Source organism: Micromonospora sp. NPDC047521, assembly GCF_055587305.1.
On the sequence record NZ_JBVJGN010000002.1, the window covers coordinates 239528 to 295160 of the forward strand.

Genomic DNA, 55633 nt, shown 5'->3' on the forward strand with positions numbered 1-55633 from the left:
GTCGGCGAGGGTCCGGGGCCCGAGCACCCGGTAGCCGGTGGCGACCGGCTCGGCGCTGCGGTCCGGCGCCGGTCGGGCGGCGACCGGGCCGGTGGCGACGGTGACGATTCCCAGCCCGGTGACGACGGCGAGCACCAGGGCGCGGCGGAGACGGATGGGCGTGCGGAGGGCCATGGACTTCCTCCTCGGTCGGCGGGAGATCCCGCTCGGTGGAGGACACTTCACCATCTGTCACATGGTCATATCAATATTGATCGCTGCCTTAAGCATCCCAGGAGGATCATCGCGGCGGCAATGATTTTCCATCCCTGAACATCTGGCGAAACTTCCCTCCAAGCGGAACACTGACCAGCGACGATGTCCCTCTCGACACCGCGGAGCACCCATGGCCAGATCCCGCCTGCACGCGGCCGCCCTCGCCGGCGTCACCGCGCTCACCCTGCTCGCCACCGCCGCGCCCGCCACCGCGGCCCGCCCGCCCGCCGTCGTCCACGACGAGCAGATCACCTTCCAGGACTGGTCCGGGCCCGCCGACTGGCACCGGGGCAGCCGGGACGGCACCCGCGTCGTGCCCGGCGCCCGGGCGGGCGTCACCCTGGCCCGCCCGGCCGGCACCACCGAATACGCCGATCCGCACACCGGCACCACCCGCACCTGGGAGTACGGCACCTGGACGTCGCCGGTGACCCGGATCGGGTTCGACGCCACCGAGCTGATCGCCTCCTGGAACGCCGAGACCCCCGCCGGCACCTGGATCCAGGTCGAGATGCAGGGCAGCTACACGAGCGGCGACCAGACCCCGTGGTACGTCATGGGCCGCTGGGCGTCCGGCGACAGCGACATCAAACGGGCGAGCGTCAACCGGCAGGGCGACCCCTGGTCGACGATCTGGACCGACACCTTCAGCATCGACGACGCCGACGCCGGGGTGCTGCTGCGGTCGTACCAGCTGCGGCTGACCCTCTACCGGGCGCCCGGGCAGACCGCCGCGCCCGTGGTCCGGATGCTCGGCGCGATGAGTTCCACAGTGCCGGACCGGTTCACAGTCGCGCCGAGCGCCGGGCACATCGCCTGGGGCGTCGAGCTGCCGGTGCCGCGCTACTCGCAGAACGTGCACGCCGGGCACTACCCCGAGTACGACGGCGGCGGCGAGGCCTGGTGCTCCCCCACCTCCACCGAGATGGTCGTCGAGTACTGGGGGCGCGGCCCGTCGCCGGCCGACACCTCCTGGGTGGACCCGACCTACCCCGACCCGACCGTCAACCACGCCGCGCGGATGACCTACGACCACGAGTACGACGGCGCCGGCAACTGGCCGTTCAACACCGCGTACGCGGCAAGCTTCCCGGGCCTGGAGGGGCGGGTGACGCGGCTGCACTCGCTCGACGAGGTGGAGCGTTTCATCGCCGCCGGCATCCCCGTGGTGACCAGCCAGTCCTTCCTCGCCAGCGAGCTGGACGGGGCGAACTACGGCACCTCCGGGCACCTGTTCGTGGTGGTCGGGTTCACCGCCGACGGTGACGTGATCGTCAACGACCCCGCCTCGTCGAGCAACGACGTGGTGCGCAACGTCTACAAGCGGGCCCAGTTCGAGCAGATCTGGCTGCGGACCAAGCGCACGAACGCCAGCGGCGGCACCTCCGGCGGGTCCGGCGGCATCGCGTACCTGATCAAGCCGACGTCGAAGCCCTGGCCCAAGGTCCCCGGCTCCACCAACTGGTAGGCCGAGCGGGGTTGATCATGAAGTTACCGCCCGAACGCCAGGCGCGTCGTGGCGGTAACTTCATGATCAACGCTTCGGGTCGGGGCCTTCGGTGCTGGCGCTCGGGGGCTGATCCTCGCCGGCCAGGGCGGAGCGCAGGCGTTCCTTCTCGCTGCGGCGGCGCTCGGCGGCGTCGGCCATCTCCCCGGCCATCTCGTCGCGCCAACCGCGCAACAGGAAGAAGGAGAGCGCGGCGGAGAACGCCAACGCCAGCATCAGCTTCAGGAACACGTTCATGTCGACAAGCCAGAGGGCCGCCAGCACGGCGACGAACAGCCCGATCCGACCCAGCGTGTACTTGACCGCCGCGCTCACCCGCACCACTCCGTTCTCTCGTCAGCCGCCGGTCCCGGCGGAAGGGTCGACCTGGTCGCGGTCAGCCGGTCCGGCGGGCCAGCCAGCGGACGCCCGGAAACCACACGGCCGCGTACGCCACGGTGAACGCGGCCGCCGCCAACGCACCTGACAGCAGCGGCGGCAGCCCGGCGCCGAGCCCGGCGATCAGCAGCCCGGCGAACACCCCGACGGCCGCCGCGGCGATCGCCGCCACCACCCGGGCCGCACCGAACTCCCACGCCCGGAAGTCGTCCCAGAACAGCCAGGCCGGCAGGATCACCGCCAGCCAACCGTTGGTGTGCCCGAAATCGCCGGCGCCGACCGAGGCGAACGCCCAGTCGAACAGCACAAGCGCCAACACGCCGATGACCACGCCGGCCAGGCAAACCCCGAGCAGGTCACCCAGGGTACGGACGCGCCCCTCGGCGTCCCGGCGGGGAAACCCGCCCTGCTGCTCGGAACCGCTCTGCTCGGTCATCGACTGCGAGGGTACGTGGTGGCTCAGGCCCAGACCTGCTGCGGCTCGGCGCGGCGCTCGGCCAGCGACGGGGCCTTGTCGTACTCCCGGACCACGTTGTAGCGGGTGTCCCGCTCCACGGGCTGGAAGCCGGCGTCCCAGATCAGGTGCAGCAGGTCGTCGCGGTGCATCGTGTTCGGGGTGCCGTACGAGTCGGCGTCGTGGGTGATCTTGTATTCGACGACGGAGCCGTCCAGGTCGTCCACGCCGAAGTTCAGCGACAGCTGGGCCACCGAAAGCCCGTGCATCACCCAGAAGTTCTTCACGTGCGGCACGTTGTCGAACAGCAGCCGGGAGACGGCGAACGTCTTCAGCGACTCGGCCGGCGACGCCATCGTGGTGCGCGCCTGGATCCGGTTACGGATCTTGCCGTCCGCCGAGTCCACGAAGTCGTGCTGGTAGCGCAGCGGAATGAAGACAGCGAAACCGCCGGTCTCATCCTGCAACTCGCGCAGCCGCAACACGTGGTCGACGCGGTGCCGGGGCTCCTCGATGTGTCCGTACAGCATCGTCGCCGGGGTCTTCATGCCCTTGCTGTGCGCCAGGGCGTGGATGCGCGACCAGTCCTCCCAGTGGCAGGCGTGGTCGACGATGTGCTGGCGGACCTCCCAGTCGAAGATCTCCGCGCCACCGCCGGTCAGCGACTCCAGGCCGGCGTCCATCAGCTCGTCCAGGATCTCGTCGGCGCTCAACCCGCTGATCTTCTCGAACCACTGCACCTCGGTGGCCGTGAAGCACTTGAGCTTGACGTTCGGCAGCGCCGCCTTCAGCTCCCGCAGCACCTTCGGGTAGTACCGCCACGGCAGCGTCGGGTGCAGGCCGTTGACGATGTGCAGCTCCGTGAGCTGCTCACCCTCCATCTCCTTGGCCTTACGGACCGCCTCGTCGATGCGCATCGTGTACGCGTCCTTCTCGCCCGGCTTGCGCTGGAACGAGCAGTACGCACAGGACGCCGAGCAGACGTTCGTCAGGTTGAGGTGCCGGTTGACGTTGAACATCACCCGGTCGCCGTTGAGCTCGGTGCGCTTGTGGTGCGCCAACCGCCCCAACCAGGTCAGGTCGTCGCTCTCGTAGAGGGCGACCCCGTCCTCGCGGGTCAGCCGCTCACCGGCGTACACCTTCGCTTCGAGCTCACGCTTGAGTCCGGCGTCCATGCCACGTCCCTTCCACCTGCGGTCGGATCGAGCGTACGTCGGTACGCCGATCGGCCCGGCGGCACGGTCGCCGACAGCGACCCACTTCACCAGACTCTCAGCCTCCTGTAACCCGGCCACGCATCGACATCGGTGGCGGCGTGCGGTAGTAACAAGGTGGGGCGGAACACACACTGGTACCGTCCCGTCGGCCGCGCCCACCGAGCGCGGCGAGGAGCAGTCGGACGGGGAGCGGAATGGTCTACAGCGGGCGCGGGCGACGGCAGCGACGACGGAGCCCGGTGATCTCCCCGGTCCTGCGTCCGAAGCTCTGGGCCGCCCTGCTCGGGGCGATCGCCGCCGCCGTGCTGGCCACCCCCGCGTACGCCGAGCCCGGCGTGCCCACGACGGTGCCGGACATCGGCGCGCGCCCGCCGGCGATCGGCGCGCTCCAGGTGCCCGGCGGCGCACCCGTCGCCGGCGTCCCGGCCCCGTCGCTCGTCAACGTCGGCACCGGCCCGCTGGCCGCCCAGATCTCCGCCGGTGAGGCCCAGGTCGGCGCGCTCGGCGACGCCTTGCTGCTGAGCCAACAGAGACGCACCGCCGCGCAGGCCCAGCTCGACACCGCCGGAAAGGCGCTGGAGACCGCGCAGGACGCCCTGCTGCGAGCCCAGCAGGCCGCCGACGCCGCCGCTGCGGACGCGGTGAAGGCCGCCGCCGCGCTGCCGCCCGGCGAGTTCGCCCAGGACCTTCGCGGGTTGAGCCGGCTCCAGCAGATCACCCGTGGCGAGAAGGTCGAGGGCGGCACCACAGGCGTCGCCGGTGAGCTGTCCCGCGCCCGCGCCGCCGAGCAGGCCGCGTACCAGGCGCACTCGACGGCAAAGGCGCAACTCGACGCCACCCAGGCCGAGTTCACCGCAGGTGAGACGGCGCTGCGCACCGCCGAGGCCAGCCTGCTCAAGCTGCGCCGGGACAACGCCACGCTGCTTGTCGAGATCGAGCGTCAGCAGGAGGCCACCGAGCAGCAGCTCGGCGCGGGCTACGTCGCCGGTCAGAACATCAGCGGCATGGCGGCGCACCCCCGGGCGCTGGCCGCCGTCCGGTACGCGCTGGCCCAGCTCGGCGACCCGTACAAGTGGTCGGAGGAGGGCCCGGACCGGTTCGACTGCTCGGGCCTCATGTGGGCGGCGTACCGGTCCCCGGGAGCCGACTACTTCGACCTGCCCCGCGTCTCCCGCGACCAGTACAGGGCCACCCGCGAACGGACGGTGCCGCAGACCGCGCTGCTCCCCGGCGACCTGCTGTTCTTCGCGTCCGGCAGCAGCTGGGAGACGATCCACCACGTCGCCATGTACATCGGCAACGGCAAGATGGTGCAGGCGCCCACCACAGGCGACGTCGTGAAGATCTCCGTAGTGCGCTGGTCCCGGCTCTACGCCGCCACCCGGGTGATCGGCGCCGTGCCGGCCCCGCCGACCATCCCGACGATTCCGGTGCCTCCGACCAAGCCGCCGACGTCGCCGAAGCCGACGCCCAGCACGACGCCTACCAAGAAGCCCACCCCGACGCCGACGCCGACCAAGACGGTCACGCCCACCCCCACACCCACCGACACCGCGACGCCGACGCCGACCAAGACGGTCGACCCGACCCCTTCGTCCACCTCGAGCAGCACGCCGCCGACCACCGCACCGGCCAGCACCACCCCTTCCGGTACGCCGGAGGCGACCCGCAGCGGCACGGCGAGTGAAAGCCCGTCGGGCAGCCCGAAGTCCGGGAGCTGAGGCGCCACGACGGACTCCGGCTGTCCGCTCGGGGCGATCTGTGGCACCGTGACATCCAGGCACATCCGGCTCGACGTCACGGGTCCGGGTGCGAGCGTGGCACGGAGGGCGGAGATGGCCGAGCAGAAGGATCCGGCGGAGACTGTCGACCCCGTCGTCGATCGGGCTGATCCGCGGGAATCAGGCGTCACCGACTCGACGACCGGCCCCGAAGCCAGCCCGTCCGACGACGGCGGCAGCGCCGAAGCCCCCGACGCCGGGAAGGCGGCTCCCCCCGACGCGGAGCAGGCGAATTCCCACGCGGAGCAGGCGAATTCCGACGCGGACCGGTCGGCTACCCCCGACATGCAGGCCGAGACGCCGGCACCGGTACGGGCACGGGCGACCGTCGCCACCGCCGGGGCCCTTCCCGGCGACCTTCCGGCCGCCGCGTCGGCGACCGCGACCACCTACCGGGCGACCGGGTCCGCCAGCCCGGTCGGCGTTCCGCTACCCGGCCAGCGGGACGGCTCGTCCGCCCCGTCCGCCCGGGCCAGCGCCACAGTGCCCGGCAGCAGCCGGGTCGCGGCCGGTGCCATGGGCGCCCCGGACTCCCGGGCGAGCACGCCCGCCGTCTACCGCTCCGGCCCGGTGAACACCGAGCCGCCCGAGCCGGCACAGCCTCCGGAGCCGGCCCAGCCACCCGCGCCGCCGGCCCCCGAGCCGGAGCCGGCCCCCACGCCGCCCGGCCCGGGGCCGACCGAGCCGGCACCGCCCGAGCCCGTGCCCGCGCCAGGCCCCGGGCCGTACCCTCCCGGGCCGGCGCCGACGCCGGAACCTCGACCCACGCCGCCGCCGCCGCCCGACCCGGTCCCGCCCGTTCCGGGCCCACCCGTACCGCCGCCCGCGCCAGTGCCCCCCATGCCGGGCCCAGCGACGCCTCCGGTACCCGGGCCACCCACTCCGCCGCCCGGCCCGCCGGTGCCCGCGCCGCCGTCGCCGCCCGGCCCGATGCCGGCGCCCCCGTTCCCGCCGCCCCCGGCGATGTCCCACCTGCCCGGGGTACGCGCGACCGCCTCGGTCTCCGCCCCTCCGGCGGGCCGGGCGTCCGGCGCCGGTCCCGCGGTGCCGACCTCCGGCGCCGGCTGGGCCGGGGCACCCGTCTCCGCTCCGCCGGTCGTGCCCGCGCCCGCGCTGCCCGCGTGGCCGCCGTCCACCACCGGCGCCGCACCGACCACGCACCGGGGCACCGACACCACCCGGCCGACCACGACAAGCGCGGCGGGACGGGCCACGGCAGGTGTCCGGCACGGCCGTTCGGATGCCGGCGCCGATCTGGCCGGCACGGTCTACGGCGGCGGGGAGGGGCCCGGCTTCGCCACCGTCGCCATACCCGCCAACGCGGTGGAGAATTCCGGCTCCCTGACCGGCCACATCCTGGCCCAGGGTTGGGCTGACACGCCGACCGACCGACCCCGTACGACGCGTGTCCTGCTCGTCCTGGCCGCCTCGTTGGGCCTGCTGGTGGCGATCAGCGTCCTGGTGGTTCTGCTGGCCAACAACGCTCTGGACGGTCTGATGGGCGACGTGCTCAACAGCTGAGGCAGCGGGGGCGATCGTGAGTCGGCCCACTACGGTCGGCCATGCGGCTGGCGAGTTGGGCGAACCGCCGTACACTTGTCGAGATCACTGACCTGGCGCGCGTGGTGCGCGCCCATGGGCGATCTTGCGGGCGATCCGGCGACAACAGCCGCGGCAGGCCATCGCGAAGATGCGCCCCGCTCGAAAGGCATTTGTTGACCACCTCTGCTGACCCCAGCATCGTTCCGTCCGTTTACGACCCCGCCGTCCCGGCCACCGAGGCCGGTCCGGCCCCGGTCGAGGCCGCACCCGCGGAGATCGACTTCGCCGCGCTCGGCCTGCCCGAGCCCCTGGTCCGCGCGTTGGCGCGGCAGGGCATCACCACCCCGTTCGAGATCCAGCGGGCCACCGTGCCCGACGCGCTCGCCGGCCGCGACGTGCTGGGCCGTGGGCAGACCGGCTCGGGCAAGACGCTCGCCTTCGGCCTGCCGGTGCTGGCCCGGGTCGCCGCCGGCAAGCCGGCCCGCCCGATGCGTCCGCGTGCCCTGGTCCTGGTGCCGACGCGCGAGTTGGCCATGCAGGTCAACGACGCTCTGCTGCCGCTTGGCAAGTCCCTCAACGTGTTCCTGAAGACCGCCGTCGGCGGGGTCCCCTACGACCGTCAGATCGACGCGCTGCGGCGCGGCGTGGAGATCATCGTGGCGACGCCGGGTCGGCTCGGCGACCTCATCGAGCGGGGCATCTGCCAGCTCGACGACGTCGAGGTGACGGTGCTCGACGAGGCCGACCAGATGGCCGACATGGGCTTCCTGCCGGAGGTGACCGAGCTGCTGGCGAAGACGCCCGCGAACGGTCAGCGGCTGCTCTTCTCGGCCACCCTGGACGGTGACGTCGACGCGCTGGTCAAGCGGTTCATGAACGACCCGGTGACCCACTCCACGGCGCCGTCCACGGCCTCGGTGTCCACCATGGACCACCACATGCTGTTGATCCCGCCGCACGAGAAGTTCCCGGTGGCCGCCTCGATCGCCGCCCGGGACGGCCGGACCATGGTCTTCGCCCGCACCCAGCTCGGTGTGGACCGGCTGGTCGAGCAGCTCGCCGCGGTCGGCGTACGGGCCGGTGGCCTGCACGGCGGCAAGACGCAGCGGATGCGGACCAAGACCCTCGCCGAGTTCCGTGAGGGCCGGATGAACGTCCTGGTCGCCACGGACGTGGCCGCCCGGGGCATCCACGTCGACGGCGTCACGCTGGTACTGCACGTGGACCCGCCGAAGGACCCCAAGGACTACCTGCACCGCGCCGGGCGTACCGCCCGGGCCGGCGAGTCGGGCGCGGTGGCCACGCTTGTGCTGCCCAAGCAGCGGCGGACCACGCTGGCGATGATGGAGAAGGCGGGCGTCGCGCCCGCCGAGACCCGCGTCCGGGTCGGCGACCCGGTGCTGGCCGAGCTGATCGGCGCCCGCGAGCCGAGCGGCGTTCCGGTGCGGGTGGAGGCCGAGCCGCGCGGCTACGGTGACCGCTCCGGCGGCTCGCGTCGTTTCGACGACCGGTCCGGTGGCCCCCGCCGCTTCGGCGACCGCCCGCAGGGTGACCGGCGCTACGGCGACCGGCCGCAGGGCGAGCGCCGCTACGGCGACCGCCCCACCGGCGACCGACCCTACGGCGACCGCCCGCAGGGCGAGCGCCGCTACGGCGACCGGCCCACCGGCGACCGGCAGTACGGCGACCGGCCCACCGGCGAGCGCCGCTTCGGCGACCGGCCGCAGGGTGAGCGCCGCTTCGGCGACCGGCCGCAGGGTGAGCGCCGTTTCGGCGACCGGCCGCAGTTCGGTGACCGGGACGGCCGGGGCGACCGGCCCACAGGTGAGCGGCGCTACGGTGACCGCCCGCAGGGTGACCGGCAGTACGGCGACCGGCCCACCGGCGACCGGCAGTACGGCGACCGGCCGTCCGGTGAGCGGCCGTCCGGTGAGCGGCGCTTCGGCGACCGGGACACCCGGGGTGGCTACCGCTCCGAGGGCCGTGGCCGGGACGACCGGCCGCGCGACGACCGGCGTGGCTTCGGCGGGCGTCCGCCGGCACGTACCCACTGATCCACTGATCGACCCGAACGCCGTCGCGGAGCGCCTGCTCCGCGACGGCGTTCGCGCATGGCCTGCCGATGTCGGCGCGGTCGCGTAACGTCCGGCTCATGCCGACCATGCCGAAGTCGATCTTCTGGTCCCGGACGGACACCGCCGGCAGTGAGCAGGTGCTGCTCGACGACGGCAACGGTCTCGCGGCCCGGGGCACCCTGCTCGCCGTGGACCCGATCCCGTGGACGGCCCGCTACCGGGTGACCACCGCACCGGACTGGAGCACCACCCGGGTGGAGGTCGAGGCCGAGGGGTCGGGCTGGCTGCGCCGGGTGACGCTGGAACGGGCCACCGGCAGGTGGCGGGTGACGACCGCCGAGCAGGGCGACCTGGACGCCGCTCTGATGGCGGCCGGCCACCCCCGGGCCGGTCTGCCGGGCACCGACGACCCGGACCGACTGGCCGACGCCGTCGACGTGGACCTGAGCGGGTCGCCGCTGTTCAACTCCCTGCCGTTCCACAGGCTCGGGATGGCCGCCCAGGCCGCCGACATGCCCCGCCGGATCACCGTGGCGTGGGTGCTGCTGCCCGGCCTCGAGGTGGTGCCGGCCGAACAGATCTACACCGGGCTCGGGCCGGGCCGGGTGCGGTTCGCCAGCGGCACCTTCACCGCCGACATCGACGTGGACGCCGACGGGTACGTGGTGCGCTACCCGGGGCTGGCCGAGCGGATCGACCCGCGCTGAGCCCTCAGACGGGCCATTCGCCGCTGGTCAGGAACCGCTCGACGGTAGCCAGGTGGGGTGCCAGGTCGAGGCCCTGGGCGGCCACCCAGCCGTCGGCGTAGTACGTGTCGGCGTACCTGTCGCCGGGGTCGCAGATCAGGGTGACGACCGAGCCGGTCCGCCCCTCGGCGAGCATGTCGGCGATCAGGCCGAACGCGCCCCAGAGGTTGGTGCCGGTCGAGCCGCCGACCCGACGGCCGAGCACCGCCGAGCCGGCCCGCATGGCGGCGATCGACGCCGCGTCCGGCACCTGGACCATCCGGTCCACCACGGATGGCACGAAGGACGCCTCCACGGTGGGGCGGCCGATGCCCTCGATCCGGGAGCCCCGGCCGGTGCGTACCGACCAGTCGGCGGCGAGCCAGGCGGGGTAGAACGCGGAGTTCTCCGGGTCCACCACGCACAGTTTGGTGGGCAGCCGCTGGTACCTGGCGTACCGGCCGATGGTCGCGCTGGTGCCACCGGTGCCGGCGCCGACCACGATCCAGGCCGGGATCGCGTGCCGTTCCCGCTTCAGCTGCGCGTAGATCGACTCGGCGATGTTGTTGTTGCCCCGCCAGTCGGTGGCCCGCTCGGCGTACGTGAACTGGTCCATGAAGTGCCCGCCGGTGTCCTCGGCCAGCCAGCGGGCCTCGACCACCACGCTCGCCGGGTCGTCGACCAGGTGGCACCGGCCGCCCTGGAACTCGATCTGGGAGATCTTCTCCGGGGAGGTGGAGGCGGGCATGACGGCGATGAACGGCAGGCCGAGCATCCGGGCGAAGTACGCCTCGGAGACGGCGGTGGAGCCGGACGACGCCTCGACGACTGTGGTGCGCGGCCCGATCCAGCCGTTGCAGAGCCCGTAGAGGAACAGCGAGCGGGCCAGCCGGTGCTTCAGCGAACCGGTCGGGTGTGACGACTCGTCCTTGAGGTACAGGTCGATCCCCCACGCCCGGGGCAGCGGGAACGGCAGCAGGTGGGTGTCGGCCGAGCGGTTCGCGTCCGCCTCGACGGCGGCGATCGCCTCGGTCACCCAGGTCCGGCTGGCCTCGTCGCACCTGTCGAGATGAGTCACGCCGGAAACCTAGCAAGCAGGCCGAGGTCAGCTCCGGTCCGGTGGGGCGGTCCGGCGCAGTTGGCGGCGCTGCCCGGCCCGGCCGGCGGCCCGGATGACCGGGGTCAGCGCGACGGCCAGCCGGGGCAGCGCGTCCAGCAGTCGGACCTGCGCCCCCCGCCAGCGGGGCAGGCTGACCACCGGGCGTGGCCTGCGGGCCAGCCGGACCGCGCGGGCGGCGACGCGCTGCGGGGTCAGCATCGTTCCGGTGAACGAGGCGAGCGCCCCCGCGTCGTCCAGCCGGTCGTGCAGCATCGGGGTCCAGATGCCGTCCGGGCAGAGGCAGGAGACGTGCACCCGCCGGTAACCGGCCATCCGCAGGTCGGTCAGGGTGCCGAGGCTGAACGCCAGCAGTGCGTGTTTGCTTGCCGCGTACACCGTCTCGCCTGGCGCGGCGATCAGCCCGGCCAGCGACACGACGTTGAGCACGTGGCCGTGCCCCTGCTCGCGCATGAGCGTGAGCGCGGCGAGGGTGCCGTTCATCGCGCCGAACGTGTTGACGTCGAGCAGCCGCCGCCGGGTCCGGCCGTCGTGTTCCCAGGCCGGGCCGGTGACCAGGATGCCGGCGTTGTTGACCCAGAGGTCGAGGCCGCCCCGGCTCGCCGCCGTCGCCGCGATCTCCGCGCAGGCCACCTCGTCCCGTACGTCCAGGGCGGCCGACCAGCCGCCGAGCGGCGCGGCGGCGGAGGCCACCGCCGCGGCGTCGACGTCGGTGAGCAGCACCGTCCAGCCGTCGTCGTGAAGCGCGGCGGCGATGGCGCGACCCAGGCCGCCGGCGGCCCCGGTCACCACGGCCGTGCCACGTCGGGGCGAGGTCATCGGCGCACGCTACCGCCCGTGGGCGGGGCGGCACCAGGGGTACGCGGTCAGGGAGCCGTCGGGCCGACCGGCTGGGGGCGGTTCTCCCACTTGGTGCTGAGCGCGATGGCGGTGCGGGTCGAGGCGACACCTGGCGTCCGGTTGAGCCGCACGATCAGCTGCTCCAGCTCGGCGATCGTGCCGACCCGCGCCTTGAGCAGGAACGACTCCACGCCGGCCATGAAGTAGCAGGACTCGATCTCGGGCAGCACCCGCAGCGACTCGAGCATGTCGTCGGAGTCCGCCCCGGAGTCCTCGACGATGCCGATCAGCGCGGTGACGCCCAGCCCGATCGCCTCCGGCTCGACGTCCGCGCGGTAGCCGCGTACCACGCCGCTGCTCTCCAGCTTGCCGACCCGCTCGTGGACGGCGGGGGCGGAGAGACCAACCTGCCGGGCCAGTTCGGCGTACGACAGTCGGGCGTTGCCGCGCAGCAGGTCGACGAGGCTCAGGTCGATGGCGTCCACGGAGAGTGACCTTAACGGGTTGGGCGTAACGCGAAGGCTTCGGCACCCGTTGCACACAGCAGTGAGTAACTGTTCACAAACAGTCGGTCAAGGTAGGGGTTGCACCAGTACCATTTACTAACTTCCCACTCAGTGCATTTTTCGCGTTTGGCGGACAGGCCAGGTCCCTGGTGCTGTAATTGCCATACGTCCCTCATGACGGCTCTGGGCTCGCACCAGCCGGGGGCAGTGTGTTCAGCCAGGGGCTTCGTCGACGCGAGGAGGGGGCTGTGGACACTGGAGATCGCCTGCTGACACCGGGTGAGGTCGCCGCGCTGTTTCGGGTGGACCCGAAGACTGTGACGAGATGGGCGGCGGCCGGCCGGATAGGAAGCATCCGGACTCCAGGCGGGCATCGCCGGTTTCGGGAATCCGAGGTGCGAGCCCTGCTTGAGGGGGAGGGCATGCTGGACGAGGTGGACGAGGTCGGAAAGCCACGCAACGTGGGACCGGCCGCATCCACCGGGCCGGGTCCGGCCAACGCCGGCATGTACTGAACTGGTGCGGACAACGTCACGCGGACCGGACACCAGTCCGGTCCGCGTCCCGCTGCGACGATCAGCGAGGTGGCTCGGCCGAGCGGGCTGAGCCGAGCTGACCGGACCACCGCCGGAACAGGGTGTGCGGAACGCCTAGCGCGTCCAGCACCTTGCCGGCCACGAAGTCGACCAACTGCTGGGCGCTGGCCGCCGCGCCGGCCCCGTAGAAGCCGGGGCTGGCGGGCAGCACTATCGCGCCGGCGTCGTGCAGGTCGATGAGGTGCTCCAGGTGGCTGCGGGTCACAGGCGTCTCCCGGGGGACCACCACCACCGGGCGGCGTTCCTTGAGGTTGACCTCGGCGGCGCGCTGCAACAGGTCCTTGGAGAGCCCGATCGCGATGCCCGCGCAGGCGGCCGTGCTCGCCGGGACCACTGCCATGCCGCGTACCCGGTAGGAGCCGCTGCTCGGCCCGGCCGCCAGGTCGCCCGCCGGCCAGTGCCGCACGTCCGCGCCGGTCAGGTCCCGCCCGAGCCAGGCCGCGAGGTCCTCGGCCCAGTGGGCGTCCCGGAACGGCCGGCCTGTCTCGTCGAGCACGGTGAGCCGCGCCGCCCGGGACACGACGAGGTCCACCGGCTCGCCCGCGTCGAGGAGTCCGCCGATGACCGCCGCCGCGTACGGCGTGCCGGAGGCTCCGGAGACACCGACCACCCATGGTTCCCGCATGCCCTCAGCCTGCCTGGTCGGGGTGGACGCCGCGCCGTGGCCCCCGCTGTTGTCCCGTCCGTCATCGTCCCGACCCGCCACGGACATCATCGACAGCCGATTTCTGACATGCTCGCACCGGAGGATCACCGTGCAGCGACCGGAGGGGGCGGTACGACCGATGACGGCGGCGGCAGCCCGCACCCTACGTGCCGAATGTCCTCTTCCTTCGCGGTGCTCCCCCCACTCCCCGGCGACGCAGGAGTGGCTGGCCGAGTGGGTGCGCCGCTTCGATCTGCCGCTTGACGACGTCGCCCTGCGCCGGCTGGACGCTGCTCGTTTCGCCTGGTACGCGGGTCGGCTCTACCCGGACGCCAGCGCGGACGACCTGCGTTCGGTGGCCGCGCTCTGGACCTGGTTCTTCCTGCTCGACGACGCCTGCGACGGGCCGCACCGGGCCAGCGGGGCGGACGTGGCAGCCCTGCGGGACGGGGTGCTGCACCTGCTGCGCGGCGGAGCCGGCGCCCGGCCGGCCGGGTTTCGCGGCCCGCTGCGCCTGATGCTCGCGGACGCGTGGCAGGCGCCGCGTGCCCGGATGCCGCTGGCCTGGCAGCAGCGCTTCGCCGACGCTGTCGCCCACCACCTGGAGGGCGACCGGACGGAGGCGGAGAACAAGACCCGGGGGCACCGTCCCGGTGTCGCCGAGTACGTCGCGCTGCGCCGCGCCACCTCGGCGGCGTACGTGTCGTACACGATGATCGAGTTCGTCACCGGGCACGCGTTGCCGGACGCCGTCTACCACCATCCGGCGCTGCGGGCGCTTGCGGCGACGGGAAATGACCTGCTCTCCTGGTTCAACGACCTGGTGTCGCTGGAGACGGACCGGCTGACCTCGGGCGGGCACAACCTGGTGCTGGCCATCGCCCGGGAGCAGCGCCTGCCGCAGGAGCGGGCCGTGGAGGCGGCGGTGGACCGCTGGCGCGCGGCGATGGGGCGGTTCATGAGGCTGCGGGCCGAGGTCCCGTCCTTCGGCCCGGCCCTGGACCCGGCGGTGGCCGCGCACGTGGAGGGGGTCGCCCACTCGGTGCGCGGCACCATCGACTGGTCACTGGAGAGCGACAGGTACTCGGCCTCCCACAGGTGAGTCAGCGGGCCTGCCGCTGGCGGTCGGCGAGCGTGTTGAGCAGGGCGGCGGCGGTGCCGGCGTCGGCGACGGTGACGACGACCGAGCGTCCCCCGGTCCGCTCGACCAGCAGGCCGTCGCCCGAGCGCAGGACGATGCCGACCCGGCCTCCCCGGCCCACCCGCCAGCCCCAGCCGCCGAATTCGCGCAGCGGGTGGACCTGCACGACGCTGGCGCGGAGCACCTCGTCGAGGGGGACGCGGGTGCGCGGCCAGCCGGCCGACGATCGGATCAGCAGGCCGGTCTCGTCGACCCGTACGGTGAAGGCGAACATCGCCGCGAAGACGGCGACGAGCAGCGCCGCGACGATCAGCAGCGCCCACACGCCACTGATGACGGCGAGCGTGACCAGCACGACTATGGATGCCGCGCCCATGGTGATGCCCGGCCCGGCGCCGGTCTGCCCGATCCAGACGGCCCGTTCGCTCGGGGCGAGGGGGACGCGGGGCGCCTCGGGCGCGACGGGGCGGTCGGCCGGCTGGGGCGGGTCACCGGGCAGGAGCACGCCGACGAGCACGGCCGGTACGAGAGAGCCGACGATCGCCAGGGTGAGCGCGCCGCCGATTCCGCCTGCCTCGCGGGCGTCGGCGAGGCCGAGCTGCCCGTGCAGCGCGCCGAGCTGCACGAGGGCGAGGAAGAGCGCCACCCAGACAGCGGTCGCCGCGCCGACGCGGCGGTTCGCCGCCGACTGACCCCACAGCGCGGTGACCGCGCCGAAGCCGAGCACCAGGAGAGCACCCGTGCCCAAGGTCGCCCAGAGGGAGGCGTCGAGGGACATGAAGCCGTCCGGTCGGCCCTGGGCTCCCCAGTGCGTCGCCACCGGGTCGGGCAGGTCGCCACGCCAGGAGAGGGCGACGGCGGCGGCCACGGCGAGGATCACGAGGCCGCAGACGGTGGCCGTGAGGCCGACGAGGCGCTTGTCACGGGCGGGCTCGGTGCCGGTGGTCATGATGAGAACGCCTCCCTGAGGAATGTGGCTGTGGCTTTGCCCGCTCCCGGCCTGCTGCGTCGTCAGCGCAGGACGCTCGCCACGACAATGCGCACATCTTCGACCGGCGGATCGTCGCGGTGCTCGGTGAACAGCAGCTGCACGGCGCCGATCAGGGTCGGCGCCAGTACCTGCACGTCCGCGTCGGTGGCGATCCGACCGAGGTCGCGCTCGGCTGCCAGGTAGCCGGCCACCGCGGCGACCGACTCGCCCACCAGGGGAAACCGGGCGGTCCCAGCCGCGCGCAGGCGGTTGCGCAGCTCGTCGCGGGCGATGGTGAGCACGATGATCGCGGACATGACCGGCTCGAAGAGTTCGAATATCGCGTCGGTGAGGTTGCCGGCAACGGTCCCTGTCCCGGCAGCATCGCGGAGTGCAACACCTTTCGCCTCCACCCGCGCGATGCGGTCGAGCACCAGATCGACCAGGAACGCGTCGAAGTCGGCGAAGTGCCGATGCAGCACGCCCTTGGCCACTCCGGCCTCGTCGGTAATCGCGCGGCTGGTCAACGCCGTGACGCCGCCGCGCATGAGCACCCTCACGGCCGCGTCGAACAGTTGCTGGCGCGGATCGCGCAGAGCTACGCCGGTGGGCATGGAAAGCTCCCGGTTCTTTAATGGGCGACTGCCCATTAGAGTGGGCACATGGTCACTCTACCGCCCCAACCGCACAGAGCCCGCCGCGTCGCCGAGTCATTCGGGGGCGACCCCGGGCGCTACGACCGCAGTCGGCCGCCGTATCCGGATGCGTTGATCGAGCACATCGTCGCCGCCGCACCGGGCCCCGCATTTATCGACGTCGGTTGCGGGACCGGGATCGCAGCCCGCCAGTTCCGCGCCGCCGGGTGCGCGGTCGTCGGTGTCGAGCCCGACCCTCGGATGGCCGGATTCGCCCGCGCGACAGGCATCGACGTCGAGGTTGCGACCTTCGAGACGTGGGAGCCTGCCGGCCGCAACTTCGACGCGGTCGTCTCCGGCACGGCCTGGCACTGGGTCGACCCTGTCGCCGGAGCCGCCAAGGCCGCCGAGATACTGCGCCCGGGCGGCGTCCTCGCGCCGTTCGGCCACGTCTACGAACTGCCGTCGCCGATTGCCGCAGCGCTCGCTGCCGGGTTACGCCGAACTGCGCCGAACCTGCCCTACCAACAGCCGACCGGTTCCATTCTCGACGGCTACCGCGCCCTCTACGACCGTGCCGCCGAGGGAGTCCGCGCGTCCGGCTGTTTCGCCGAACCCGAGATCCGCCGTTACGACTGGCAGCGCACCTACGCCCCGAGCGAACTGCTCGAACTCATCGCGACTTCCGGCGGCCTCGCGAGCGCGCCACCAGATGATCTCGCCGAGATCCTGTCGACGGTCAGCGCCGCGGTAGACGGCGATGCCACCTTCGCCTATGCCACCTGGCACCTGACCGCTGTCCGCAGGTAACCCGCCGACGCCGCTCGCCGCGAACAAGCGCTAGGCGCGCAGACCCAGGCGCACCACGAGATCGAGCAGGGCGAACACGAACAGCGCGATGCCGACGAACCCGTTTGCGGTGAAGAACGCCCGGTTGACCTTGCTCAGGTCGGTCGGGCTGACCACCAGGTGCTGATAGCCGAACGCGACTGCGGTAAGCGCCAGGCCCACCCACCAGAGCCAGCCGAACCCGATGAGCGCACCGAACCAGACGAACAGCCCGAACGTCACCACGTGCGCCAGTGTGGAGGCGTGCAGCGCGAAGCGCCTGCCGTACCGGGCGGGCACGCTGTGCACGCCGATCTCCTTGTCGATCTCGGAGTCCTGGCAGGCGTAGATCAGGTCGAACCCGCCGATCCACAGCCCGACCGCGGCACCCAGCAGCCAGGCCGGCCAGGAGCCGTCCAGGGTGCCGGTGACCGCCAGCCAGGCGCCGACCGGGCCGACCGCCTGGGCGATCGCGAGGATGGCGTGCGGCCAGTTGGTGAACCGCTTGCCGTACGGGTAGACCACGAGCGGCACCACGGCGAGCGGCGCCAGCACCAGGCAGAGCGGGTTGAGCAGGGCGGCGGCGGCGAGGAAGACCACCAGCGCGACGGCCGCGCCGGTCCAGGCCGTCCGCACGCTCACCGCACCGGTGACCAGTTCCCGGTTGGCGGTACGCGGGTTCCGCGCGTCGATGCTCCGGTCGAGGATCCGGTTGGCGGCCATCGCGAACGTCCGCGCCCCGACCATCGCCACGGTGATCAGCAGCAGGTCGAGCCACCGCACCCGCCCGCCGGAAACCTGCATGGCAGTCAGAGCCGACAGGTACGCGAACGGCAGCGCGAACACCGAGTGCTCGATAGCGACGAGCTTGAGGAAGGACTTGACCCGGCCCGGCTTCTCGGCCGGAGCGTCGATGACGGCCATCAGATCCCGTACTCCTTCCAGCGCTTGTCGACCAGGGCGGTGACCTCCGGGGCCATCCTCATCTCCTCCGGCCAACCCCGGGTGTAGCCCTCGGTCGGGAGCTTGCGGGTCGCGTCGACGCCTGCCTTGCCGCCCCAGAACTGCTGGTACGAGGCGTGGTCGAGGTGGTCGACAGGGCCCTCGGTGAGCAGCAGGTCCCGTGCGTAGTCGACGTTGCCGAAGGCGCGGAACGCCACCTCGTTGTAGTCGTGCACGTCGCAGTCCTCGTCCACGATCACGATCAGCTTGGTGAGCGACATCATGTGCGCGCCCCAGATCGCGTTCATGACCTTCTGCGCGTGCTTCGGGTAGCGCTTACGGATCGACACGATCGCGCAGTTGTGGAAGACGCCGGCGGCCGGCAGGTCGTAGTCGACGATGTCCGGGATCAGGAAGCGCAGCAGCGGCGCGAAGATCCGCTCGGTGGCCTTGCCGAGACCGTGGTCCTCCTGCGGCGGCTGGGACGTGACGATCGAGTGGTAGACCGGGTCACGCTGCATCGTCATGCACTCGACGTGCATCACCGGGAACGGCTCCACGGGCGTGTAGAAGCCTGTGTGGTCGCCGAACGGCCCCTCGGGCATGCGCTCGCCCGGCTCGATGTACCCCTCCAGCACGATCTGCGCGTGCGCCGGCACCTGCAACGGGACGGTCAGGCAGTCGACCATCTCGACGCGTTCGCCGCGCAGGAACCCGGCGAACAGGTACTCGTCGATCTCGGCGGGGAGCGGCGCGCTCGCCGAGTAGGCGACCGCCGGGTCGGCGCCGATGGCGATGGCCACCGGCAGCCGCTGCCCGAGCCGCTCGGCGACCGCGTGGTGCGCCGTGGAGTTCTTGTGGATCTGCCAGTGCATGCCGATCGTGTTGTGCGAGTGCTGCTGGAGCCGGTAAAGCCCGAGGTTGCGCTTGCCGGTCTGCGGGTCCTTCGTGTGGGTCAGCCCGAAGTTGTGGAAGATCCCCCCGTCCCCGGGCCAGACCTGCAACCCGGGCAGCCGGTTGAGGTCGACGTCGTCGCCGCGGTAGACGACCTGCTGGCAGGGGGCCGTCTTGACCTTCTTGGGCGGCATGGACTTGAGCTGCATGACCTTGCCGAGGCCGCCCATCATGCCCGAGAAGCCCTGCGGCAGTTCCGGCTTGAGCATGTCGCCGATCCGCTCGCCGATCTCGTCGAGGCGTTCCACCCCGAGGGCCATGGCCATCCGCTTCTCGGTGCCGAAGAGGTTGACCGCCACAGGCATCTCACCCCGCGTCGGCCGCTCGAAGAGCAGCGCCGGCCCGCCGGCCCGCACCGTCCGGGTCACCACCTCGCTGATCTCCAGGGTGGGATCGACCGGAACGGTGACCCGGCGCAGCTCCCCCGCGCGCTCGAGCGCCGCGAGGAAGTCCTTGATATCGGTGTACGGGAAGCCACGAGCCGCCATACCCGCCAGTCTCCCGCACCCGGTGCGGCACGGCCCAAGCCGGGTGCTGTGACATACGCCCGGACGCCCCTCCAATCAGGCCGCGGGTGTCCAGGCGTGGTCGGCAAGCGGCGGGTCGAGCGGTGCGCGGGTGAGCCGGTTCGCGAACGTCGACATGGTGTACGCGCCGACGCCGAGCACGACGTCAAGCGCCTGCCGCGACAGGTAGCCGGCGGCCAGGAAGTCGTCCAGCTCGTCGTCGGGCACCGCGCCCCGGTGGTGGAGCACGGCGAGCGTGAAGCGGCGCAGCGCCTCCAGCCTCGGCTCGGGCAGGGCGGTGCGGGCGCGCAGCGCGGCGACCAGTTCGGGGGTGGCGCCGAGCGCGGTGAGCTTGCCTGTGTGCAGGGCGACGCAGAAGTGGCATTCGTGGCTGGTGGAGATGGTGAGGATGACGACCTCCCGTTCCAGGGGTGCGAGGGTCGTCTGTTCGAAGCCGGCACTCGCGGCGAGGAAGCCGGCGAGCAGCTGCGGCGACTCGGCGATCAGCGCCACCGGGGTGGGCAGCCAGCCGAAGCGGTTGCGTACCCCCTCGATGGCCCGCCGGGCGGCGGCTGGCGCCGTCTCGGGGGTGTGGGCGGTGAAGACGGGCATGGGTTACCTACTTCCTGCCGGGACCGTAAGATAGTCAATGTGGTTGACCATATAGTAAACGTGGTTGTCGAACATGGCAACCGCTGACCCGACCCGGCCCGGCTTCCAGCTCCCACTGCTGCTGCTCGCCGGCTTCCGGACGCTGATCGACGACCTGCACGCCGAGCTGGCCCGGGAAGGACATCCCGAGCTGCGACCGCTGCACGGGTTCGTGCTCCAGGCCGTGGGCGCTGACGGCACCACCGCCACCGAACTGGGCCAGCGGCTCGGCATCTCCAAACAGGCAGCCGGCAAGACCATCGACCGGCTGGTCGCCGTCGGCTACCTGGAGCGGGTCGACGATCCCCGCGACGCCCGACGCCGGCAGGTCCGGGTGACCCCGCGCGGCGCCGACGGGCTGCGCCGTTCGGCGGAGATCTTCGACCGGCTGCGCGCGCGGTGGGCCGACACCCTCGGCGCGGAACGGGTCGACGCCATGGAGGACGACCTGCGCACGATGGCCTCGGCCAACTGGTTCCGCCTGGACATGCCCGGCTGGTTCGGCGGCTGAGTCAAGCCCGGCGGACACATCTCACCGGCCCTGGCGTGCCACGGCCGCTCGGGCGCAGACTGATGGCATGTCGGACGCGTACGTCGTCGGCGACCCGGACGGGTTGTCTCCCCTGCTGGTCGCGGTCCGCGACGCCGTCGCCAGGGAGCTGCACTCGCAGCTGGCCATGCGCGGGGAACGGATCGAGCTGGCCGATCTGCCGGAGGTGTCCTACCAGGTCACCGTCCAGGTCGAGCGGACGCTGCGCGACTGGCGATCGGCACGGATCCACACCGCGACGGGATCGAGAAACGTCACAGCTGATCACTAGGAGTCAGGGGTGCCTGTCGGGCTGGTCCCGGCGCTTGCGAACCTGGTACAGCTGACCGAGCCCGGCGGAACGACGCGGGCCGGTCACGGAGTCGTCCATGGCCGGCCCGCAGATCGTCGAGAGGGTCAGTCCAGCCCGCCGTACGAGTGCAGGCCGGTGAAGAAGATGTTCACGCCGAACAGGTTCATCAGCACCGTGAGGAAGCCGACCACAGCGATCCAGGTGGCCACGTTGCGCTTCACGCTCGGCGTGGCGCGGGCGTGCAGGTAGCCCGCGTACACCACCCAGGAGATGAACGCCCAGGTCTCCTTCGGGTCCCAGCCCCACGGCCGTCCCCAGGCCGCCTCGGCCCAGATCGCGCCGGCGATCACCGCGAACGTGAAGATCGGGAACGCGAAGGCGTGCAGTGAGAAGGTCAGCCGCTCCAGGCTGGCCGCGCCGGGCAGCCGCTTGGCGAGGGTGTACGGGAAGCTCCGCTTGCCCTGCTCGTACCCGCTGCGCATCAGGAAGCCGACCGCCGGCACCGCGCCGAACAGGAAGATGCCTGACGCGAAGACGATCGTCGACACGTGGACGACGAACCAGTACGAGTTCAGGGCCGGCACCAGCGGCACGATCGGCACGTACAGCACCAGCTCGGCGGTGGCCACGAGCAGCACCATCACCAGGGTGAGGAACAGGCCGAGCTTGCGCAGCGCCGGCCGCTTCCAGAGCACCACAAGCCAGGCCGCGACCCCGATGAACGTCACCGTGAGCACGAACTCGTACATGTTGCCCCACGGCATCCGGTCGGCCGCGAGACCGCGGGTGACAAGTGCCGCGAGGTGCAGGGCGGCGGCGACAGCCGTGGCGCCCACCCCGATCAGGCCCGCGAGTCGGGCACGCGCCGCCGAGCGGTCGGCGGCGGGCGACGACGGTACGGGCGCGGGCGGCGTCGGGACGACACCACCACCGGCACCGACCAGCTCGCGTACGGGAGCCGCGGCGGCGACCCGGGTACGCGCGTTGCCCAGCGCGTACTCCACGGCGTGGCCGATCATCGCGATCAGATACGCCAGGATCGCGAAGGTCACCAGATTGTCGGAGAGTGCGGACATCACTCGGCCCCTTCTCGCGCGCCGGCCCGCCCGGCCGCTTGTTCGTCACCGCGGACAGCGGCGACGAGCTGTGCGAACTCGTCGGCGAACCCTGGATAGTCGGTGCGCGGCAACCCACCGGCCTCCATCAAGCTACTACCGCTCGTCGGAGATCCTTCCGTCGGGTCGGCGGGCACCACCCGGAAGAAGACCCGGCGGCGCTTGCCGAACAGCGAGCCCATCAGCCCGACCAGCAGGAAACCACAGCTCACCAGCAGCATCGTCGAGCCGGGATCGTGCCGGACGGAGAGCGTGACGTACCGCTCGGTGCCCAGGAACTCGACTGTCGTGCCGTCGTCGAGCGTCCAGCTCTCCCCCTTGCGGAGCAGCTTGGTGCCGACCTCCTTGACCTTGCCGGCGCGTACCTGCCGCTGGTCGAGCTGGTAGACCGAGCCGGGGATGCCGGCGTCCAGACCGAGGTTGCCCCGGTAGGCGACCAGGTTCAGCGCCGGGTTGCGCTCGGTCGGGTACTCCGAGCGCACGAAGGGGGCCTGTTGCGGCGCGGTGGGCAGGTAGATGCCTGTGAACGCCATCTGCTGGTCCGGTGCCCGCTTGCCGGTCTTCGGGTCGACGTTGGCGTCCGGGAAGGCGGCAAGCCCCTCGCCGGTCAGGCCCATGTCGCCTGTGGTCAGGAATGGCGTGGTGCTGGTCTGACTGCGACCGAACCGGTCGGTGTAGCGGATCACCGGCGCGTACCCGTGGCCGAGCAGGTAGACGCTCGCGTCGTTCAGGCGCAGCGGCGAGTTCACCGAGAAGTCCGCCCGACGGGTCGGCTCGTCGGGGCCGTCGACGGTCACCGTGGCGTTGAAGAACTCCGGCTGACCGCTGTCCAGGAACCGGGCCTGGAAGTCGTCCAGCCGCAGGCAGAAGCGGGGCAGGTCGGCGCTGTCCACCCGGGGGCCGAGCTTCGCCTCGGCGTACTGCTGACGGGTGTTGCAGAACGCGTTGTCCGCGCCGGCCACCAGCAGGCGGTTGCCGCTCCAGCCGTACCACGAGCCGAGCGCGACGCCGATCAGCACCGCGATCAGCGAGGTGTGGAACAGCAGGTTGCCCGTCTCCTTGAGGTAGCCCTTCTCGGCGGAGACCTCGTCGCCGCGTACCTCGACGCGCCAGCGCCGCTTGCGCAGCACCTCGGCGACGGCCGCCGCCCCGCCGGCCGGGGCGGGCAGCACGGTGTGCTGCGGCAGCCGCGCCAGCCGCTTCGGCGCGACCGGCGGCCGGGACCGCAGCGCCCGGACGTGATCGCGCAGCCGGGGCGTGATGCAGCCGATCAGCGAGGTGAACAGCAGCAGGTAGATGGCGGAGAACCAGACCGAGCCGAAGACCTCGAACGCGCCGATCCGGTCCAGTCGGGGCGCCCAGTCGGGGTGGTCGACGAAGTACTGGTTGACCTTCTCCGGGCTGATCCCGCGCTGCGGCAGCACCGAGCCGGGAATGGCGGCGACCGCGAGCAGGAAGAGCAGGATCAGCGCCGTACGCATGCTTGTGAGCTGCCGCCACGAGTTGCGCAGCAGGGCCAGCAGCCGGTTGGGTCGGCGCCGGGGTGCCGGTGCCTCGGCTTCCGGCCGGTCGTCGACGACAGTCATCAGATGCTCACCTCGCCCACCCCTACGGTGGTCTGCAACCAGATCACGAAGCTCTGCCACCCGCCGGTGACAAGCGCCAGGCCGATCAGGATGAGCAGGGCGCCGCCGACCCGGGTGACCCAGCGGCTGTTGCGCCGGATGGCGCGGAAGACCCCGAGCAGGCGCTGGAAGCCCAGCCCGAACACGACGAACGGTAGCCCCAGCCCGAGGCAGTACGCCACGGCGAGCACCACGGCACGGTCGCTCTGACCGCTGGTGGCCGCCATCCCCATCACGGCGCCCAGCGTCGGGCCGGTGCAGGGCACCCAGCTGAGCGCGAAGACAGCGCCGAAGACCGGTGCGCCCAGCAGCCCGGCCGACGGCAGCCGGGAGATCCGGAACTCCCGTTGCAGCGCCGGGATCATCCCGAGGTAGCCCAGCCCGAGCACGATGATCAGCGCGCCGACGACGATCTCCAGCTGCCGCTCGTACTCGAAGAAGACCCGGCCGATGCCGGCGAACAGGATCGCGGTGGCGACGAAGACGACTGTGAAGCCGGCGATGAAGAGCAGCGTCCCGGCGAGCACCCGGCCCTTCACGGCCACCACGGCGGACCGTTCCCGGACCGCGACGCCCCCGGTGCCGCCGGGCGCCGGGTCCGCCTGAGGCCGGCGGCCTTCGAGGTCCGCGCCGGCCAGACCCGTGACGTACGACAGGTAGCCGGGGACCAGCGGAAGCACGCACGGGGACAGGAAGCTGACCAGGCCGGCGAGTGCCGCCGCGCCGATGGCGAGCAGGAGCGGCCCGCTCAGCGCCAACTCCCGGAAGGTCTCGCCCATCAGTTCGGGGTCGGCTTCTCGGCGGCGATCCGCTCGACGATCGGTTGCAGACCCTCCTGCTTGACCGCTGCCCGGATCACGGCGGCGGTCCGACCGTCCCGGTCGAGCACCACGGTCGCCGGGACGGTGTTCGGTGGGATGTCCAGGTCGAGCGCCAACCGGCTGGACGGGTCGAAGAGGCTCGGATAGGTGACCCTGCCCTCCTCGAACGCCTTGGCCTTGTCCCGCGAGTCCTGGACGTTGATGCCGAGGAACGTCACCCCGGAGGCCTTGGTGGCCTGGTAGGTGGCCTCCAGGTCGTCGGCCTCGGCGCGGCACGGCGCGCACCAGGAGCCCCAGAAGTTGACCACCACAACCTGCCCACGGGCCTGGTCGACGTCGTACGTGCCGCCGGTGAGCAGCTCACCGGCGAGCTTCGGCGGGGCCGAACGCTGGTCCGGCGCGCACTCGAAGATCCCGTCGGTGGTGGTCGTGCAGGTCTTCTCCTGCCCCTTGGACGACGTGCAGCCGACAAGCGCCACCGCGGCGACTGTGGCGAGCAGACCGGCGGTCCACCTCCGGGCGTTCATCAGGCCCCCTTGGCCGTCCGGGCTGTCGCGGAGAGAGCGATCAGGTGGGCGGCGGGCTCGCTGTAGCCGATGCCCACCACCTTCGCGCCGTCGAAGTGGAACGACGTGAGGCTGGCCAGCCCGCACTGCCGTTTGCGCGGGTCGTGCCAGAGCCGCTTGCGCTCGACGTACCGGCGCAGCGTCCAGATGGGGAGCTGGTGCGACACCAGCACCGCCTCGCGCCCCTCGGCGGCGACCCGGGCGGCGTGCACGGCGGCGAACATCCGCTCGGCGATCACCCGGTACGCCTCACCCCAGGACGGCGTCACCGGGTCGCGCAGCACCCACCAGTTGCGCGGGTCGCGGAACGACCCGTCACCCGGGGACACCTTCTTGCCCTCGAACCAGTTGGCGCTCTCGATCAGCCGCTCGTCCACCCCGACCGGCAGCCCGAACTGGGCGGCGATCGGCTCGGCGGTCTGCTGGGCGCGTTCCAGAGGGCTGGCCACCACGTGCACGATCTCCCGCTCGGCGAGACCCTGCGCGGCGGCCTTGGCCATCTGCACACCCAGCTCGGACAGCCGGAAACCGGGCAGCCGGCCGTAGAGGATCTGGTCGGGGTTGTGCACCTCGCCGTGCCGGAGCACGTGGACCGTCGTCTTGCTCACCGTTTGCTACCCCCCGTGACCAGCCGCTGCCGCCGCGTTCGCCGCCGTCGGCAGCGCGGCCGCGATGTGCTCCAGAGCGGCGTCGTCGATCGCCGCCGACACGAACCACGACTCGAACGCGCTCGGCGGCAGGTAGACGCCGGCGGCGAGCATCGCGTGGAAGAACGCCTTGAACGCCGGCACCTGCTGGGTACGGGCGCTGTCGTAGTCCACGACGTCGGCGTCGGTGAAGAAGATCGAGAACATGCTGCCCGCGTACGACAGTCGGTGCGGGACCCCGGCGGCGGCAAGCGCGTCGGACGCGAGCTTGCCCACGACGGCGGCCGTCTCGTCCAGCTTGCGGTACAGCGCGTCGTCGGCGAGGCGCAGCGTGGCCAGGCCGGCGGCGCAGGCCAGCGGGTTACCGGAGAGCGTGCCGGCCTGGTAGACCGGGCCGGCCGGCGCGAGCCGCGACATGATCTCCGCGCGCCCGCCGAACGCGGCGGCGGGCAGGCCACCCCCCATGACCTTGCCGTACGTCCACAGGTCGGCGTCGGAGGCGTCGAGGCCGTGCCACCCGGCGCGGGAGACCCGGAACCCGGTCATCACCTCGTCCACCACGAGCAGCGCGCCGTGGGCGTGCGCGATCCGGGCGAGCTGCTGGTTGAAGCCGTCGCGGGGGGCCACCACGCCCATGTTGCCGGCGGCCGCCTCGGTGATCACCGCGGCGATGTGCTGGCCCTCGGCGGCGAAGGCCTCCTCGACGGCCCGGATGTCGTTGTACGGCAGGACGATCGTCTCGCTGGCCGCCGCGCCCGTCACGCCCGGCGAGTCGGGCAGGCCGAGGGTGGCCACGCCGGAACCGGCGGAGGCGAGCAGCGCGTCGACGTGGCCGTGGTAGCAGCCCGCGAACTTGACGATCTTGGAGCGGCCGGTGAAGCCGCGAGCCAGCCGGATCGCCGACATGGTCGCCTCGGTGCCGGAGTTGACCAGGCGTACCTGCTCCATCGGCGTCCGGTCCACCAGCTCGGCGGCCAGCTCCACCTCACCGGGGGTGGGGGTGCCGAAGCTGGTGCCCCGGGCCGCGGCGGCCTGCACGGCGTCCACTACCTCCGGGTGGGCGTGCCCGAGGATCAGCGGACCCCACGAGCAGACCAGGTCGACGTAGCGGCGGTCGTCGGCGTCGTACAGCCATGCGCCCTCGCCGCGGACCATGAAACGTGGGGCGCCGCCGACCGCCTGGAAGGCACGCACGGGGGAGTTCACCCCGCCCGGCACGATGGCGCGGGCGCGGTCGAACAGGGCCTCGGAGGCCGGCGCGTCGGCCGGGTAACGGCCAGATCCGGCGGAAACGATGTCGGTCACGATGCCGCCATTGTGTCAGCGCCGAACGGCCAACCGGCAGCCACCCCGGGCCGGGGTTACCCGGCTCACCCGCCATCGGCGCTCGTCGGAGCCCGTCGGGCGCGGCTCGCGGCCTCGACAGGCCGGGTCGCCTGGATCGCGCTAGGCTGACCGGGTGGATCGTGCCGAACTGTCCATCACGCTACACCGGACGGGCGACGAAGCAGTGCTGCGCCTGGCCGGTGAGATCGACATGCTCACGGCCGCCCAGCTCTCCACAGTCGTCAACGAGGTGCTGGCCGACCCGCCGCCGCGCATCGTGCTCGACCTCGGTGGCGTCACGTTCTGCGACTCGCAGGGCCTGGGCACACTCGTCGTCCTCAGCCGCAAGGCCAGCCACGCGCAGAGCCTGCTGATGCTCACCCACGTGGGCGACTTCCTGATCCGCGTCCTGGACATCACCGGCCTGCGCAGCGCCCTGATGATCCGCAACGACCAACCCACCGGCTGACGGACCCGCACGCCGCCGGTCCAGCGCCGTTGATCATGAGGTTGACGGGCGATCAGCTGCCCGTACCACCCGCCAGCCTCATGATCGGCGCGGGTCAGGTGGGTCAGAGGGTGGGGATGTCGCGGGATCGGAACGTGCGCAGGGCCAGGGCCAGGAGCGCCGCCGCGATCACCGTCAGCGCCGCCAGCGGCGTTGCCGTCCAGGTGTCACCCAGGACCTGCGGGGTGTGCGTGAACGGGGAGACGTCAAGCGCCCACTGACTCAGCTTGAGCACCGCGCCCAACTGACCGAGCAGCAGGCAACCCGCGAGCACCGCCCATGCCGCAGCGGAGAACCGGGGCAGCCAGCCCACCAGCAGCGCCGCCAACCCGGACAGCACCCAGACCGCGGGCACCTGGGCCAGCCCGGCACCGAGCATCCGGGGCAGCTCACGGCCGACGTCACCCACACTGAGGCCGTACGCCAGCCCGGTGGCGAGCCCCGCCACGGCCAGCACCAGCGCCGGGCCGAGCAGCGCGAAGAGCAGGTGCGCCCCCAACCAGCGGGTCCGGCTCACCCCGGTGGCGAGCAGCGGCTCGGCCCGCCCGGCGGTCTCCTCGGCCCGCGCCCGCAGCGCGGCCCGGATGCCGTACCCGGCGGCGGCAAGCGCGGTCAGGCTCAACGTCCCACCGAGGTACGCCTCGGCGAGCGCCGACGTGCCGCCGAGACGGGCCAGGATCTCGGCGACCTGCTGGTTGCCCTGCACCGCGTCGCCGGCCGCGTCAGCCGCGCCGCCCAGCACGAGGCCGAGCAGCCCGAAGCCGACGGTCCACCCGAGCAACTGACCCCGGTGCAGCTGCCAGGCCAGGCCGAACGGGCCGGTGAGCCCACTACCGGCGCTCGCCGGGCCGAGCCGGGGCGGGAACACTCCGGCGCCGAGGTCACGACGCACCGAGACGGGGTACGCGACGAGCGCGACAGCCACGCTGAACAGCACCGGAAGCAGCAGCACCCACCACCGCTCGTCGGCGAAGGCCCGCCCCCGGGCCGCCCAGCCCAGCGGTGAGAGCCAGCTCAGCCACTCGGCGCTCCCGCCGGTGCCACCCGACCCGCCGGCGTCGCCGCCCAGCCGCAGCAGGAACGCCAACCCGAGCACGCCCAGGCCGATCCCGCGCGCACCCCCGGCGCTCTCGGTGAGCTGCGCGGCCAACCCGCCGACGCTGGCGAAGGCGATGCCGGTGAGCGCCACCCCCGCGCCGAAGAGCAGCGAACCGGCGCCGGGCTGGCCCGCGGCGGCCAGACCCGCGGCGGTGAGCAGACCCAGCAGCACATTCGCCGCGTACGTCACCAGCAGCGCGGCGGTGAGCCCGGCGTACCGGCCCAGCACCGTCGCGCCGAGCAACTCCCGGCGACCGGCCTCCTCCTCGGTACGGGTGTGCCGCACCACGGTGAGCACGCTGGCCAGGGCGACGACCAGGGCGAGCAGGCCGGCCCGCTGGACGGTGAGCGCGCCGACGCTGTCGCCGTACACCGGGCCGAGCAGTGCGACGATCGACGGGTTGCTCGCCGTGCCGGCCAGGTACGCGGCCCGCTCGGCGGCGGTCGGGTACAGCTCGGCGTACGTGCCGGCGTAGCTGGCCGGCAGCACCGCCAGCAGCAGGATCCAGATCGGCAGCAGCACCCGGTCCCGGCGCAGGATGAGCCGCACCATGTGCCAGGTGCCGGTAAGCGCGGTCGCTGATCTGCCTTTCGTTCGCGACTGCGGGGCTCGCAGGCCCGGCTCACTCCTCGCGCTCACGACCGCACCTGCTCGGGCTGGTAGTGCCGCAGGAACAGCTCCTCCAACGTCGGCGGTTGGCTGACCAGGCTCCGTACGCCGATCTCGGTGAGCCGGCGCAGCGCGGCGTCCAGCGCGGCGTTCTCCACGTCGAAGCGCACGCGGCTCCCGTCCACCCGCAGGTCGTGTACGCCGGTGAGCTGGCCCAGCCCGTCCACCGGGCCGGTCAGCTCGGCCTCGATCGAGGTGCGTCGCAGGTGACGCAGCTCGGTCAGGGTGCCGGTCTCCACGTCCCGTCCGTTGCGGATGATCGTCACCCTGTCGCAGAGCGCCTCCACCTCGGCCAGGATGTGGCTGGACAGCAGCACGGTGCGGCCGTCGGCCTTCGCCCGGCGGACCCAGTGCTGGAAGACCTCCTCCATGAGGGGGTCCAGGCCGGAGGTGGGCTCGTCCAGGATGAGCAGTTCGGCGTCGGAGGCGAGGGCCGCCACCAGGCCGACCTTCTGCCTGTTGCCCTTGGAGTAGGCCCGGCCCTTCTTGCGGGGGTCCAGCTCGAAGGTGTCGAGCAGTTCGGCCCGGCGGGCCGGGTCGAGGCCGCCGCGCATCCGGCCCAGCAGGTCGATGACCTCGCCGCCGGAGAGGTTGGGCCAGAGCGTGACGTCGCCCGGCACGTACGCCAGCCGGCGGTGCAGGGCCACCGCGTCGCGCCACGGGTCGCCACCGAGGAGGCGGAGGATCCCGGCGTCGGTCCGCAGCAGGCCGAGCAGTGCCCGGATGGCAGTCGACTTGCCGGCGCCGTTGGGGCCGAGGAAGCCGTGCACCTCGCCGGCGCGGACGGTCAGGTTCAGACCGTCGAGCGCCCGGGTCCGGCCGAAGGTCTTGACCAGGCCGGACACCGAAATGGGAGTTTCCATGTATCGGAAGCTACACTCGTTTCACGAAGTTGTGAAGACTGTGAGACCTCGGCACCATCGAGGGCTACACCACACGCGGAAAGGGACCACCATGGCAGCCGCCGACAGCCACGACCCGGTGCACCTCTTCGTCGAACGGATGGCGTTGACGTTCGCCGAGGTCGGCTTCCCGCGGATGGCGGCCCGGGTGCTGTTCACGGTGATGAGCGCCGACGATCCGCTGACCGCCGCCGAGATCGGCGAGCGGCTCGGGGTGAGCGCGGCGGCGGTCAGCGGCGCCGTCCGCTACCTCACCCAGTTCGGCATGCTGATCCGCGAGCCGGTCCCCCGCTCCCGCCGGGACCGCTACCGGATGCCTGACAACCCCTGGTACGAGGCCACCATCACCAAGACCGGGCTCTACAAGACCTTCATCGACGTCGCCGACGGCGGAGTGGCAGCCCTCAACGGCCCCGACACGCCCGCCGGCGAACGGGTGGCCGAGATGCGCGACTTCTTCGTCTTCGTCCAGGAAGAGATCGACTCGCTGGGTGAACGCTGGCGGGTCCGTCGGGCCGCCACCGGCCACGCCCGACCAGGCGAGGCCTGACCGCCCCGGTCAGTCGGTGTTGCCCCAACGGGCCTGCTCCAGCAGACGCACGGCCCGGTCACGGGCCTGGACGTCGTCCGAGCGGAGCAGGGTCGTCGCCTCGTCGACCGCGTCGGTGAGCCGCCGCCACTGCGTGTCGCGCTCCCGGACCAGGTCCGACTGGGCGGCCAACTGCCGGGTCTTCACCCACAACTCGACGAATACCGACACCTTGGCCCGCAGCACCCACGGGTCGAACGGCTTGGTGAGGTAGTCCACAGCGCCCACCTGGTAGCCCCGGAGCGCGAGCTGGGCGTCCCGGTCGGCGGCGGTGAGGAAGATGATCGGCACGTGCCGGGTCCGCTCCCGACGCTTGATGTGACTGGCCGTCTCGAAGCCGTCCATGTCCGGCATCTGCGCGTCCAGCAGGATCACCGCGAAGTCGTCCACAAGCAACTGCTTGAGGGCCGCCTCGCCGCTCTCCACCGCCACCGACTGGACCGGCAGGCCCTGGAGAATCGCCTCCAGGGCCATCAGATTCTCCCGCCTGTCGTCCACGAGCAGCGCCTTGGCCATCTGGGTCACGAGGTCTCCTCAGTCCGGCTGCCGCTGATCCAGGACGACATCAACTCGATCAGGTCGTCCAGGTCGACCGGCTTGGTGATGTAGTCGCTGCCACCGGCCGCGAGCGCCGACTCGCGGTCACCCGGCATCGCCTTCGCGGTCAGGAAGACGACAGGCAGATCCGCGAAGCGGTGGTTGCGGCGGATCTGGCGGGTGGTCTCGTACCCGTCCTGGTCCGGCATCATGGCGTCCATCAGCACGATGTCCACCTCCGGATGCTCGGCCAGCAGGCGGACGCCGTCCGCCCCGTTGTCCGAGTACAGCACGGTCATCCCGTGCAGCTCCAATGCGCTGGTCAAAGCGAAGACGTTCCGCACGTCGTCGTCCACGATCAGCACCGTGGCGCCGTCCAACTGCCGGGTGACCGGCGCCTCCGGCCGCTCCGCCAACAGCTCCAGCGGCGGCATCAGCAGCGACGACGGCAGACCGGCGCGCTGCGGCGACGGCGGCGCGGGCGCGACCACCGCGTCCGGAGCCAGCACCTGGGGTACGAACAGCGTGAACGTCGAACCCTGACCGGGCGCCGACGACACGGTGATGGTGCCACCGATCAGCCGGGCCAGATCGCGGCTGATCGACAGTCCGAGGCCGGTGCCACCGTAGCGACGGCTCGTGGTGCCGTCCGCCTGCTGGAACGCCTCGAAGATGATCGACAGCTTGTCGTCGGAGATCCCGATCCCGGTGTCGATCACCGTGAACGCGATCACCTGCTGGGCGTTCGTCAGCGCCGGCACGTCGAATACCGCGTTCTCCGCAGCCGGGGCGATCCGCAGCGTCACCGCGCCGTTGTCGGTGAACTTCACCGCGTTGGACAGCAGGTTGCGCAGGATCTGCTGCAACCGCTGCGCGTCGGTGACCAGCGCGGGCGGCAGATCCTTGCTCACGCGTACCTGGAAGTCGAGGTTCTTCTCCTCGGCCTGCGGCGCGAACGCCTGCTCGACGTACCCGCGGATCTCCGTGAAGCGGATCTCGGTCGGCTCGACGTCCATCCGGCCCGCCTCGATCTTGGACAGGTCCAGGATGTCGTCGATGAGACGCAGCAGGTCCGACCCGGAACCGTGGATGGTCCTGGCGAACTCGATCTGCTTGGGGCTCAGGTTCTGCTCCGAGTTCTCCGCGAGCAGACGCGCCAGCAGCAGCAAGGAGTTCAGAGGCGTACGCAGCTCGTGGCTCATGTTCGCCAGGAACTCCGACTTGTACGCCGACGCCCGGGTGAGCTGCTGCGCCTTCTCCTCCAGGCCGAGCCGGGCCAGCTCGATCTCCCGGTTCTTCGTCTCGATGTTGCCCTTCTGCTCGGACAGCAGAGTGGCCTTCTCCTCCAGCTCGGCGTTCGTGCGCTGCAACTCCGCCGACTGCTCCTGCAACTCGTGGGCGAGCCGCTGCGACTGGGCCAGCAGCTCCTCCGTACGCCTGTTGGCCTGGATGGTGTTGACCGCGATGCCGATGGTCAGCACCAGCCGCTCCAGGAACGACAGGTGCAGCTCGGAGAAGGCGGCCACGCTTGCGAACTCGATCACCCCGAGCAGCTCCCCCTCGAACAGCACGGGGAGCACCACCAGGTCGGACGGGGGTGTCTCGGCGAGGCCGGAGCGCAGGGTGAGTCGGCTGTTCGGCGAGGCGCTGACCCGGATCGTGCGGCGGGACAGGGCGGTCTGCCCGACCAGCCCCTCACCCGGGCCGAAGGTGACGTCGTGCCCCCGCGCCACGTACCCGTACGACGAGGTCAGCCGCAGCCGCATGCTGCCGTCGGTGTCGTCGGCGAGGAAGAAGGCGCCGAGCTGGGCGTCGACGAGCGGGGTCACCTCCGTCATGATCATGCGGCAGACCTCGCCCAGGTCCCGCTGACCCTGCAACAGGCCGCCGATGCGGGCCAGGTTGGAGTCCAGCCAGCCCTGCTCGGCGTTCTTCTTGGTCGTCTCCCGAAGGGTGACGATCATCTGGTTGATGTTGTCCTTCAGCTCGGCGACCTCGCCCTGCGCCTTGACCGCGATCCGCTGCGTCAGGTCACCCCTGGTCACCGACGTGGACACCTGGGCGATGGCCCGCAGCTGGGTGGTGAGCGTGGAGGCGAGCTGGTTGACGTTCTCGGTGAGGTCCCGCCAGGTGCCGGAGACGCCCTTGACCTGCGCCTGACCGCCGAGCTTGCCCTCGATGCCGACCTCACGGGCGACCCGGGTCACCTCGTCGGCGAACGACGACAGCTGGTCGACCATCGTGTTGACAGTCGACTTCAGCTCCAGGATCTCGCCCTGCGCGTCCACGGTGATCTTCTGGCTCAGGTCACCCTTCGCCACGGCGGTGGTCACCGAGGCGATGTTGCGGACCTGGCTGGTCAGGTTCGACGCCATCGAGTTGACGTTGTCCGTCAGGTCCCGCCACGTACCGCTGACGCCCTTGACCTGCGCCTGACCGCCGAGCTTGCCCTCGGTGCCCACCTCACGGGCGACCCGGGTCACCTCGTCGGCGAACGACGACAACTGGTCGACCATCGTGTTGACAGTCGACTTCAACTCCAGGATCTCGCCCCGGGCGTCCACCGTGATCTTCTGCGACAGGTCACCCTTCGCCACAGCCGTGGAGACCTGGGCGATGTTGCGGACCTGGGCGGTCAGGTTCGACGCCATCGAGTTCACGTTGTCGGTGAGGTCGCGCCAGGTGCCGGCGACCCCGCGTACCTGGGCCTGACCGCCGAGCTTGCCCTCGGTGCCCACCTCACGGGCCACCCGGGTCACCTCGTCGGCGAACGACGACAACTGGTCCACCATCGTGTTGACAGTCGACTTCAACTCCAGGATCTCGCCCCGGGCGTCCACCGTGATCTTCTGCGACAGGTCACCCTTCGCCACAGCCGTGGTCACCGAGGCGATGTTGCGGACCTGGCTGGTCAGGTTCGACGCCATCGAGTTCACGTTGTCCGTCAGGTCCCGCCACGTACCGCTGACGCCCTTGACCTGCGCCTGACCGCCCAGGTTGCCCTCGGTGCCCACCTCACGCGCGACCCGGGTCACCTCGTCCGCGAACGACGACAACTGGTCAACCATCGTGTTGACCGTGTTCTTCAGCTCCAGGATCTCGCCCTGCGCGTCCACAGTGATCTTCTGCGACAGGTCGCCCTTGGCCACCGCCGTGGAGACCTGGGAGATGTTGCGGACCTGGCTGGTCAGGTTGCCGGCGAGCTGGTTGACGTTCTCGGTGAGGTCCCGCCAGGTGCCGGAGACGCCCCGGACCTGGGCCTGACCGCCGAGCTTGCCCTCGATGCCCACCTCACGCGCGACCCGGGTCACCTCGTCCGCGAACGACGACAACTGGTCCACCATCGTGTTGACGGTGTCCTTCAGCTCCAGGATCTCGCCCTGCGCCGCCACGGTGATCTTCTGCGACAGATCACCGCGTGCCACAGCCGTGGAGACCTGCGCGATGTTACGGACCTGGGCGGTCAGGTTCGACGCCATCGAGTTGACGCTGTCGGTCAGGTCCTTCCACGTGCCCGCCACGTTCGGCACCTCGGCCTGGCCGCCCAGCTTGCCCTCGGTGCCCACCTCACGGGCCACCCGGGTCACCTGCTCGGCGAAGAGCCGCAGCGTGTCCGTGAGGTAGTTCATCGTGGCGGCCAACTCCGCCACCTCACCGCGCGCGCCGACCGTGATCTTCTGCGACAGGTCGCCCTTGGCCACCGCCGTCGCCACCTGCGAGATCGACCGCACCTGGCCGGTCAGGTTCGACGCCATGGTGTTCACCGAGTCGGTGAGGTCCTTCCAGGTGCCGGCGACACCCCGGACGTCCGCCTGACCGCCCAGCTTGCCCTCGGTGCCCACCTCACGGGCGACCCGGGTCACCTCGTTCGAGAACGACGACAACTGGTCGACCATCGTGTTGACCGTGCGCCCGATGCGCAGGTACTCACCGCGCAGCGGCCGGCCGTCGATCTCCAGCGCCATGTGCTGCGACAGGTCGCCGTCCGCGACCGCCACGATCACCCGGGCAATCTCCGTGGTCGGCCGGCCCAGGTCGTCGATCAGCGAGTTGATCGCCCGCTGCCCCTCCGCCCAGGACCCGTCCAGCCCCTCGTCGTCCAGCCGCTCGGTGAGCCGACCGTCCCGGCCGACGATCCGGCTGATCCGCCGCAGGTCCAGGTACTGCCGCTCCTGGAGCGACACCACCTCGTTGAAGGCGTCCGCCACCTCGCCGGCCTTGCCAGCACGGCGGGGAAGCCGGACCTTCAGGTCGCCGCGGCCGATCCGTCGCAGCGCCTCGGTCAACTCACCGAGGAGCGCCTCGTGGTCGGACGCGGACGGATCCGCCACCGACTGCTTCGCCGTGGTCATCATTCCTCGCTCAACTCGGGGGCGCCGGTCCGTACGGACACACCGGCACCCCATATTGTGCCCGCGCGCGCCGCAGTGCCAGGGTGCGCGACCCGCCGGACCACCCCGGGCACCGCAACCGATCCACCCACGGGCAACCGATCCGGTACGGTGCGTCGCAGACCTCGTCCGGGTGCCGAAACACCGCACAGCAGCCCGGGGAACCACGAACGTCCGCCACGACGGTGATCGGCTTGGCAGCCGGCGCAAGGACGATGGAGGATACGAAGGTGTCAGCCGAGGCGGGGCCCGCGACGGCCGGGGCCCGGAACGGGGCGGTCCGGCATGTCAGACTGCCCGCCGACCGGCGTACCCCCGCCGCCGCCCGCGCGGTCGTCCGCTCGGTGTTGACCGAGGCGCACCTCGACGAACTGGCCAACGAGGCGCTGCTGCTCACCACCGAGCTGACCACGAACGCCGTCGAGCACGCCCGCACCGAGTTGGACATCGACGTCGTCGCCGACGAGGTGGGGCTCACCGTGACCGTCTCCGACTTCGCGGCCGGGCCCGGCGACGAACTGACAGTCGGCACCCGGAACGACGCCACCGAGATCAACGAGGTGTCCGAGCGGGGCCGTGGCCTGCTGCTGGTCGACCACTTCGCCAGCCGGTGGGGCACCACGTACCTGCCCACCGGCAAGGGCGTCTGGTTCCGGCTGGACCGTCCCGACGCCGACCCGCCCGACGCCGCCGGCAACGCGACACCGACCGGCACGGCCGCGGGCAGCGCCGGCCCGAGCGCCAGCGCCATGAGCGAACTCATGCAGACCACCCCCGACATGTACGCGGACGACCCGCTGCCCGACTTCGCCGCCGGCCTGCTCAGCAGGCTCGCCGAGATGGTGGGAGCGGCCGGCGGCGTGATCCGCCTCGACCGGGGCGACGGGCAGGGCCGGCAGGTGCTGGCCCGCATCGGCCGGCAGCCCCGCCTCGGCAGCGAACTGCTCCAGGTGCCACTGACCGTGCACCGCCCGTACGGCGGGGAGCTGGAGTTGGACGCCGCGCCGTCCGCGTACGCCCGGCCCCTGGCGGTGCTGACCGCCGAGCGGCTGTCGCTGCACCTGGAGAACGACAGGCTGCGCCGCGCCGACGTCCGCCGGCAGGCGTGGTTGACGTTCCTGGCCGAGGCGAGCGAACTGCTGGCCCAGTCGTTGGACGTCGAGCTGACAATGGCGTTGATCCCGCAGCTGGTGGTGCCGCGGCTCGGCCAGTGGTGCGCGGTGCACACCACCGACGAGTGGGGCCGGCTGCGGTTGGCGGCGGCTACCCACGCCGACGAGTCGGTGCTGCCACAGCTGCACAAGGTCCTCGCGGAGACCGGCCCGGACTCGATCCAGGCGCGGCTGCGCGAGGCGTCGCGCAGCGCGGCGCAGATCCCGCTCGGCGGTCCGATGGAGGGGTTCGCGGTCCCGCTGATCGCGCGCGGGCAGCGGCTCGGCACCCTCGCCGTGGGCCGGCACCAGCGGCACCGGCACGACCCGGACGAGGTGTCCGTCCTGGAGGACGTCGCCCGTCGGGCCGCGCTGGCCATCGAGAACGCCCGCATCCACGCCGAGCGCCGGCGGGTGGCGCAGACCCTCCAGCAGTCCCTGCTGCCGCCGGTGCTGCCGGTGGTGGACGGGATCGGCTTCGCCGCCGAGTACGTCCCGACCGGCGACGACGCGGAGGTCGGCGGCGACTTCTACGACGTGGTGCCGCTGCCCGACGGGCGTTCGCTCGTGGTGATCGGCGACGTCTCGGGCAAGGGCGTGCAGGCCGCCGCGGTCACCGGGCTGGTCCGGGACGTGATCCGCGTGCTGGTCGGCGACGGCAAGCCGCTGCCGGAGGTGCTGTCCCGACTCAACGAGACGCTTGTCGAGCGGGGCGGCGGCAGGTACTGCACGTTGGCTCTGGCGGCGATCGGCCCGGGCGGTGGCGACCAGTTGGACGTCGCGCTGCACCTGGCGGGGCACGACCGACCGGTGCTGCTGTCCGGAAAGGGCGGCGCGGGGTTCGTGGGCACCGGCGGCACGGCGCTCGGCCTGCTCGACACGATCACCTCACCGACGGCGGAGATCACCCTCGGCCCCGGCGACTCGCTCATCTTCTACACAGACGGCGTCACCGAGCGGCGACGCGGCCGGGAGCTGTTCGGTACCGACCGGCTGCGGGACGCGGCCGCGCCGCTGGCCGGCTACTCGGCCGACGTGGTGGCCGCCCGACTGCGCGCCGCCGCGATCAACTTCTCGGTCGAGCCGCCCCGCGACGACATCGCCATCCTGGTGCTGCGCAACGACGCCGTCTGACCGGACGGGTCAAAGGCCACCGGGCAGCCGGCCGGGGGCGAGCCGGTGATCCGGATCGAGGTGCTCCTTCGCGGCCCGCAACTGGGCCACACCGGCGATCTCACCCCAGAGGTCGACGGCCCGCCGGACCGGCGCGGGAGCGGAGACCACGACGCAGCGGCCCTCCCGGGCCATCAGCACCCCCCGGACGGCGGCCAGGATCGACGCCACCCGGTCGGGTGCCAGCGCGCCGGGCAGCGCCGCGTGCACCACGCCCAGCCCCGCCGAACCCCGCACCGGCACCGGGGAGCCGGCCGCGTCGCGCAGCGCGTACACGGCCGCGTGCAGGTCACTGATCGGCACCTCCAGCCGTAGCGCCGTGTCGCCCGGCGCGAACGGGTAACGCCGCCACCACGTCGGGGCGGAGTGCGCGACAGTCGCCTCCCCGTGCAGCAGGCCCACCAGGCGTTCGGCGCGTTCGGTGACGTCGGCCGGGCCGCCCTCCAGCAGCACCACCAGGCTGCCCGCGCGGGACGGCGCACCGGGCCGGCCCGACATCGACGGGTGGCGTTCCCGGGCGGTGGCGGACGGGTGACCGGGCGGGTACGGCGTCCGCGGTCGGGGCGTACCGGCGGGGAGATCCAGCTCGACGGCCGCCGGGTCCAGCCGGGCGGCGAGGATCATCCGGACCAGGTCGTGCACCTCCAGCGGCGTCCACACCGGACGGGACACCCACAGCCGGCTCGCCGGCGCCGGCTGCACCCGGAGGCTCGCCGAGACCAGCACGCCGAGCGCGCCCTGCGAGCCGCAGAGCAGCCGGGCCAGGTCGAGACCGGGCGCGCCGCCTCCGGCGCTGACCAGCTCACCGTCGGCGCCCAGGTAGCGGACGCCGAGCAGCTGGTCGCAGGGGCTGCCGTGGCGGTGCCGCAGCGGACCGGCCTCACCGGCGGCCAACACCCCGCCCACCGTCGCACCTGGCGACGGGGCGTCCAACGCCAGCCGTTGCCCGGTGCGCTCAAGCGTGGCCTGCACGGCCCGCAGCGGTGTGCCGGCGCCCACCTCGGCCACCGGTGCCCCGACCGGCTCGTGGCCGATACCGGCCAGCCGCCCGGTGTCGAGCATGATGTCGACCTGCACCGGCGGGGCACCCCAGTCGATTTTCGTGCCGGCGCCCCGGGGCACCACGGTCAGGTCGTGTGCGGCGGCCAGCCGCAGGACCTCGGCGGCGGCGTGCGGGCCGCCCGGCACGGCCACCCAGCGCGCCGCCCGCCCCGCCACCTCGTCGGCCGGACCACCGAGCCGGGAGAACGGCGGACCGCAGATCGCCGCCAACCGTCGGGTGATCTCGAGGGCTCCGGACCGGCCGAGGGAACTCGCTGCTGCCGCCATGCCGGCCATCGTACATGTGTTCGAAAGCCGTGGTGAGGGATGTCGGGATGCCGCTGCTCCGGCGCGCGGAGCGGGCCGGCCGGTAACGTGGCCGCCGTGACCACCGAGACTGCCCCGCCCGCGGCGAAGCGGGTGCCCACCGAGCGCACCCACCACGGCGACACCGTCGTCGACGAGTACGCCTGGCTCGCTGTCAAGGACGACCCGGAGACGATCGCCTACCTGACCGCCGAGAACGAGTACACCGACGCGCGCACGGCACACCTGGCCGAGCTGCGCACCGCCCTGTTCGAGGAGACCCGGCGGCGCACCCTCGAAACCGACCTGTCGGTGCCGACCCGCAAGGGCGGGTACTGGTACTACACCCGGACGATCGAGGGTCAGCAGTACGGGGTGCACTGCCGCCGAGCCGTCCGGGACGGCGAGACCGACCCGCCGGTCAGCGCGGACGGCGGCCCGCTCGACGGCGAGGAGGTGCTGCTCGACGGCAACCAGCTGGCCGAGGGGCACGACTTCTTCTCGCTCGGCGCGTTCGACGTCAGCCCGGACGGCCGCTGGCTGGCCTACTCCACCGACTTCTCCGGCGACGAGCGGTTCACCCTGCGCGTCAAGGACCTGACCACCGGCGAGTTGCTGCCCGACGAGGTGCCTGACACCTTCTACGGCACGGCCTGGTCGTCCGACGCGTCGGTGCTGTTCTACGTGACCGTCGACGACGCCTGGCGGCCGAACCGGGTGTGGCGGCACACCGTCGGCTCGGCCTCCGCCGACGACGTGGTCGTCCACCAGGAGGACGACGAGCGGTTCTGGGTGGGCGTGGAGCTGACCCGCTCGGAGAAGTTCGTCCTCATCGACATCCACAGCAAGGTCACCAGCGAGGTGCTGGTGATCCCCGCCGGCAACCCGACAGGCGCCCCGGCCGTGGTCGCGCCACGGCGCCAGGGCGTCGAGTACGCGGTGGAGCACCACGGCCACCGCTTCCTCATCCTGCACAACGACGGCGCGGAGGACTTCGCGCTGGCGTTCACCTCGGCGGACGCGCCGGGCGACTGGGTGCCGCTGATCGAGCACACACCTGGCACCCGGCTGGAGGCGGTGGACGCGTTCGCGAACCACCTGGTGGTGTCACTGCGCACCGATGGGCTCACCGGCCTGCGGGTGCTGCCGGTGGGCAGCGACGACGCGCACGACATCGACTTCCCCGAGCCGCTGTACAGCGTCGGGCTGGACACCAACCCGGAGTACCGCACCGGGCAGATCCGCCTGCGCTACTCGTCGCTCGTCACCCCGGACTCGGTGTACGACTACGACCTGGTCACCAGGCAGATGGTGCTGCGCAAGCAGAAGCCGGTGCTGCCCGGGCCGGACGGACGGCCGTACGACCCGGCCGAGTACGAGCAGCACCGCGACTGGGCGCTCGCCGACGACGGCACCCGCGTGCCGATCTCGCTGGTCTGCCGGGTCGGCACTCCCCGGGACGGCTCGGCGCCCTGCGAGCTGTACGGCTACGGCTCGTACGAGGCAAGCATGGATCCGTGGTTCTCGGTGGCCCGACTGTCCCTGCTGGACCGGGGTGTGGTCTTCGCCGTGGCGCACACCCGGGGCGGCGGTGAGCTGGGCCGACGCTGGTACGACCAGGGCAAGATGCTGGCCAAGAAGAACACGTTCACCGACTTCGTGGCCTGCGCCCGGCACCTGGTCAAGGCCGGCTGGACGGCAAGCGACCGGCTGGTCGCCCGGGGCGCCTCGGCCGGTGGCCTGCTGATGGGCGCGGTGGCCAACCTCGCCCCCGACGCGTTCGCGGGGATCGTCGCTCAGGTGCCGTTCGTGGACGCGCTCACCTCGATCCTCGACCCGTCGCTGCCGCTGACCGTCACCGAGTGGGAGGAGTGGGGCAACCCGCTGGACGACCCCGAGGTGTACGCGTACATGAAGTCGTACACGCCGTACGAGAACGTGGCCGCAGTTGACTATCCGGCGATCCTGGCGGTGACCAGTCTCAACGACACGCGGGTGCTCTACTCGGAGCCGGCGAAGTGGATCGCCCGGCTGCGGGCGACCGCCCCACAGGGCGACTACCTGCTCAAGACCGAGATGGGTGCCGGGCACGGCGGGCCGAGCGGCCGGTACGACGCCTGGCGTGAGGAGGCGTTCATCAACGCCTGGATCCTGGACCGCCTGGGTCGGGCCTGACGACGGGCGGCGGCGATGACCGATGAGGACGAGCCGGGGTCGGCGCCCCGGCGGATGTCCGCCTGGATGATCCTCGCGGTGGTCGCCGCCGCCCTGCTCGTGTGCTGCTGCTCCGCCGCCGTCGGCCTGCTGATCTCCTGGTCGGCCGGCCTCTTCCACACCCCGACCTGACTCAGGCCGTGCGCAGCTCGTCCAGGGCGGTGCTGACCCGCAGGAAGAGCAGGCCGACGCCGACCGTCACCAGCACCGCGACAAGGGCGCCGGCACCGAGCCAGGCCAGGTGTTCCAGGGGTACGTCCGGCACCCGCTCAGACCCGGGGGTCTCGACGATCCGCGTGTACCGCTCGCGGGTGGCCGGGTCGCCGCAGAGCGCGGCAGTGGCGTCGCAAACCTGCGCCGACGACCCTCCCGTCGCCGCTCGCGGGAAGAGCCCTCGGCCGAGCACTTCGCCCACGCCGAGCGCGAGCAGGATCGCCGGCACCGCAGGGGTCAGCGCCTGCCAGACCACCGAGCGGCTCAGCGTGCCGCGCGGCACGCCGGTGGCGACGAGTGCGGCGTAGGCGCGGCGACGGGCGACGATCCCCTCGACGAGCGCGACCATCAGCCCACCCGCCGCGATCAGGATGGCCACCGCGACGGCGGCGTCGACCAGGTCCATGGTGGACAGGTAGAACGGGTCGGCGCCCCCGTCCGCGCCGGCGAGCTGGCTCTGGTCCCGTTCGAGCTGGTCCTGAGTGACGAAGTAGGCGCGCAGCGCGGCCGCGCCGGCACCGAAGATCACCGCGGCCAGCAGCGCCGCGAACGTGCGGCTGCCCGCCCACGGGTCGGCCATCAGCCGGCCCGCCGCGAGCAGGGCCGGCGGCCGGCGGGCGTACCGCCGCAACAACCGACCGCAGGTGTACGAGATCCAGCCGGTGCCGATCACCACCCCGATCATCGCGGCGAGCGCACCGGCCACGAAGAACAGTGGCACCAGCCAGCCCAGCACCTCGTCGTTGCCGTCGAACCGGTACGCCACCGGGCGGACCGCGGCGAACGACGCCACGCCGACCCCGATCAGGATGCCGGCCCACGGCCGAGGGCCACGCTCGCGAGGTGCCCTACGGCTCACCCCGAGCGGACTCGCGGTGACCGTCCGCAGCATCAGGGCGGTGGCCAGCGCCGCGAGCACCGGCAGACCCAGCACCACCGCCGCGATGGCACCTGTCGACGGCAGCACGTCGGTGGGCAGCGCCAGCCGGCCCTGCGCGTCCGGCCGGTGCAGCACCTCGCGACCGGCCAGGTGGACGCCCAGCCCGGCGAGCGTGCCCAGCAGGGCGGCCACCCCGGTCTCCAGCACCGCCAGCCGGGTGACCTGACCGGGTGTGGCACCGGCCAGCCGCAGAGCCGCAAGCCGGCGGTCCCGGGCCGGAGCGCCGAGCCGGGCACACTGACCGGCCAACGCCAGCACCGGGATGGTCAGCATCAGCAACGCGAACGCCGTCCCACCGCGCAGCCCCGGTTCACGCAGCAGCGCGTTGCGGTACTGCTCCGACTCCGCCCAGGCGTCGCCGGGCGGCTTGTCGATGGCCAGCACGGTGAGCGCCGCCAACCCGGCCAGGGTCGCCAGCAGGGCGCTGACCGCCGTGAGCACCACCCGGGCGGTGTCGGTGCGGGTGCCGGCGAGAGCGAGCCGGACCAGCGTCCCCGGTCTCACCGCGCGCCGCCGGCCATGGACACGTCCAGCCCCAGGCCCGTGTGGTCCACCAGGCCGTCGCGCAGCATGATCTCCCGATCGGCGTACGCGGCGATCCGTGGCTCGTGGGTGATCAGCACGACGGACGTGTGCTGCTCACGGGCGAGCCGGACCAGTTGGGTGAGGACCTGCTCACCGGTGAGCGTGTCCAGTGCGCCGGTCGGCTCGTCGGCGAAGAGCACCCGGGGCTCGGTGACCAACGCCCGTGCCGTGGCGCAGCGCTGCTGCTGACCGCCGGACATCTCACCCGGCCGGACGTCGGCCAGATCGGCCACCCCGAACCGTTCCAGCCAGGTGAGCGCGGCCGTCCGTGCCTCTCGCCGCCGAGTGCCGGCGAGAAGCAGCGGCAGGGAGACGTTCTCCGCCGCGGTCAGCTCGGCCACCAACTGGCCGAACTGGAACAGCACCCCGAACTCGGTGCGCCGCAACCGGGACCGGGCCGCCTCCGACCAGGTGTCGATCCGGTGACCACGCCAGGTGACCTCACCGGCGTCCGGGCGGAGGATCCCCGCCAGGCAGTGCAGCAGTGTCGACTTGCCGCAGCCACTGGGCCCGGTGACGGCGACGATCTCGCCCTCGGCCACGTCGAGCGTCACGCCACGCAGGGCGGGCGTCGGGCCGTACGCCCGAACCACGCCGCGAGCCTGGAGTTGCGTCACGGGTGCACCTCCCGGTGCCAGTCGGCGACCCGGTCCAGGGTGGCGCGCAGCCACCGCAGGTCGGCGTCGAGGTGGTCGATCGCGAAGTCGGCCGCGATCACGTCGCTGAGGGTGGCGGCCGGGTCGGCCTTGGCGGCGGTCAACTCGCGCAGCCGTGCGCTGTGCGCGCCGCGCTGGGCGATCAGGTAGGACCGGGCCCGGTCGACGTCGGCGACCAGCAGCGCCACCACGACCTTGGTGAAGAGCGTGCTGGCCACGTACGGCATGGGTGGTTCGACTGTGGACAGCCACTCGTCGAGCGCGGCCCGGCCCGGGTCGGTCAGCGCGTACGTCGTGCGGTCCGGGCCGGCCGCCCGGTCCTGACCGGCGGCGGCCACCAGGCCGTCGCGTTGCAGGCGGCCGAGGGTGGCGTAGACCTGCCCGAAGGCCAACGGCCGGGCCCGGGGCAGCCGCTCGTCGTGCGCGCGCTTGAGGTCGTACCCGTGCCGGCTTCCGGCGGCGAGCAACCCGAGCAGAACGTGCGACGTGGACACGTCGCCCACTATTCACCAAGCGAATACCCGAGTCAACGACTCCAGGTGGGGGCGCGGCCGGTCTGCGACAGGAGGTGGTCCAGGTCTGGCGCTCCGGAGGTGGGGGTCGGGACGGGGTCGGCGAAGACGCCCATCCGGCGGGCCGTCGGGCCCAACCGCTCGACCAGCCCGTGCAGCTCGGCCACGACCGCCGGGGCCGGCTCGTACGGCTGACCGGTGGCGACGGCGAGGTCCCAGCCGTGCACGGTCAGGTCCAGCAGGGCCATGCCGCCGACGACGGCCTGCGGCATACCCATTCCGGGCGAGACACCCTCCAGGGTGGACGGATCCGACCAGGCGGCGACGAGTCGGTCGGTCTCCACGGCGAACCGGTCCCGCCAGCCGTCGCCCAGGTGGTCCGGTTTCTCGGCCCACTCCACCTGGCTCTTCACGGCCAGATCCTGGAAGTTCACCACCACCTGGAAGAGGTGGTTGAGCAGGTCGCGGACCACGTAGTCACGGCACGGCGTGGGCAGGTCGAGCTGGTCGTCGGCGATGCCGCGCACCACGTCGACAGTTCGCGGCGCGGCAGCGGCCAGCAGATCGCTAGTCTGAGTTGCCATAGGGCCAGCGTATGAGGGTGGTCTTGAACAAATGCGACAGCGACCGCGCAACGACAGCCGGGGGATCCTCGACCCGGTACGGATGCTGCGCGAGGTCCACTTCCGTCGGCACCTGCCCGCCGAGTCGCTGCGCCTGTGGGTCGAGCACTACTGGCTGATCGACTGGGCGTTGGACGCGCCGTTCGAGCAGCGGGTGGTGCCGCACCCGGCGGTGAACGTGGTGTTCCGGCGCGACGACGACGGCACCGACGAAGGGCCGGAGGACGGTGAGGTGGCCGGGGTGGGTCGCGACCTGTTCCGGATCACGCTGACCGGCACCGGCCGGGTCTGTGGTGTCCAGTTCCGCCCCGGCGGCTTCCACCCGTTCTGGCGCCTGTCGGTCGCCGAGTTGACCGGACGCCGGCTACCGCTGCCCGTCGGCCGTCTGCCCCGACCCGACGGTCCGGTCTGCGGCGGCACCGACGACGACCGGCGCCGCGCGCTGGACGCCCTGCTCACCGCGTGGGCACCGGCCCCGGATCCGGCGACGCAGGAGGCCATCCGGCTGGCCGAGGCGATCCGCACCGACCGCACGGTGCTGCGGGTCGACGACTTCGCCGCCCGGCACCGCGTGCCGGTCCGCCGCCTGCAACGGCTGTTCACCGAGCACGTCGGCGTCGGCCCGAAGTGGGTGATCCGCCGGTACCGGCTCCAGGAGGCCGTCGAACAGGCCGCCGGCGGCCCACTGAACTGGGCGGACCTCGCCGCCGACCTCGGCTACAGCGACCAGGCCCACCTGGTACGCGACTTCACCGCCGTCGCCGGCGTGTCACCCGCCGCGTACGCCCGCTCGGTGCGCTGACGTCGGCGCCTGTGGACTCAGCGGCGGCGCAGGACGACAACTGCCACGTCGTCCTGAATCTCCGGCGGGGCCAGCTCCACCAGCAGCCGCTCGCAGAACCGGTCCAGGTCCTCGTCGACGGTGCCGGTGAGCGCGGCGAGCGCGGCCAACCCCTCGTCGATTGTGGCGTCCCGCCGCTCGATCAACCCGTCGGTGTAGAACACGAGCGTCGCCCCGGCCGGCAGCACGAACTCCAGGTCGGCCGGACGGGGGGCGCGGACGCCGAGCAGCGGCGCCGAGTGCTGCACGAACTCGACCTTGCCGTCCAGGCTGAGCACCGGCGGGAGGTGACCGGCGCTGGCCAACCGGACCCGCCCGCTCGGCGGGTGCAGCAGCAGCACACAGAGCGTGGCCAGCTCGTTCGGCAGGAGCGTACGCATCAGCTCGTTGACCCGGTGCAGGATCTCGCCGGGCTGGTGCCCCTCGACCGCGTACGCCCGCACGGCGTGCCGCAGCTCGGCCATGACTGTCGCCGCGTGCAGCGAGTGGCCGGCCACGTCGCCGATCGCCAGGAGCAGGTGCCCGTCGAGCATCACCAGCTCGTAGAAGTCGCCACCCACCTCGGTCTGCGCGCTGGCCGGCTCGTAGCGCACCGCGAGATCCAGTCCGGCCACCTCGGGCAGCCCGCGCGGCAGGAGGCTGCGCTGGAGGGTGACGGCTATCCGGTGTTCCTCGTCGAACGAGCGCTGCGCCTCCACGGCCGCCGCGACCGCCTGGGCGAGCTGCACCAGCACCGGCGTCCGGGCGGTCTGGGTGGCGGTGGGGACCACCACGTACAGCGGGGCCCGGTCCTCGCGGAGCCGGGCGGCGGCCACCGTCACCGAATCGCCCGCCGGCCAGCCGAGCAGCCCCCACTGCGCCGGCTCCTGGACCCGAACGGTCGCGCCGGTCGGCACCCCCGTGTCGTCGACGACCCACGGCACCACGTCGGCCTTCAGGCCCGGACCGGCGCAGATCCCCGCGAGACAGTCACCGTCGAACGTCTCGGCGACCACCGCCGCCGGGCTCTTGAAGATCTGCGCGGCACCCTCGGCGGCGGCCTCCAGCAGCCGGGCGAAGTTCGGCGCGGCGTGCACCGCCACAGTCGTGTCGGCGAGCACGAGCAGCCGCTCGGCGAGCAGTTCCGCGCGCTTGCGGGCCTGGTAGTAGCGCAGGACCGCCCGCGTGGTGGCGATCAGCTCCTCGGGCTCGATGGGCTCGGTGAGGTAGGCGTCCGCACCTCGGGTGAGGCCCTGGGCACGGTCGGCCACGTCGACGGCGTGCGCCGACACGTGGATCACCGGCATCGCCGGGTGCCGTTCCTTGATCCGTTCGCAGACCTCGTACCCGCTGAGGTCGGGCAGCCGGACGTCGAGCACCACGAGGTCGATCCGGTCCACCTCGACGCGGGCCAGCGCATCGGCGCCGTTCTCGGCCTCCAGCACTGTGAACCCGGCCCGGGTCAGCCAACTGACAAGCAGGTAACGCTTGGTGCGACTGTCATCGACCACCAGGACGGTCGCCGGCATGCCGTCCACCGTCACGCCCCTCCGCTGGGCAGGGAGACGGTGAATGTGCTGCCCCGGCCCGGTTCGCTGGTCAGCTCCAGCGTGCCGCCGAGCAGCGTCACCAACCGCTTGGCGTACGGCAGGCCCAGGCCGGTGCCGCCGACGCGGGTGGCGCCCGGCACCTGGTAGAACTCCTCGAAGATCCGGTCGTGCAGTTCCGGGGCGATGCCCGGCCCGGTGTCGCTGACCTCGAAGCTCCACCTGTCACCGTGCCGCTGGGCGCGCAGCCGCACCTCGCCGCGCTCGGTGAACTTAAGGCCGTTGTGCAGCAGGTTGCGCAGCACCTGGCCGAGTAGCACCTCGTCGGTACGCAGCAGGGCGGGCGCGGGAGGCTCATCCACCACCAGCTCCACGCCGGGGCGGGTGGCGAGCGCGCGCAACGTGCCGCGCAGCTGGCCGAAGACCGGACGCAGGTCGACGTCCGCCCAGTCCGGCTCGATCCGGCCGGACTCGGCCTTGGCCAGGTCCAGCAGTTCGTTGACCAGCCCGAGCAGATCCTCCGCCGACGAGCGGATCAGACCGACCTGGCGGGCCTGCTCGGCGGTGAGCGGGTCGGAGGACGAGTCGGAGAGCAGCCGACCCAACCCGATGATCGCGGTGACCGGGGCGCGCAGCTCGTGACTCACGTTGGCCAGGAACCGGCTCTTCGACTCGCTCGCCGCGCGCAGCTGGGCCGACTTCTCGTCCAGCTCCGCGTAGAGGGCGACAACACCCCTGTTGGTCTCCTCCAGCTCCTCGGTGAGCTGGTTGTAGAGCGCCAGCACACCCCGGTTGGTCTCGGCCAGCTCGTCGTTCAGCACGGCCAGCTCGTCCCGCTGGCTGCGTACCTCGTCGAGCGCCGCGATGAGCTGCCCGTTCTGGACGGTCATCTCGTCAAGCGCGCTGGCCGGCGCGGTGCGGCCGAGTTCGGTACGGAACTCGGCGAGCCGCTCCGGGGTCGGCATCGGCGCGCTGGCCGGGACTCGTCGGGACATCCTCACGACCGTAACCCCCTCGACGGTCGACACGCTCAGTGTGTCGACCAGTCGGGACACCGCGCCGGACTGCGGCTCGTACCTGCCGTCGGGCAGTGGGGTCACCGGGGCCAGGTCGGCGCGGAGGTGGAACCGGCCGTCGGTGGCCTCGTCGATGTGGAACGAGACGTCCGCGCCGCCTGTCGCCCGCAGCAGGTCCCGGGCGACCTCGCTGAGCGCGGTGGCGATCCGCACCTGGTCCTGGTGTTCGAGGCCGACCACGGCGGCCACCTCGCGACCCCGCTGGCGGATCACGAAGATGTCCTGCTCGACCCGCAGCGCCATCTGCAGCAGCGGCGGCGCGGCCGGCTCGTCGGTCATGTCCAGGACCTCGCGACCAGTACGCAGGCGTCGTCGCGTCGAATGCCGGCGTCGCGCAGGAGGGTCGCCGCCATGACCAGCGGTGACCGCTCGGCGAGGCCCGGGTAGTCGGTCAACCGCCACCTGTCGACCACCCCGTCGCTGTGCATCACCAGCCGGGCGCCCGGGCCGAACGGGTAGTCGTACTCCCGGACTGTAGGCCGCTGGTGCCCGGCGATGCCGGGCAGCGACACCAGTCCCCGACGCTGCCCGCCGCCCTCGACGATCACGCCGGAGATGTTGCCCAGCCCGGCGTAGCGCAGAACGCCGGCCTCCGGCAGCAGCTCGGCGACCGCGAGCGCCGCGCCACGGGTGTGCGACATGCTGCGGTGCAGGTGCCCGACGACTGTCGCCGGCGGGCCGGCCGGTGCGTCACGGAACGCGGCAAGCGCCGCGTTGGTGGCGCCGGCGGCCAGTGGGCCGTGCCCCAGGCCGTCACTGACCAGCACCTGGTGCCGCCCGTCGGCGACCCGGACGGCGTACCCGTCACCGCTCACCGTCTCGCCGGTGAGCGGCCGGGCGAGGGCACCGGCCCAGGACAGTCGGGGCGGCGCGGCGGGCCAGACCTGTACGGCGAGGACGGTGCCCCGGCCGGGCAGCGAGTATCCGTCGAACCAGCTGGCCTGCCTGACGATCGCGCCGAGGCCGATGCCGAGGGTCCCGGTGGTGGAGTGCCCGTCCCGGGACGAGACGGTCAGGTCGGCCATGCCGGGCCCGGAGTCGATGGCTACCAGTTCCACGCCGGCCTCCCCGGCGCGGCGGACCGGCCGGAGCAGCAGGACACCGTCGTCGGCGTGCTTGACGAGGTTGCTGGTCAGCTCGGCGGCGACGATGGCGAGGTCGGCGATGCGCGCCGCACCCATCTCCACCTGTGAGCCGAGGCGTTCGGCGGCCCGTCGGACGGCGCTTGCGGCGCTGCCGGCCTCCACCCGGAACCAGATGCCACTGTCGGTGACGGCATCCCCGTTCACCGTGACCACTTGGTCACCGTGATGCGTGTTCCGCTCTCCGCCGACGTCTCGATCTGGAACTCGTCGACCAGCCGGCGGGCGCCGCTGAGGCCCAGGCCGAGGCCGCCGCCTGTGGTGTAGCCGTCGGTGAGGGCCAGGTCCAGGTCGGGGATGCCCGGCCCGGAGTCGGCGAAGACGATCTGCACGCCCTTGCGCCGGCCGTTGTCGACGATCACCACCTCGACCGAGCCACCGCCGCCGTACACAAGGGTGTTGCGGGCCAGCTCGCTCGCCGCCGTGACCACCTTGGTCTGGTCGACGAGTGACAGCTTGACGGCCACTGCCACGGAACGGACCAACTGCCGGACGCGCACCACGTCCTCGTCGCTCCGGATCGCCTGCGCCTGCGGCTGGCCCAGGTCGACGCCCGCGGTCACGGCGTGGCCGTCTCGGCGTCCGGATCGTCGTCGAGCTGGTAGTCGAGCTCGTCGGCGCGGGCCGCCGCGATCAGTTCCATGCCGCGTTCGACGTTCAGCGCGGTACGGATGCCGTTCAGCGACAGCCCCAGTTCGACAAGGGTGATGGCGACGGCGGGACGCATCCCGACGACTACCGTCTCCGCGTCGAGCACCTTGGAGATCGACGCGATGGTGGAGAGCATCCGGCCGACGAAGGAGTCGACGATGTCCAGGGCGGTGATGTCGATGATCACGCCGTGGCAGCCGGTGTCGACGATCCGCTCGGCGAGGTCCTCCTGGAGCTGGACCGCGGTCTGGTCGGACATGTCGAGCTGGATGGAGACCAGCAGGATGTCGCCGATCTTGAGGATCGGCACGCGTTCCATCAGGCGTCCCGACGCGGTTGGCGACGGGGGGTCTCCACCCCGGTGAGCCGCAGCACGTGGCGCAGCGCGTCGGCGAGGCTCGCCTTGGTGGCGATGTCGCCGAACTCGATGCCGAGCGCGACGATGGTCTGGGCGATCTGCGGCCGGATGCCGGAGATGATGCAGTCGGCGCCCATCAGTCGGGCGGCCACCACTGTCTTCAGGATGTGCTGGGCGACCTGGGTGTCGACCGCCGGGACGCCGGTGATGTCGATGATCGCGTACGGCGAGCCGGTGTCGACAAGGGTCTGCAGCAGCCGCTCCATGACCACCTGGGCGCGCGCCGAGTCCAGGGTGCCGACCAGCGGGACGGCGACCACGCCCTCCCAGAGCTTGACCACAGGCGTGGAGAGCTCCAGCAGCTGCTCGGCCTGGTCGGCGATCAGGCTCTCGCGGGTGCGGACGAAGCTCTCGAAGGTGAACAGGCCCAGCTCGTCGACCAGCTTGGAGAAGGCGATGTAGTCGTGCAGCGCGTTGGTGCCGCCGGCCTCCTGCACCAGCTCGGCGAGCACGTCCTTGAGCGCGAAGATGCTGATCGTGGTCTCGGTGGCGGAGAAGCCCTGCCGGGCCCGCCCACGGGACAGTTCGGTGAGTGCGGCACGCAGCTCGCCCGAGCTTTCGGCGGACAGGTCGACGGCACCCTGCCCGGCCGTGGTGGCGATGGCGCTGTGCAGGTCCTGGACCTGCCGGCGCAACTCGGCCTGGCTGAGCCGGCCACGCAACGAACCGGTGACGATCTCGGTCCACCGAGCCGTGACCTGTTCGGCGTGTCCGCCGAGCAGTGCGGCTAGCCGACCACTTTCCTCGGCGTTCAACGCCATTGCGAAACCCCCCTCGACCTGGAACGGCCGGACTCTACCACCGGGAACTGGCGAACTACTTGCCCCGTAGCAACGGAAATGACGATGGCCACCGGATAGCGGCTCCCCTTCTGCGTACGACCCCGGTCGTGGGATACCGTTCCCCCGATAACAGGAGGTCTGCCAAATGTCCCTGACGGTGCACACGGAACAGCGCGGCGACGTGGTCGTCGTGTCGGTCGCGGGCGAGCTGGACATGGCGACCGCACCGCAGTTGCAGGACCAGATCACCGACCTGCTCGACAAGGGCCGTAACCGGCTGGTGTTCGACCTGGCGGACGTGTCGTTCTGTGACTCGACAGGTCTGTCGGTCTTCGTCCGCGCCAAGAACAGCTGCGATGAGGCCGGCGGTGTGGTGCGGCTGGCCGCGCCGCAGCGCGGTGTGTTGCGCATCCTCGAGGTCAGCGGGCTGGTCGAGGTGCTGCACACCTACCCGACGGTGGATGAGGCAGTCGCCGGCGAACCGACGCCGGCGTCCTCCTGACCACTGCCGTCGATCACTCGTCCTCGACATAGCGGGGACGGGCGATCGCCATGCCCGCCGCCGTCTGCACGGCGAGCGCGGCCAGCAGGAATCCGATGGGCGCGGTCCAGCCGCCGGTGATCTCGTAGAGGATGCCGACCATCAGCGGGCCGAGCGCCGCGATGACGTACCCGGTGCTCTGCGCGAACGCGGAGAGCGCGACGGTCCCCTCGGCGGTGCGCGCGCGCAGTCCGATGGCGGTCAGGATCATCGGGAACGCGCCCTGGCCGATCGCCAGCAGGGTCACCCAGAGCAGCGCCGCTCCGCGCGGGGCGAGCGCCAGCCCCAGGTAGGCGAGCGTCGACGCGGTGGTCAGTCCGAGCACCAGGGGCCGCAGGCTGGTCATCCGGCCGGCCACGGTGGGCATCAGCAGCGCGATCGGCACGCCGAGCGCGGTCACCCCGGCGAGCAGCAGCCCGGCGGCCTCCGGCTGGTAGCCGGCGTCGCGGAACAGCTGGGCCAGCCAACCCATGATCGCGTACCCGCTCAGTGACTGCGCCCCGAAGTAGAGGGCCATGGCCCAGCCCAGGCGGGTCCGCGCCGGCCGGACCCGGGTGGGCGCGGTGACGGCCGCCGTCGCGGTCGCGCGCCGTGCGCGCGCCCGGGTCCGCAGCGCCAGCGGCACCCACGGGAGTACGGCCACCGCGGCCATCGCGGCCCAGACGCCCAGCCCGGCCCGCCAGGAGCCGAAGGCGTGCGCGATCGGCACGGCGGAGGCTGCGGCCACCGTCGTCCCCAGGGTCAACGCCATCGTGTACGCCCCGGTGACCAGCCCGGTGCGGTGCGGGAAGTGCTGCTTGACCAGCATGGGCAGCAGGATGTTGGCGACCGCGATGCCGGCCAGCGCCAGCGCGCTGGTGAACACGAAGATCCAGGCCGAGTCGGTGGTGGCCCGGAGCACCTGCCCCGCGGTGAGGGCGAGCATGGCGACCACGAGCACCCGGGCCGGCGCCACCCGGCGGACCAGCCACGGGGTGAGCGCGCCCAGCCCGGCGAACGCGATCGTGGGCAGCGTGGTGACGAGGCCGGCCATGGCGCCGGAGAGCCCCAGCCCGTCGCGGACCTCGTCGAGCAGGGCGCCGAGGCTCGTCACCACGGCGCGCAGGTTGAGCGCGACAAGCAGCATCCCGACCAGTACGAGCGCGCCACCGGTAGCCGGGTGCGTCCGACGCCCCGCCGGGTCGCGCGCCGGGCCGGTGTCGACAGCGACGGCGACGGGAGCGGGAGCCGCCGGAGCGGCGGTGGGTGGCGGAGTCATGACCTCTAACCTACAATCATGGGATGAATTTGGGCCCGGTGATGTAACCAGTGCCACCGTCGGTCGATTCCGCCTCCGCGCCACCGGTGCCGCCCCGCGGCCAGCCCACCGTGCCGCCCCGCGGCCACCGCGTCCGGCAGACCATCGAGCAGCTGCGGGCCCGGATCCTCGGCGGTGAGTGGCCTGTCGGTGGGCGCATCCCCACCGAGCCGCAGCTCGTCGCCGCGCTGGGCGTGGGGCGCAACACGGTCCGTGAGGCCGTCCGCGCCCTGGTGCACGCCGGGGTGCTGGAGTGCCGGCAGGGCTCCGGCACGTACGTGGTGTCGACCGACGAGCTGGCCCCCGTGGTGGCCCGCCGGCTCGGAGACGACCGGACGACCGAGGTCATCGAGGTACGGCGCGCCTTCGAGGTGGAGGCCGCCCGGCTCGCCGCGCTGAGGCGTACACCCCAGGACCTGGCGGCGCTCGACGGCGCGCTCGCCGACCGCGAGGCGGCCTGGCACGCGGGCCGGGTCGACGCGTTCGTCGAGGCCGACGCGGCGCTGCACACGGCTGTGGTCGCCGCCGCGCACAACGCCATGCTCGCCGAGCTGTACGCCTCGGTCGGCGCCGCCCTGCGCAGCACCGTCGCCCAGGCGATGGGTGACGCGCTCACCCCCGAGCGTTACGTCGACCACGCCCGGCTGGTCGAGGCGATCCGGGCCGGTGAGCCCGGTCGGGCGGCGATCGAAGCCGGCGCGTTTCTGGAGCCAGCTCCCGAGGCATAGGTTGTGCCGGACGGAAAACCGGACACCTCGGGAGTACGGATGCTCAAGGGCTTCAAAGACTTCATCATGCGCGGCAACGTCGTCGACCTGGCGGTCGGCATCGTGATCGGCGCCGCGTTCACGGGCGTGGTCACCCAACTCACCAAGTCGTTCCTCGAACCCCTGATCAAGGCGATCGGCGGGGGCACCAGCCTCTCGGCCGGGAAGTGGACGCTCAACGATCAGGTCTTCGACTGGGCGGCGTTCATCAATGCCCTGATCACCTTCCTGCTCACCGCGGCGGTGCTCTACTTCTTCGTGGTGTTCCCGATGAACAAGCTGGCCGAGCGGCGGCAGCGGGGCGAGGAGCCGCCGCCTGCGGCGCCGAGCGAGGAGGTCAAGCTGCTCACCGAGATCCGGGACGCCCTGGTCTCGGCCGGGCACACCACCCCGGGCCAGCAGCGCGGGGCACTTGACGACGTGCTTGGTCGCCGCCACGAGCCGCCGGCACCGCGCTGACCCGAACGGATGCACATCGGCCCCTGTGGGAATCCCGCAGGGGCCGCACCTTCTCGTACGTGTGTTCGATAGAGTCCCGCCATGGAGCAGCGAAAGCACTGGTGGAACGGGAAGTGGGGGCGGCTGGCCCGGCGGGACGTCTTCCTGCGGGTGGACGCCGACCGGTGGCATGTCGAGCAGCGGGCCGGCGGCGCCGAGGGCATCTCCCGTTTCTACGAGTACGGCAGTGCGGACGAGGCCGAGGAGACGGTCCGGGCCCTCCTCGACGGCACGGACACCTGGCGGGAGCTGTCTCCCCGCCCACCGGGCGGCTGGACCCTCCCGAACAGCTGAGCGGTCCGGTGGATCGGCGACGGCGTTTAGCGGCGTACCGCCCCGGGAACCGCGATGTGATGGACCAGCAGGACGAGCAGCAGGCGACCATCTCGCGGATCACCACCGGGATGTCGGTGATCGACGTTGCCGGCACCGAGGTCGGGACGGTGGATCTCGTCCAGCGGGGCGACCCGAACGCGGTGACCGTGCAGACGCCGACCGCCGACCCGGGCAGCAGCCTGGACGAGCTGATCGAGGCGACGGCTGTCGAGGAGCCGGACGTACCGGCCGACCTGGCGGCGCGGCTGCTGCACACCGGCTACCTGAAGGTCACCACCGAGCTGACGCAGAGCGGCGCGGTCTACGTACCGGCCGACCAGATCGGGGCGGTTGCCGACGGTCGGGTACGTCTCGCCGTGGGCGTGACCGACCTGCCACCCGAGGAGTAACCCACCCGCCTCATGACGACGCCCGGACCCGGTCGGCCGGGACACCGCCACT

At 72.1% G+C, this 55633-nt stretch carries 57 protein-coding genes (2 of these 57 cut by a window edge); 21 read left to right on the top strand and 36 right to left on the bottom strand.

The features are described from left to right. Positions 1–174, bottom strand: partial view of a M14 family metallopeptidase gene (locus ACZ6N8_RS04970; RefSeq protein WP_466007619.1) — the 5' end (the start) only. Its footprint begins 1707 nt before the window's first position; 174 of the gene's 1881 nt are visible here — the first part of the coding sequence; the start codon lies at positions 172–174; its stop codon lies beyond the left edge, outside the window. Between the two features lie 211 nt (positions 175–385). On the opposite strand from ACZ6N8_RS04970, the gene ACZ6N8_RS04975 reads away from it, so the two are divergent. Continuing rightward, positions 386–1723, top strand: a complete 1338-nt coding sequence (locus ACZ6N8_RS04975; protein ID WP_466007621.1) for a C39 family peptidase — start codon at positions 386–388, stop codon at positions 1721–1723. 66 nt (positions 1724–1789) lie between these two features. Here the strand turns inward: ACZ6N8_RS04975 and ACZ6N8_RS04980 are convergent, their stop codons facing one another. From ACZ6N8_RS04980 to mqnE, 3 genes are all read right to left on the bottom strand, one after another. Continuing rightward, positions 1790–2077, bottom strand: a complete 288-nt coding sequence (locus ACZ6N8_RS04980; RefSeq protein ID WP_466007623.1) for a DUF4229 domain-containing protein — start codon at positions 2075–2077, stop codon at positions 1790–1792. Positions 2078–2138: 61 nt separating this feature from the next. Further along, on the bottom strand, positions 2139–2576 hold the full coding sequence (locus tag ACZ6N8_RS04985; protein WP_364369327.1) for a hypothetical protein: 438 nt from the start codon (positions 2574–2576) through the stop codon (positions 2139–2141). 23 nt (positions 2577–2599) lie between these two features. Further along, on the bottom strand, positions 2600–3769 hold the full coding sequence (gene mqnE, locus ACZ6N8_RS04990; protein ID WP_357982616.1) for an aminofutalosine synthase MqnE: 1170 nt from the start codon (positions 3767–3769) through the stop codon (positions 2600–2602). 236 nt (positions 3770–4005) lie between these two features. Here mqnE and ACZ6N8_RS04995 point away from each other — a divergent pair, with 236 nt between their 5' ends. The 4 genes from ACZ6N8_RS04995 to ACZ6N8_RS05010 all read left to right on the top strand — a co-directional run bounded on the left by ACZ6N8_RS04995 (position 4006) and on the right by ACZ6N8_RS05010 (position 9916). Further along, on the top strand, positions 4006–5532 hold the full coding sequence (locus ACZ6N8_RS04995; RefSeq protein ID WP_466007626.1) for a C40 family peptidase: 1527 nt from the start codon (positions 4006–4008) through the stop codon (positions 5530–5532). Between the two features lie 114 nt (positions 5533–5646). Beyond that, positions 5647–7113 (top strand): hypothetical protein, encoded by a 1467-nt coding sequence (locus tag ACZ6N8_RS05000; protein ID WP_466007627.1) that lies wholly within the window; start codon positions 5647–5649, stop codon positions 7111–7113. Between the two features lie 194 nt (positions 7114–7307). Continuing rightward, positions 7308–9188, top strand: coding sequence for a DEAD/DEAH box helicase (locus ACZ6N8_RS05005; RefSeq protein ID WP_466007629.1), 1881 nt, complete (start codon positions 7308–7310; stop codon positions 9186–9188). Positions 9189–9295: 107 nt separating this feature from the next. Continuing rightward, positions 9296–9916: a putative glycolipid-binding domain-containing protein gene (locus ACZ6N8_RS05010; RefSeq protein WP_466008303.1), complete on the top strand. Its 621-nt coding sequence runs from the start codon at positions 9296–9298 to the stop codon at positions 9914–9916. Between the two features lie 4 nt (positions 9917–9920). On the opposite strand, the gene cds1 is transcribed toward ACZ6N8_RS05010, so the two are convergent. The 3 genes from cds1 to ACZ6N8_RS05025 are packed head-to-tail and all read right to left on the bottom strand — an operon-like array spanning position 9921 to position 12376. After that, positions 9921–11012, bottom strand: a complete 1092-nt coding sequence (cds1, locus tag ACZ6N8_RS05015) for an L-cysteine desulfhydrase Cds1 (protein WP_466007630.1) — start codon at positions 11010–11012, stop codon at positions 9921–9923. Between the two features lie 27 nt (positions 11013–11039). Then, a complete protein-coding gene (locus ACZ6N8_RS05020) occupies positions 11040–11870 on the bottom strand; it encodes an SDR family oxidoreductase (RefSeq protein WP_387116466.1) in 831 nt (276 codons plus the stop codon). Positions 11871–11917: 47 nt separating this feature from the next. Further along, on the bottom strand, positions 11918–12376 hold the full coding sequence (locus ACZ6N8_RS05025; protein WP_354816019.1) for an Lrp/AsnC family transcriptional regulator: 459 nt from the start codon (positions 12374–12376) through the stop codon (positions 11918–11920). Between the two features lie 269 nt (positions 12377–12645). On the opposite strand from ACZ6N8_RS05025, the gene ACZ6N8_RS05030 reads away from it, so the two are divergent. Further along, positions 12646–12912, top strand: coding sequence for a BldC family transcriptional regulator (locus tag ACZ6N8_RS05030; protein WP_007454516.1), 267 nt, complete (start codon positions 12646–12648; stop codon positions 12910–12912). Positions 12913–12973: 61 nt separating this feature from the next. Here ACZ6N8_RS05030 and ACZ6N8_RS05035 read toward each other — a convergent pair whose 3' ends face one another. Further along, positions 12974–13618 carry a UbiX family flavin prenyltransferase gene (locus tag ACZ6N8_RS05035; RefSeq protein ID WP_466007633.1) on the bottom strand — a complete coding sequence of 215 codons (645 nt, stop codon included), beginning with the start codon at positions 13616–13618 and terminating at the stop codon, positions 12974–12976. Between the two features lie 259 nt (positions 13619–13877). Between ACZ6N8_RS05035 and ACZ6N8_RS05040 the strand changes: the two genes are divergently transcribed. Further along, positions 13878–14741: a terpene synthase family protein gene (locus ACZ6N8_RS05040; RefSeq protein WP_466007634.1), complete on the top strand. Its 864-nt coding sequence runs from the start codon at positions 13878–13880 to the stop codon at positions 14739–14741. Between the two features lies 1 nt (position 14742). Here ACZ6N8_RS05040 and ACZ6N8_RS05045 read toward each other — a convergent pair whose 3' ends face one another. Together ACZ6N8_RS05045 and ACZ6N8_RS05050 are read right to left on the bottom strand one after the other, a co-directional pair. Beyond that, the gene (locus ACZ6N8_RS05045; protein WP_466007636.1) at positions 14743–15729 is read right to left on the bottom strand and encodes a DUF1648 domain-containing protein; all 987 of its coding nucleotides are present in this window, start codon (positions 15727–15729) and stop codon (positions 14743–14745) included. Positions 15730–15791: 62 nt separating this feature from the next. Further along, the gene (locus tag ACZ6N8_RS05050; RefSeq protein WP_466007638.1) at positions 15792–16364 is read right to left on the bottom strand and encodes a TetR/AcrR family transcriptional regulator; all 573 of its coding nucleotides are present in this window, start codon (positions 16362–16364) and stop codon (positions 15792–15794) included. A gap of 48 nt (positions 16365–16412) precedes the next feature. On the opposite strand from ACZ6N8_RS05050, the gene ACZ6N8_RS05055 reads away from it, so the two are divergent. Further along, positions 16413–17195 carry a class I SAM-dependent methyltransferase gene (locus tag ACZ6N8_RS05055; protein ID WP_466007640.1) on the top strand — a complete coding sequence of 261 codons (783 nt, stop codon included), beginning with the start codon at positions 16413–16415 and terminating at the stop codon, positions 17193–17195. 30 nt (positions 17196–17225) lie between these two features. On the opposite strand, the gene mqnP is transcribed toward ACZ6N8_RS05055, so the two are convergent. The 3 genes from mqnP to ACZ6N8_RS05070 form a co-directional block, all read right to left on the bottom strand. Beyond that, a complete protein-coding gene (gene mqnP / locus ACZ6N8_RS05060; RefSeq protein ID WP_466007642.1) occupies positions 17226–18137 on the bottom strand; it encodes a menaquinone biosynthesis prenyltransferase MqnP in 912 nt (303 codons plus the stop codon). After that, on the bottom strand, positions 18137–19597 hold the full coding sequence (locus tag ACZ6N8_RS05065; RefSeq protein WP_466007644.1) for a menaquinone biosynthesis decarboxylase: 1461 nt from the start codon (positions 19595–19597) through the stop codon (positions 18137–18139). The genes mqnP and ACZ6N8_RS05065 overlap by 1 nt, the downstream gene beginning before the upstream one ends. A 75-nt stretch (positions 19598–19672) precedes the next feature. Further along, complete coding sequence (locus tag ACZ6N8_RS05070) at positions 19673–20227, bottom strand: carboxymuconolactone decarboxylase family protein (protein WP_466007646.1); 555 nt, start codon at positions 20225–20227, stop codon at positions 19673–19675. Positions 20228–20300: 73 nt separating this feature from the next. Here ACZ6N8_RS05070 and ACZ6N8_RS05075 point away from each other — a divergent pair, with 73 nt between their 5' ends. Together ACZ6N8_RS05075 and ACZ6N8_RS05080 are read left to right on the top strand one after the other, a co-directional pair. Further along, the gene (locus tag ACZ6N8_RS05075) at positions 20301–20777 is read left to right on the top strand and encodes a MarR family winged helix-turn-helix transcriptional regulator (protein WP_466007648.1); all 477 of its coding nucleotides are present in this window, start codon (positions 20301–20303) and stop codon (positions 20775–20777) included. A 67-nt stretch (positions 20778–20844) separates the two neighbouring features. Then, entirely contained in the window at positions 20845–21087 is a 243-nt protein-coding gene (locus tag ACZ6N8_RS05080) for a hypothetical protein (protein WP_364369380.1), read from the top strand. 125 nt (positions 21088–21212) lie between these two features. Here the strand turns inward: ACZ6N8_RS05080 and ccsB are convergent, their stop codons facing one another. Genes ccsB through hemL form a run of 6 tightly spaced genes read right to left on the bottom strand, consistent with a single transcriptional unit; the run spans position 21213 to position 27187 of the window. Beyond that, complete coding sequence (ccsB, locus tag ACZ6N8_RS05085; protein WP_466007650.1) at positions 21213–22184, bottom strand: c-type cytochrome biogenesis protein CcsB; 972 nt, start codon at positions 22182–22184, stop codon at positions 21213–21215. After that, positions 22184–23809: a cytochrome c biogenesis protein ResB gene (gene resB, locus ACZ6N8_RS05090; RefSeq protein ID WP_466007652.1), complete on the bottom strand. Its 1626-nt coding sequence runs from the start codon at positions 23807–23809 to the stop codon at positions 22184–22186. The genes ccsB and resB overlap by 1 nt, the downstream gene beginning before the upstream one ends. Next, complete coding sequence (locus ACZ6N8_RS05095; protein WP_466007654.1) at positions 23809–24627, bottom strand: cytochrome c biogenesis CcdA family protein; 819 nt, start codon at positions 24625–24627, stop codon at positions 23809–23811. Before ACZ6N8_RS05095 ends, resB begins: the two co-directional genes overlap by 1 nt. Further along, positions 24627–25196 (bottom strand): TlpA family protein disulfide reductase, encoded by a 570-nt coding sequence (locus ACZ6N8_RS05100; protein WP_466007656.1) that lies wholly within the window; start codon positions 25194–25196, stop codon positions 24627–24629. Before ACZ6N8_RS05100 ends, ACZ6N8_RS05095 begins: the two co-directional genes overlap by 1 nt. Beyond that, entirely contained in the window at positions 25196–25843 is a 648-nt protein-coding gene (locus ACZ6N8_RS05105; protein WP_466007658.1) for a histidine phosphatase family protein, read from the bottom strand. Before ACZ6N8_RS05105 ends, ACZ6N8_RS05100 begins: the two co-directional genes overlap by 1 nt. Positions 25844–25849: 6 nt before the next feature. After that, positions 25850–27187 carry a glutamate-1-semialdehyde 2,1-aminomutase gene (gene hemL / locus ACZ6N8_RS05110; RefSeq protein WP_466007659.1) on the bottom strand — a complete coding sequence of 446 codons (1338 nt, stop codon included), beginning with the start codon at positions 27185–27187 and terminating at the stop codon, positions 25850–25852. Between the two features lie 154 nt (positions 27188–27341). On the opposite strand from hemL, the gene ACZ6N8_RS05115 reads away from it, so the two are divergent. Then, positions 27342–27677: an STAS domain-containing protein gene (locus ACZ6N8_RS05115; RefSeq protein WP_007454492.1), complete on the top strand. Its 336-nt coding sequence runs from the start codon at positions 27342–27344 to the stop codon at positions 27675–27677. A gap of 103 nt (positions 27678–27780) precedes the next feature. Here ACZ6N8_RS05115 and ACZ6N8_RS05120 read toward each other — a convergent pair whose 3' ends face one another. Continuing rightward, positions 27781–29454 carry an ABC transporter permease gene (locus ACZ6N8_RS05120; protein ID WP_466007661.1) on the bottom strand — a complete coding sequence of 558 codons (1674 nt, stop codon included), beginning with the start codon at positions 29452–29454 and terminating at the stop codon, positions 27781–27783. Further along, positions 29451–30347: an ABC transporter ATP-binding protein gene (locus ACZ6N8_RS05125; RefSeq protein WP_466007663.1), complete on the bottom strand. Its 897-nt coding sequence runs from the start codon at positions 30345–30347 to the stop codon at positions 29451–29453. The genes ACZ6N8_RS05120 and ACZ6N8_RS05125 overlap by 4 nt, the downstream gene beginning before the upstream one ends. Positions 30348–30438: 91 nt before the next feature. Between ACZ6N8_RS05125 and ACZ6N8_RS05130 the strand changes: the two genes are divergently transcribed. Further along, positions 30439–30936, top strand: a complete 498-nt coding sequence (locus ACZ6N8_RS05130; protein ID WP_466007665.1) for a GbsR/MarR family transcriptional regulator — start codon at positions 30439–30441, stop codon at positions 30934–30936. A 9-nt stretch (positions 30937–30945) separates the two neighbouring features. Here ACZ6N8_RS05130 and ACZ6N8_RS05135 read toward each other — a convergent pair whose 3' ends face one another. After that, the gene (locus tag ACZ6N8_RS05135) at positions 30946–31500 is read right to left on the bottom strand and encodes a response regulator (RefSeq protein ID WP_364369408.1); all 555 of its coding nucleotides are present in this window, start codon (positions 31498–31500) and stop codon (positions 30946–30948) included. After that, positions 31497–35864, bottom strand: a complete 4368-nt coding sequence (locus ACZ6N8_RS05140; RefSeq protein WP_466007667.1) for a HAMP domain-containing protein — start codon at positions 35862–35864, stop codon at positions 31497–31499. Before ACZ6N8_RS05140 ends, ACZ6N8_RS05135 begins: the two co-directional genes overlap by 4 nt. A 269-nt stretch (positions 35865–36133) precedes the next feature. On the opposite strand from ACZ6N8_RS05140, the gene ACZ6N8_RS05145 reads away from it, so the two are divergent. Beyond that, a complete protein-coding gene (locus ACZ6N8_RS05145) occupies positions 36134–38188 on the top strand; it encodes a SpoIIE family protein phosphatase (protein ID WP_466007669.1) in 2055 nt (684 codons plus the stop codon). Positions 38189–38197: 9 nt separating this feature from the next. Here the strand turns inward: ACZ6N8_RS05145 and ACZ6N8_RS05150 are convergent, their stop codons facing one another. After that, entirely contained in the window at positions 38198–39556 is a 1359-nt protein-coding gene (locus ACZ6N8_RS05150; RefSeq protein ID WP_466007671.1) for an FAD-binding oxidoreductase, read from the bottom strand. Between the two features lie 96 nt (positions 39557–39652). Here ACZ6N8_RS05150 and ACZ6N8_RS05155 point away from each other — a divergent pair, with 96 nt between their 5' ends. Together ACZ6N8_RS05155 and ACZ6N8_RS05160 are read left to right on the top strand one after the other, a co-directional pair. Beyond that, complete coding sequence (locus tag ACZ6N8_RS05155; RefSeq protein WP_466007673.1) at positions 39653–41749, top strand: S9 family peptidase; 2097 nt, start codon at positions 39653–39655, stop codon at positions 41747–41749. 15 nt (positions 41750–41764) lie between these two features. Continuing rightward, positions 41765–41920: a hypothetical protein gene (locus tag ACZ6N8_RS05160; RefSeq protein WP_466007674.1), complete on the top strand. Its 156-nt coding sequence runs from the start codon at positions 41765–41767 to the stop codon at positions 41918–41920. Position 41921: 1 nt separating this feature from the next. On the opposite strand, the gene ACZ6N8_RS05165 is transcribed toward ACZ6N8_RS05160, so the two are convergent. From ACZ6N8_RS05165 to ACZ6N8_RS05180, 4 genes are read right to left on the bottom strand one after another with little or no spacing between them, the layout of a single operon-like run. Then, entirely contained in the window at positions 41922–43445 is a 1524-nt protein-coding gene (locus tag ACZ6N8_RS05165) for an FtsX-like permease family protein (protein WP_466007676.1), read from the bottom strand. Beyond that, on the bottom strand, positions 43442–44143 hold the full coding sequence (locus ACZ6N8_RS05170) for an ABC transporter ATP-binding protein (protein WP_466007678.1): 702 nt from the start codon (positions 44141–44143) through the stop codon (positions 43442–43444). Before ACZ6N8_RS05170 ends, ACZ6N8_RS05165 begins: the two co-directional genes overlap by 4 nt. Then, complete coding sequence (locus tag ACZ6N8_RS05175) at positions 44140–44676, bottom strand: PadR family transcriptional regulator (RefSeq protein WP_139587091.1); 537 nt, start codon at positions 44674–44676, stop codon at positions 44140–44142. The genes ACZ6N8_RS05170 and ACZ6N8_RS05175 overlap by 4 nt, the downstream gene beginning before the upstream one ends. Before the next feature lie 32 nt (positions 44677–44708). Further along, positions 44709–45278 (bottom strand): TIGR03086 family metal-binding protein, encoded by a 570-nt coding sequence (locus ACZ6N8_RS05180; protein WP_466007680.1) that lies wholly within the window; start codon positions 45276–45278, stop codon positions 44709–44711. Between the two features lie 31 nt (positions 45279–45309). On the opposite strand from ACZ6N8_RS05180, the gene ACZ6N8_RS05185 reads away from it, so the two are divergent. Beyond that, positions 45310–46119 (top strand): DUF6597 domain-containing transcriptional factor, encoded by an 810-nt coding sequence (locus ACZ6N8_RS05185; RefSeq protein ID WP_466007682.1) that lies wholly within the window; start codon positions 45310–45312, stop codon positions 46117–46119. A 17-nt stretch (positions 46120–46136) separates the two neighbouring features. Here ACZ6N8_RS05185 and ACZ6N8_RS05190 read toward each other — a convergent pair whose 3' ends face one another. From ACZ6N8_RS05190 to ACZ6N8_RS05215, 6 genes are read right to left on the bottom strand one after another with little or no spacing between them, the layout of a single operon-like run. Beyond that, positions 46137–47666: a SpoIIE family protein phosphatase gene (locus tag ACZ6N8_RS05190; RefSeq protein ID WP_466007684.1), complete on the bottom strand. Its 1530-nt coding sequence runs from the start codon at positions 47664–47666 to the stop codon at positions 46137–46139. An 11-nt stretch (positions 47667–47677) separates the two neighbouring features. After that, positions 47678–49039: an ATP-binding protein gene (locus ACZ6N8_RS05195; protein ID WP_466007685.1), complete on the bottom strand. Its 1362-nt coding sequence runs from the start codon at positions 49037–49039 to the stop codon at positions 47678–47680. Next, positions 49036–50058, bottom strand: a complete 1023-nt coding sequence (locus ACZ6N8_RS05200; RefSeq protein ID WP_466007687.1) for a SpoIIE family protein phosphatase — start codon at positions 50056–50058, stop codon at positions 49036–49038. Before ACZ6N8_RS05200 ends, ACZ6N8_RS05195 begins: the two co-directional genes overlap by 4 nt. Further along, on the bottom strand, positions 50046–50465 hold the full coding sequence (locus ACZ6N8_RS05205; RefSeq protein ID WP_466007688.1) for an ATP-binding protein: 420 nt from the start codon (positions 50463–50465) through the stop codon (positions 50046–50048). Before ACZ6N8_RS05205 ends, ACZ6N8_RS05200 begins: the two co-directional genes overlap by 13 nt. Continuing rightward, positions 50462–50872, bottom strand: a complete 411-nt coding sequence (locus ACZ6N8_RS05210) for an STAS domain-containing protein (RefSeq protein ID WP_139587087.1) — start codon at positions 50870–50872, stop codon at positions 50462–50464. The genes ACZ6N8_RS05205 and ACZ6N8_RS05210 overlap by 4 nt, the downstream gene beginning before the upstream one ends. Beyond that, complete coding sequence (locus ACZ6N8_RS05215) at positions 50872–51732, bottom strand: STAS domain-containing protein (RefSeq protein WP_466007689.1); 861 nt, start codon at positions 51730–51732, stop codon at positions 50872–50874. The genes ACZ6N8_RS05210 and ACZ6N8_RS05215 overlap by 1 nt, the downstream gene beginning before the upstream one ends. A 166-nt stretch (positions 51733–51898) precedes the next feature. On the opposite strand from ACZ6N8_RS05215, the gene ACZ6N8_RS05220 reads away from it, so the two are divergent. Further along, positions 51899–52255 carry an STAS domain-containing protein gene (locus tag ACZ6N8_RS05220; RefSeq protein ID WP_007454464.1) on the top strand — a complete coding sequence of 119 codons (357 nt, stop codon included), beginning with the start codon at positions 51899–51901 and terminating at the stop codon, positions 52253–52255. A gap of 13 nt (positions 52256–52268) precedes the next feature. Here ACZ6N8_RS05220 and ACZ6N8_RS05225 read toward each other — a convergent pair whose 3' ends face one another. Beyond that, positions 52269–53552 (bottom strand): MFS transporter, encoded by a 1284-nt coding sequence (locus ACZ6N8_RS05225; protein ID WP_466007691.1) that lies wholly within the window; start codon positions 53550–53552, stop codon positions 52269–52271. A gap of 50 nt (positions 53553–53602) precedes the next feature. On the opposite strand from ACZ6N8_RS05225, the gene ACZ6N8_RS05230 reads away from it, so the two are divergent. The 4 genes from ACZ6N8_RS05230 (at position 53603) to ACZ6N8_RS05245 (ending at position 55581) form a co-directional block, all read left to right on the top strand. Next, the gene (locus ACZ6N8_RS05230; RefSeq protein WP_466007693.1) at positions 53603–54319 is read left to right on the top strand and encodes a FadR/GntR family transcriptional regulator; all 717 of its coding nucleotides are present in this window, start codon (positions 53603–53605) and stop codon (positions 54317–54319) included. Positions 54320–54358: 39 nt separating this feature from the next. Continuing rightward, positions 54359–54817 (top strand): large conductance mechanosensitive channel protein MscL, encoded by a 459-nt coding sequence (gene mscL / locus ACZ6N8_RS05235; protein WP_466008305.1) that lies wholly within the window; start codon positions 54359–54361, stop codon positions 54815–54817. An 81-nt stretch (positions 54818–54898) separates the two neighbouring features. Continuing rightward, a complete protein-coding gene (locus tag ACZ6N8_RS05240; protein ID WP_466007695.1) occupies positions 54899–55150 on the top strand; it encodes a hypothetical protein in 252 nt (83 codons plus the stop codon). Between the two features lie 59 nt (positions 55151–55209). Then, complete coding sequence (locus tag ACZ6N8_RS05245) at positions 55210–55581, top strand: hypothetical protein (protein WP_466007697.1); 372 nt, start codon at positions 55210–55212, stop codon at positions 55579–55581. Between the two features lie 10 nt (positions 55582–55591). Here the strand turns inward: ACZ6N8_RS05245 and ACZ6N8_RS05250 are convergent, their stop codons facing one another. Further along, positions 55592–55633, bottom strand: the 3' end of a protein-coding gene (locus ACZ6N8_RS05250; RefSeq protein WP_466007699.1) for a benzoate/H(+) symporter BenE family transporter. Its footprint extends 1194 nt past the window's final position; only the last 42 of its 1236 coding nucleotides appear in the window; the start codon falls outside the window, past its right edge; it ends in the stop codon at positions 55592–55594.

Bases quoted from the DNA above. Each gene is read 5' to 3' on its own strand.
- ccsB (WP_466007650.1), bottom strand. From the start codon at position 22,184: ATGTCCGCACTCTCCGACAATCTGGTGACCTTCGCGATCCTGGCGTAT.
- ACZ6N8_RS05140 (WP_466007667.1), bottom strand. From the start codon at position 35,864: ATGACCACGGCGAAGCAGTCGGTGGCGGATCCGTCCGCGTCCGACCAC.
- ACZ6N8_RS05195 (WP_466007685.1), bottom strand. From the start codon at position 49,039: ATGACCGACGAGCCGGCCGCGCCGCCGCTGCTGCAGATGGCGCTGCGG.
- mqnP (WP_466007642.1), bottom strand. From the start codon at position 18,137: ATGGCCGTCATCGACGCTCCGGCCGAGAAGCCGGGCCGGGTCAAGTCC.
- ACZ6N8_RS05190 (WP_466007684.1), bottom strand. From the start codon at position 47,666: ATGCCGGCGACCGTCCTGGTGGTCGATGACAGTCGCACCAAGCGTTAC.
- ACZ6N8_RS05055 (WP_466007640.1), top strand. From the start codon at position 16,413: ATGGTCACTCTACCGCCCCAACCGCACAGAGCCCGCCGCGTCGCCGAG.
- ACZ6N8_RS05080 (WP_364369380.1), top strand. From the start codon at position 20,845: ATGTCGGACGCGTACGTCGTCGGCGACCCGGACGGGTTGTCTCCCCTG.
- ACZ6N8_RS04995 (WP_466007626.1), top strand. From the start codon at position 4,006: ATGGTCTACAGCGGGCGCGGGCGACGGCAGCGACGACGGAGCCCGGTG.
- ACZ6N8_RS05245 (WP_466007697.1), top strand. From the start codon at position 55,210: ATGGACCAGCAGGACGAGCAGCAGGCGACCATCTCGCGGATCACCACC.
- ACZ6N8_RS05075 (WP_466007648.1), top strand. From the start codon at position 20,301: ATGGCAACCGCTGACCCGACCCGGCCCGGCTTCCAGCTCCCACTGCTG.
- ACZ6N8_RS04975 (WP_466007621.1), top strand. From the start codon at position 386: ATGGCCAGATCCCGCCTGCACGCGGCCGCCCTCGCCGGCGTCACCGCG.
- ACZ6N8_RS05065 (WP_466007644.1), bottom strand. From the start codon at position 19,597: ATGGCGGCTCGTGGCTTCCCGTACACCGATATCAAGGACTTCCTCGCG.
- ACZ6N8_RS05185 (WP_466007682.1), top strand. From the start codon at position 45,310: ATGCGACAGCGACCGCGCAACGACAGCCGGGGGATCCTCGACCCGGTA.
- ACZ6N8_RS05100 (WP_466007656.1), bottom strand. From the start codon at position 25,196: ATGAACGCCCGGAGGTGGACCGCCGGTCTGCTCGCCACAGTCGCCGCG.
- ACZ6N8_RS05150 (WP_466007671.1), bottom strand. From the start codon at position 39,556: ATGGCGGCAGCAGCGAGTTCCCTCGGCCGGTCCGGAGCCCTCGAGATC.
- ACZ6N8_RS05010 (WP_466008303.1), top strand. From the start codon at position 9,296: ATGCCGAAGTCGATCTTCTGGTCCCGGACGGACACCGCCGGCAGTGAG.
- ACZ6N8_RS05130 (WP_466007665.1), top strand. From the start codon at position 30,439: ATGGCAGCCGCCGACAGCCACGACCCGGTGCACCTCTTCGTCGAACGG.
- resB (WP_466007652.1), bottom strand. From the start codon at position 23,809: ATGACTGTCGTCGACGACCGGCCGGAAGCCGAGGCACCGGCACCCCGG.
- ACZ6N8_RS04985 (WP_364369327.1), bottom strand. From the start codon at position 2,576: ATGACCGAGCAGAGCGGTTCCGAGCAGCAGGGCGGGTTTCCCCGCCGG.
- ACZ6N8_RS05225 (WP_466007691.1), bottom strand. From the start codon at position 53,552: ATGACTCCGCCACCCACCGCCGCTCCGGCGGCTCCCGCTCCCGTCGCC.
- ACZ6N8_RS05095 (WP_466007654.1), bottom strand. From the start codon at position 24,627: ATGGGCGAGACCTTCCGGGAGTTGGCGCTGAGCGGGCCGCTCCTGCTC.
- ACZ6N8_RS05050 (WP_466007638.1), bottom strand. From the start codon at position 16,364: ATGCCCACCGGCGTAGCTCTGCGCGATCCGCGCCAGCAACTGTTCGAC.
- ACZ6N8_RS05160 (WP_466007674.1), top strand. From the start codon at position 41,765: ATGACCGATGAGGACGAGCCGGGGTCGGCGCCCCGGCGGATGTCCGCC.
- ACZ6N8_RS05045 (WP_466007636.1), bottom strand. From the start codon at position 15,729: ATGACCACCGGCACCGAGCCCGCCCGTGACAAGCGCCTCGTCGGCCTC.
- ACZ6N8_RS05125 (WP_466007663.1), bottom strand. From the start codon at position 30,347: ATGGAAACTCCCATTTCGGTGTCCGGCCTGGTCAAGACCTTCGGCCGG.
- mqnE (WP_357982616.1), bottom strand. From the start codon at position 3,769: ATGGACGCCGGACTCAAGCGTGAGCTCGAAGCGAAGGTGTACGCCGGT.
- ACZ6N8_RS05035 (WP_466007633.1), bottom strand. From the start codon at position 13,618: ATGCGGGAACCATGGGTGGTCGGTGTCTCCGGAGCCTCCGGCACGCCG.
- ACZ6N8_RS05070 (WP_466007646.1), bottom strand. From the start codon at position 20,227: ATGCCCGTCTTCACCGCCCACACCCCCGAGACGGCGCCAGCCGCCGCC.
- ACZ6N8_RS05215 (WP_466007689.1), bottom strand. From the start codon at position 51,732: ATGGCGTTGAACGCCGAGGAAAGTGGTCGGCTAGCCGCACTGCTCGGC.
- ACZ6N8_RS05220 (WP_007454464.1), top strand. From the start codon at position 51,899: ATGTCCCTGACGGTGCACACGGAACAGCGCGGCGACGTGGTCGTCGTG.
- ACZ6N8_RS05020 (WP_387116466.1), bottom strand. From the start codon at position 11,870: ATGACCTCGCCCCGACGTGGCACGGCCGTGGTGACCGGGGCCGCCGGC.
- mscL (WP_466008305.1), top strand. From the start codon at position 54,359: ATGCTCAAGGGCTTCAAAGACTTCATCATGCGCGGCAACGTCGTCGAC.
- ACZ6N8_RS05240 (WP_466007695.1), top strand. From the start codon at position 54,899: ATGGAGCAGCGAAAGCACTGGTGGAACGGGAAGTGGGGGCGGCTGGCC.
- ACZ6N8_RS05210 (WP_139587087.1), bottom strand. From the start codon at position 50,872: ATGGAACGCGTGCCGATCCTCAAGATCGGCGACATCCTGCTGGTCTCC.
- ACZ6N8_RS05000 (WP_466007627.1), top strand. From the start codon at position 5,647: ATGGCCGAGCAGAAGGATCCGGCGGAGACTGTCGACCCCGTCGTCGAT.
- ACZ6N8_RS05180 (WP_466007680.1), bottom strand. From the start codon at position 45,278: ATGGCAACTCAGACTAGCGATCTGCTGGCCGCTGCCGCGCCGCGAACT.